At 55.7% G+C, this 56,789-nt stretch carries 55 protein-coding genes and 1 tRNA gene (1 of these 56 running past the window's edge); 23 read left to right on the top strand and 33 right to left on the bottom strand.

Translation table 11 applies throughout. From position 1 onward, the window contains the following. Together epsC and cysK are read left to right on the top strand one after the other, a co-directional pair. On the top strand, positions 1-863 hold the 3' portion of the coding sequence (gene epsC, locus ACN0VM_RS06895; RefSeq protein ID WP_417450129.1) for a serine O-acetyltransferase EpsC. It extends 1 nt beyond the left edge of the window; 863 of the gene's 864 nt are visible here — the last part of the coding sequence; the start codon is cut by the window's left edge — 2 of its three bases fall inside, at positions 1-2; the stop codon is at positions 861-863. Positions 864-906: 43 nt separating this feature from the next. Continuing rightward, positions 907-1,821, top strand: coding sequence for a cysteine synthase A (cysK, locus tag ACN0VM_RS06890; RefSeq protein ID WP_417450128.1), 915 nt, complete (start codon positions 907-909; stop codon positions 1,819-1,821). Between the two features lie 28 nt (positions 1,822-1,849). Here cysK and ACN0VM_RS06885 read toward each other — a convergent pair whose 3' ends face one another. The 5 genes from ACN0VM_RS06885 to ACN0VM_RS06865 form a co-directional block, all read right to left on the bottom strand. Then, entirely contained in the window at positions 1,850-2,203 is a 354-nt protein-coding gene (locus tag ACN0VM_RS06885; protein WP_417450127.1) for a hypothetical protein, read from the bottom strand. A gap of 85 nt (positions 2,204-2,288) precedes the next feature. Then, positions 2,289-3,356 (bottom strand): AI-2E family transporter, encoded by a 1,068-nt coding sequence (locus tag ACN0VM_RS06880; RefSeq protein ID WP_417450126.1) that lies wholly within the window; start codon positions 3,354-3,356, stop codon positions 2,289-2,291. 80 nt (positions 3,357-3,436) lie between these two features. Next, positions 3,437-4,201: an SDR family NAD(P)-dependent oxidoreductase gene (locus ACN0VM_RS06875; protein WP_417450125.1), complete on the bottom strand. Its 765-nt coding sequence runs from the start codon at positions 4,199-4,201 to the stop codon at positions 3,437-3,439. A gap of 87 nt (positions 4,202-4,288) precedes the next feature. After that, entirely contained in the window at positions 4,289-5,380 is a 1,092-nt protein-coding gene (locus tag ACN0VM_RS06870) for a hypothetical protein (protein WP_417450124.1), read from the bottom strand. Positions 5,381-5,523: 143 nt separating this feature from the next. Next, positions 5,524-6,618, bottom strand: a complete 1,095-nt coding sequence (locus tag ACN0VM_RS06865; RefSeq protein ID WP_417450123.1) for a serine hydrolase domain-containing protein — start codon at positions 6,616-6,618, stop codon at positions 5,524-5,526. A gap of 118 nt (positions 6,619-6,736) precedes the next feature. Between ACN0VM_RS06865 and ACN0VM_RS06860 the strand changes: the two genes are divergently transcribed. Continuing rightward, complete coding sequence (locus tag ACN0VM_RS06860) at positions 6,737-7,291, top strand: winged helix-turn-helix domain-containing protein (protein ID WP_417450122.1); 555 nt, start codon at positions 6,737-6,739, stop codon at positions 7,289-7,291. A 15-nt stretch (positions 7,292-7,306) separates the two neighbouring features. Here the strand turns inward: ACN0VM_RS06860 and ACN0VM_RS06855 are convergent, their stop codons facing one another. Further along, complete coding sequence (locus ACN0VM_RS06855; RefSeq protein ID WP_417450121.1) at positions 7,307-8,278, bottom strand: GNAT family N-acetyltransferase; 972 nt, start codon at positions 8,276-8,278, stop codon at positions 7,307-7,309. On the opposite strand from ACN0VM_RS06855, the gene ACN0VM_RS06850 reads away from it, so the two are divergent. Beyond that, a complete protein-coding gene (locus ACN0VM_RS06850; protein WP_417450120.1) occupies positions 8,277-8,510 on the top strand; it encodes a hypothetical protein in 234 nt (77 codons plus the stop codon). The two genes, ACN0VM_RS06855 and ACN0VM_RS06850, sit on opposite strands and share 2 nt — an antisense overlap. Here ACN0VM_RS06850 and ACN0VM_RS06845 read toward each other — a convergent pair. Further along, positions 8,507-9,475, bottom strand: a complete 969-nt coding sequence (locus ACN0VM_RS06845) for an FKBP-type peptidyl-prolyl cis-trans isomerase (RefSeq protein WP_417450119.1) — start codon at positions 9,473-9,475, stop codon at positions 8,507-8,509. The genes ACN0VM_RS06850 and ACN0VM_RS06845 overlap by 4 nt on opposite strands. A 97-nt stretch (positions 9,476-9,572) precedes the next feature. On the opposite strand from ACN0VM_RS06845, the gene ACN0VM_RS06840 reads away from it, so the two are divergent. Together ACN0VM_RS06840 and ACN0VM_RS06835 are read left to right on the top strand one after the other, a co-directional pair. Continuing rightward, entirely contained in the window at positions 9,573-9,824 is a 252-nt protein-coding gene (locus tag ACN0VM_RS06840; RefSeq protein WP_417450118.1) for a DUF3253 domain-containing protein, read from the top strand. 64 nt (positions 9,825-9,888) lie between these two features. After that, positions 9,889-10,215 carry an Hpt domain-containing protein gene (locus tag ACN0VM_RS06835; protein WP_417450117.1) on the top strand — a complete coding sequence of 109 codons (327 nt, stop codon included), beginning with the start codon at positions 9,889-9,891 and terminating at the stop codon, positions 10,213-10,215. Between the two features lies 1 nt (position 10,216). Here ACN0VM_RS06835 and ACN0VM_RS06830 read toward each other — a convergent pair whose 3' ends face one another. The 8 genes from ACN0VM_RS06830 to rpmH form a co-directional block, all read right to left on the bottom strand. Continuing rightward, positions 10,217-11,464 carry an RNA polymerase sigma factor gene (locus tag ACN0VM_RS06830; protein WP_417450116.1) on the bottom strand — a complete coding sequence of 416 codons (1,248 nt, stop codon included), beginning with the start codon at positions 11,462-11,464 and terminating at the stop codon, positions 10,217-10,219. Further along, positions 11,464-11,814 carry a YciI family protein gene (locus tag ACN0VM_RS06825; protein WP_417450115.1) on the bottom strand — a complete coding sequence of 117 codons (351 nt, stop codon included), beginning with the start codon at positions 11,812-11,814 and terminating at the stop codon, positions 11,464-11,466. The genes ACN0VM_RS06830 and ACN0VM_RS06825 overlap by 1 nt, the downstream gene beginning before the upstream one ends. Positions 11,815-11,913: 99 nt before the next feature. Then, complete coding sequence (locus ACN0VM_RS06820) at positions 11,914-12,372, bottom strand: hypothetical protein (protein ID WP_417450114.1); 459 nt, start codon at positions 12,370-12,372, stop codon at positions 11,914-11,916. A 48-nt stretch (positions 12,373-12,420) separates the two neighbouring features. Continuing rightward, complete coding sequence (gene yihA / locus ACN0VM_RS06815; RefSeq protein ID WP_417450113.1) at positions 12,421-13,074, bottom strand: ribosome biogenesis GTP-binding protein YihA/YsxC; 654 nt, start codon at positions 13,072-13,074, stop codon at positions 12,421-12,423. 7 nt (positions 13,075-13,081) lie between these two features. After that, positions 13,082-14,827: a membrane protein insertase YidC gene (yidC, locus tag ACN0VM_RS06810; RefSeq protein WP_417450112.1), complete on the bottom strand. Its 1,746-nt coding sequence runs from the start codon at positions 14,825-14,827 to the stop codon at positions 13,082-13,084. Beyond that, the gene (yidD, locus tag ACN0VM_RS06805) at positions 14,820-15,188 is read right to left on the bottom strand and encodes a membrane protein insertion efficiency factor YidD (protein ID WP_417450111.1); all 369 of its coding nucleotides are present in this window, start codon (positions 15,186-15,188) and stop codon (positions 14,820-14,822) included. Before yidD ends, yidC begins: the two co-directional genes overlap by 8 nt. A 1-nt stretch (position 15,189) precedes the next feature. Then, positions 15,190-15,591, bottom strand: coding sequence for a ribonuclease P protein component (rnpA, locus tag ACN0VM_RS06800; protein WP_417450110.1), 402 nt, complete (start codon positions 15,589-15,591; stop codon positions 15,190-15,192). 136 nt (positions 15,592-15,727) lie between these two features. After that, positions 15,728-15,862, bottom strand: a complete 135-nt coding sequence (rpmH, locus tag ACN0VM_RS06795; protein ID WP_417450109.1) for a 50S ribosomal protein L34 — start codon at positions 15,860-15,862, stop codon at positions 15,728-15,730. Positions 15,863-16,238: 376 nt separating this feature from the next. Between rpmH and ACN0VM_RS06790 the strand changes: the two genes are divergently transcribed. Further along, positions 16,239-17,555 (top strand): ATP-binding protein, encoded by a 1,317-nt coding sequence (locus ACN0VM_RS06790; RefSeq protein WP_417450108.1) that lies wholly within the window; start codon positions 16,239-16,241, stop codon positions 17,553-17,555. Between the two features lies 1 nt (position 17,556). After that, on the top strand, positions 17,557-18,459 hold the full coding sequence (locus tag ACN0VM_RS06785) for a P1 family peptidase (RefSeq protein WP_417450107.1): 903 nt from the start codon (positions 17,557-17,559) through the stop codon (positions 18,457-18,459). A 7-nt stretch (positions 18,460-18,466) separates the two neighbouring features. Here the strand turns inward: ACN0VM_RS06785 and ACN0VM_RS06780 are convergent, their stop codons facing one another. Continuing rightward, positions 18,467-18,994: a hypothetical protein gene (locus ACN0VM_RS06780; RefSeq protein WP_417450106.1), complete on the bottom strand. Its 528-nt coding sequence runs from the start codon at positions 18,992-18,994 to the stop codon at positions 18,467-18,469. A gap of 161 nt (positions 18,995-19,155) precedes the next feature. Here ACN0VM_RS06780 and ACN0VM_RS06775 point away from each other — a divergent pair. Beyond that, positions 19,156-19,232: transfer RNA gene (locus ACN0VM_RS06775), tRNA-Arg, on the top strand. A gap of 56 nt (positions 19,233-19,288) precedes the next feature. On the opposite strand, the gene guaD is transcribed toward ACN0VM_RS06775, so the two are convergent. The 4 genes from guaD to ACN0VM_RS06755 all read right to left on the bottom strand — a co-directional run bounded on the left by guaD (position 19,289) and on the right by ACN0VM_RS06755 (position 23,957). Next, positions 19,289-20,590 (bottom strand): guanine deaminase, encoded by a 1,302-nt coding sequence (gene guaD, locus ACN0VM_RS06770; protein WP_417450105.1) that lies wholly within the window; start codon positions 20,588-20,590, stop codon positions 19,289-19,291. A gap of 202 nt (positions 20,591-20,792) precedes the next feature. Next, positions 20,793-21,830 (bottom strand): hypothetical protein, encoded by a 1,038-nt coding sequence (locus tag ACN0VM_RS06765; protein WP_417450104.1) that lies wholly within the window; start codon positions 21,828-21,830, stop codon positions 20,793-20,795. 100 nt (positions 21,831-21,930) lie between these two features. Next, positions 21,931-23,148, bottom strand: a complete 1,218-nt coding sequence (locus tag ACN0VM_RS06760) for a glycosyltransferase family 4 protein (RefSeq protein WP_417450103.1) — start codon at positions 23,146-23,148, stop codon at positions 21,931-21,933. A 233-nt stretch (positions 23,149-23,381) separates the two neighbouring features. After that, positions 23,382-23,957, bottom strand: a complete 576-nt coding sequence (locus ACN0VM_RS06755; protein ID WP_417450102.1) for a PAS domain-containing protein — start codon at positions 23,955-23,957, stop codon at positions 23,382-23,384. A 218-nt stretch (positions 23,958-24,175) separates the two neighbouring features. On the opposite strand from ACN0VM_RS06755, the gene ACN0VM_RS06750 reads away from it, so the two are divergent. Then, positions 24,176-24,367 carry a (2Fe-2S)-binding protein gene (locus ACN0VM_RS06750; protein WP_417450101.1) on the top strand — a complete coding sequence of 64 codons (192 nt, stop codon included), beginning with the start codon at positions 24,176-24,178 and terminating at the stop codon, positions 24,365-24,367. 137 nt (positions 24,368-24,504) lie between these two features. On the opposite strand, the gene bfr is transcribed toward ACN0VM_RS06750, so the two are convergent. Next, entirely contained in the window at positions 24,505-24,984 is a 480-nt protein-coding gene (gene bfr, locus ACN0VM_RS06745) for a bacterioferritin (RefSeq protein WP_417450100.1), read from the bottom strand. Between the two features lie 317 nt (positions 24,985-25,301). Between bfr and ACN0VM_RS06740 the strand changes: the two genes are divergently transcribed. From ACN0VM_RS06740 to ACN0VM_RS06730, 3 genes are all read left to right on the top strand, one after another. Then, the gene (locus ACN0VM_RS06740; protein ID WP_417450099.1) at positions 25,302-26,267 is read left to right on the top strand and encodes a rhodanese-related sulfurtransferase; all 966 of its coding nucleotides are present in this window, start codon (positions 25,302-25,304) and stop codon (positions 26,265-26,267) included. A 5-nt stretch (positions 26,268-26,272) separates the two neighbouring features. Beyond that, positions 26,273-26,923, top strand: a complete 651-nt coding sequence (locus ACN0VM_RS06735) for a glutathione S-transferase (RefSeq protein ID WP_417450098.1) — start codon at positions 26,273-26,275, stop codon at positions 26,921-26,923. Between the two features lie 148 nt (positions 26,924-27,071). Further along, on the top strand, positions 27,072-27,500 hold the full coding sequence (locus ACN0VM_RS06730; RefSeq protein ID WP_417450097.1) for an OsmC family protein: 429 nt from the start codon (positions 27,072-27,074) through the stop codon (positions 27,498-27,500). Positions 27,501-27,506: 6 nt separating this feature from the next. Here ACN0VM_RS06730 and ACN0VM_RS06725 read toward each other — a convergent pair whose 3' ends face one another. Both ACN0VM_RS06725 and ACN0VM_RS06720 read right to left on the bottom strand, forming a co-directional pair. Further along, on the bottom strand, positions 27,507-28,223 hold the full coding sequence (locus ACN0VM_RS06725; protein ID WP_417450096.1) for a metallophosphoesterase: 717 nt from the start codon (positions 28,221-28,223) through the stop codon (positions 27,507-27,509). 24 nt (positions 28,224-28,247) lie between these two features. Beyond that, positions 28,248-30,038: an aminopeptidase P family protein gene (locus ACN0VM_RS06720; RefSeq protein ID WP_417450095.1), complete on the bottom strand. Its 1,791-nt coding sequence runs from the start codon at positions 30,036-30,038 to the stop codon at positions 28,248-28,250. Positions 30,039-30,217: 179 nt separating this feature from the next. On the opposite strand from ACN0VM_RS06720, the gene ACN0VM_RS06715 reads away from it, so the two are divergent. Together ACN0VM_RS06715 and ACN0VM_RS06710 are read left to right on the top strand one after the other, a co-directional pair. After that, positions 30,218-32,281 (top strand): S9 family peptidase, encoded by a 2,064-nt coding sequence (locus ACN0VM_RS06715; protein ID WP_417450094.1) that lies wholly within the window; start codon positions 30,218-30,220, stop codon positions 32,279-32,281. Between the two features lie 105 nt (positions 32,282-32,386). After that, entirely contained in the window at positions 32,387-32,893 is a 507-nt protein-coding gene (locus tag ACN0VM_RS06710; protein ID WP_417450093.1) for a cupin domain-containing protein, read from the top strand. An 11-nt stretch (positions 32,894-32,904) separates the two neighbouring features. Here the strand turns inward: ACN0VM_RS06710 and ACN0VM_RS06705 are convergent, their stop codons facing one another. From ACN0VM_RS06705 to ACN0VM_RS06680, 6 genes are all read right to left on the bottom strand, one after another. Further along, positions 32,905-33,360, bottom strand: a complete 456-nt coding sequence (locus ACN0VM_RS06705) for a TIGR01244 family sulfur transferase (protein ID WP_417450092.1) — start codon at positions 33,358-33,360, stop codon at positions 32,905-32,907. A 26-nt stretch (positions 33,361-33,386) separates the two neighbouring features. Then, on the bottom strand, positions 33,387-34,019 hold the full coding sequence (locus tag ACN0VM_RS06700) for a DNA-3-methyladenine glycosylase family protein (RefSeq protein WP_417450091.1): 633 nt from the start codon (positions 34,017-34,019) through the stop codon (positions 33,387-33,389). Between the two features lie 28 nt (positions 34,020-34,047). Next, positions 34,048-34,308, bottom strand: a complete 261-nt coding sequence (locus ACN0VM_RS06695) for a hypothetical protein (protein ID WP_417450090.1) — start codon at positions 34,306-34,308, stop codon at positions 34,048-34,050. A gap of 161 nt (positions 34,309-34,469) precedes the next feature. Then, on the bottom strand, positions 34,470-36,095 hold the full coding sequence (locus ACN0VM_RS06690; protein ID WP_417450089.1) for a serine hydrolase: 1,626 nt from the start codon (positions 36,093-36,095) through the stop codon (positions 34,470-34,472). 71 nt (positions 36,096-36,166) lie between these two features. Then, positions 36,167-37,045: a MipA/OmpV family protein gene (locus tag ACN0VM_RS06685; RefSeq protein ID WP_417450088.1), complete on the bottom strand. Its 879-nt coding sequence runs from the start codon at positions 37,043-37,045 to the stop codon at positions 36,167-36,169. 207 nt (positions 37,046-37,252) lie between these two features. Next, the gene (locus ACN0VM_RS06680) at positions 37,253-38,668 is read right to left on the bottom strand and encodes an MATE family efflux transporter (protein WP_417450087.1); all 1,416 of its coding nucleotides are present in this window, start codon (positions 38,666-38,668) and stop codon (positions 37,253-37,255) included. Between the two features lie 110 nt (positions 38,669-38,778). Here ACN0VM_RS06680 and ACN0VM_RS06675 point away from each other — a divergent pair, with 110 nt between their 5' ends. Both ACN0VM_RS06675 and ACN0VM_RS06670 read left to right on the top strand, forming a co-directional pair. After that, positions 38,779-40,518: an OPT family oligopeptide transporter gene (locus ACN0VM_RS06675; protein WP_417450086.1), complete on the top strand. Its 1,740-nt coding sequence runs from the start codon at positions 38,779-38,781 to the stop codon at positions 40,516-40,518. Between the two features lie 14 nt (positions 40,519-40,532). Next, a complete protein-coding gene (locus ACN0VM_RS06670; protein WP_417450085.1) occupies positions 40,533-41,078 on the top strand; it encodes a hypothetical protein in 546 nt (181 codons plus the stop codon). A 72-nt stretch (positions 41,079-41,150) separates the two neighbouring features. On the opposite strand, the gene ACN0VM_RS06665 is transcribed toward ACN0VM_RS06670, so the two are convergent. Further along, positions 41,151-43,352, bottom strand: a complete 2,202-nt coding sequence (locus ACN0VM_RS06665; protein WP_417450084.1) for a CocE/NonD family hydrolase — start codon at positions 43,350-43,352, stop codon at positions 41,151-41,153. Between the two features lie 153 nt (positions 43,353-43,505). Between ACN0VM_RS06665 and ACN0VM_RS06660 the strand changes: the two genes are divergently transcribed. From ACN0VM_RS06660 to ACN0VM_RS06650, 3 genes are all read left to right on the top strand, one after another. After that, positions 43,506-45,554 (top strand): winged helix-turn-helix domain-containing protein, encoded by a 2,049-nt coding sequence (locus tag ACN0VM_RS06660; protein WP_417450083.1) that lies wholly within the window; start codon positions 43,506-43,508, stop codon positions 45,552-45,554. 68 nt (positions 45,555-45,622) lie between these two features. Further along, positions 45,623-46,903 carry an amidohydrolase family protein gene (locus ACN0VM_RS06655; protein ID WP_417450082.1) on the top strand — a complete coding sequence of 427 codons (1,281 nt, stop codon included), beginning with the start codon at positions 45,623-45,625 and terminating at the stop codon, positions 46,901-46,903. 57 nt (positions 46,904-46,960) lie between these two features. After that, the gene (locus ACN0VM_RS06650) at positions 46,961-48,244 is read left to right on the top strand and encodes a M24 family metallopeptidase (RefSeq protein ID WP_417450081.1); all 1,284 of its coding nucleotides are present in this window, start codon (positions 46,961-46,963) and stop codon (positions 48,242-48,244) included. Positions 48,245-48,407: 163 nt separating this feature from the next. On the opposite strand, the gene ACN0VM_RS06645 is transcribed toward ACN0VM_RS06650, so the two are convergent. Further along, entirely contained in the window at positions 48,408-49,511 is a 1,104-nt protein-coding gene (locus ACN0VM_RS06645; protein WP_417450080.1) for a phospholipase D-like domain-containing protein, read from the bottom strand. 184 nt (positions 49,512-49,695) lie between these two features. Here ACN0VM_RS06645 and ACN0VM_RS06640 point away from each other — a divergent pair, with 184 nt between their 5' ends. From ACN0VM_RS06640 to ACN0VM_RS06630, 3 genes are all read left to right on the top strand, one after another. Then, entirely contained in the window at positions 49,696-50,403 is a 708-nt protein-coding gene (locus tag ACN0VM_RS06640) for a class I SAM-dependent methyltransferase (RefSeq protein ID WP_417450079.1), read from the top strand. Positions 50,404-50,554: 151 nt separating this feature from the next. Continuing rightward, positions 50,555-52,006 carry an oligosaccharide flippase family protein gene (locus tag ACN0VM_RS06635; protein WP_417450078.1) on the top strand — a complete coding sequence of 484 codons (1,452 nt, stop codon included), beginning with the start codon at positions 50,555-50,557 and terminating at the stop codon, positions 52,004-52,006. A gap of 121 nt (positions 52,007-52,127) precedes the next feature. Then, positions 52,128-52,589: a PAS domain-containing protein gene (locus tag ACN0VM_RS06630; protein WP_417450077.1), complete on the top strand. Its 462-nt coding sequence runs from the start codon at positions 52,128-52,130 to the stop codon at positions 52,587-52,589. Positions 52,590-52,657: 68 nt separating this feature from the next. Here the strand turns inward: ACN0VM_RS06630 and ACN0VM_RS06625 are convergent, their stop codons facing one another. Both ACN0VM_RS06625 and ACN0VM_RS06620 read right to left on the bottom strand, forming a co-directional pair. Continuing rightward, positions 52,658-54,379, bottom strand: coding sequence for a dipeptidyl-peptidase 3 family protein (locus ACN0VM_RS06625; RefSeq protein WP_417450076.1), 1,722 nt, complete (start codon positions 54,377-54,379; stop codon positions 52,658-52,660). Positions 54,380-54,405: 26 nt separating this feature from the next. Beyond that, the coding region (locus ACN0VM_RS06620) for a S41 family peptidase (protein ID WP_417450075.1) at positions 54,406-56,789 on the bottom strand (2,384 nt) is incomplete at its 5' end.

Raw genomic sequence — 56,789 nt, 5'->3', positions numbered from 1 at the left:
TGAGCACCGAGCCAATGACCGATACCAGCCTTGAGCATATAGCCGCAAAACTGCAGGCCCATCATCAACGCTATGGTGACCTGTCTGGTATGTCGCTTGCCAAAATTGGCAGCCTGCTGAAAAAGACAGCTGCGGTTATGTTCCCGCATTATGCCGTTGCGGAAGACGATGAACTGAACCTTGGCGCGCGCCTTGAGCTGCTTGAGCGTGAATTTTACAATTTGGTCGAACGGTTATGCAAAGGCCGTGATGTTGGCTGCGAGCGCTTGTTGGTGCAAGGGTTCTTATCTGATTTGCCGTCTATCGCGGATGATTGTTACCTTGATGCGCAGGCTATTTTCGACAGTGATCCGGCGTCTTCTTCTGTTGAAGAAGTTATCCTGTGTTATCCCGGATTTTATGCCATTACGGCCTACCGAATTGCGCATGCGCTGCACAAGCGCGATGTGCCGCTTTTGCCTCGTATGATTACTGAATATGCACACCAGAAAACAGGCGTGGACATTCACCCAGGCGCTACGATCGGCAAATCATTTTTTATTGACCATGCGACAGGCGTTGTCGTCGGGGAAACTGCGGTTATTGGTAATAACGTCAAAATATATCAGGGTGTAACCCTTGGTGCCCTGCGAGTGGACCGCGATCAGAAGTTCAAAAAACGACACCCCACAATTGAAGACAATGTGGTTATCTATGCCGGGGCCACCATTCTGGGCGGTGAGACTATCGTCGGCAACAATTCGGTTATTGGTGGCAATGTCTGGATCACACGGTCTGTGCCTGCGTGGTCCAGGGTTATGTTCCGCCCGTGCGATACTGATGAAATAGTCTCAATCAAAGAGCGAAGAAAAGCGCAGGGTTAGGTTCGGGCTTTTGTTTCACAAATCATCTCAATAGGGGACACTAATGAAAGCTGAATCCATTCTGGATACCATCGGCAATACGCCGCATGTACGCTTGAAGAAACTTTTCCCGGACCATGAAGTCTGGATCAAGCAGGAACGCGTCAATCCCGGTGGTTCGATCAAGGATCGTATCGCACTTGCCATGGTTGAAGAGGCGGAAAAGGACGGTTCGCTCAAGCGGGGTGGCGTGATTATCGAGCCGACCTCAGGCAATACGGGTGTTGGCCTGGCCATGGTGGCGGCGGTGAAAGGCTACCGGCTTATTCTTGTGATGCCCGAATCCATGTCTGTTGAGCGGCGACGCCTGATGCTGGCTTACGGGGCGGAGTTTGAGTTGACTCCAAAGGAGCTGGGAATGAAGGGCGCGATCGCCAAGGCTTCTCAGCTACTGGAGGCTACGGATGATGCCTGGATGCCGCAGCAGTTTACCAACCCGGCCAACGTTAAGGCACACGTTGACAAAACGGCACAGGAGATCCTGCAAGATTTCCCGGATGGTCTGGACTATATGATTACAGGTGTCGGTACTGGCGGGCATATTACCGGCTGTGCCATGGTGTTGAAAAAGGCGTGGCCTGCGTTCAAGGTGGTTGCGGTAGAGCCGACCTTGTCGCCTGTGATGTCGGGTGGCGCGCCGGGACCGCATCCCATTCAGGGTATTGGTGCAGGCTTTGTGCCGGATGTTCTCGATATGGGTCTGATCGACGAGATATTAAAAGTCGACCCAGCGGATGCCAAGGAAATGGCGCGCCGCGCCGCGCGAGAGGAAGGTATGCTCATAGGGGTGTCTTCCGGCGCTACGCTGGCTGCGATAGCCGCCCGTGTGAAGGACCTGCCAAAAGGTAGTCGCATTGTCGGGTTCTGCTATGATACGGGGGAACGATACCTCTCTGTCCCGGACTTTTTACCCGAATAGGATTTTCAGTGTATGGCAAGGGCGATGCTTACTCTTCGTCCTCGTCAATCCCGGACTGCATGGATCCCGATTCAAATCTTACGATCAGCGCAATATGCGAGCCGCGGATTGCCAGTTCTTTATAAGAACCGCGGGGCAGAGGGATGCCCTGCTCAATACAATGGTTGAGAACAGCAGCGCCGACTTCGCGGCTGTTGAATGTTATCGGGTCTGAGCCATCGGACAAGATGAAACAAACGGTCACCTCACCATCATTGTCCAGTTCTGACCGGATGGAGGTTACTGGCAAGTTCAAAGCGGACCCCCGGCTTTCAAGGACGGGGCGCATTGCCAATAAAAGTTCTTCATCCGAGAAGATGATGCTGCGAGATTCCAGTATCATGATTCTGTCCAGCCAATCCTTTTTTCAACCCCTTAACATTTAGGCAGAAATCTGCCGGGAAGAAAAGTTTTTTTAAAATCAGGTGTTAAGCGGCGGCAGTGCCACCTGCCGCCCGTTCTCTCCAGCCGCGCAGCACGGCGTTGGTGACGGTGGCGAGCGGAATGGCGAAGAAAACACCCCAGAAGCCCCAGATGCCTCCGAATACAAGAATGGCGATGATGATTGCGTTGGGATGCAGTTTCACAGCTTCTGAAAACAGGAGCGGTACGAGTACGTTACCGTCCAGCGCCTGCAATACCAGATAGGCGATCACGGCAGCCGCCATCTCGTGGCCAAAACCCCAATGAAAATACGCGACAAGGGTCACGGGGAAAGTTACCGCAGCGGCCCCGAAGTACGGGATAATGACACTTAAGCCGGTGGCCACGGCAAGCAAGGTTGCATAGGGCAGCCCCAGCACCTGATAGGTGATATAAGCGGCGAGGCCAACGATCAGGATCTCGTAGACCTTCCCTCGGGCATAGTCACCCGCTCGGTCAAGAATCTCGCGCCAGACCTGCTCCAGCAGAGGTTTGTCATTGGGGAAGAAACGGCCAAACCAGCCCAAAATTTGTGCTTTATCTTTCAAAAAGAAAAAAACCATAACCGGTACAAGCACCACATAGACAATGAATGCTGCAGCGCCGGTGAGGCCGGAGAGCGAGTATTGCACAAGGCGGGGACCAAGGTTTGTAATCTCATTCCCCAGACCCGCGAGCCAACTTTCCACCTGCATCTTTGAAATAAGGTCAGGAAAGCGAGCCTGAAGGTTTAGCAAGGCGTCCTGCACGGCGCTGACCATGGCGGGGGCGTCGTTGATAAATTGTCCCACTTGCCGGAACAGTGGTGGCACCACCGCGAACAAAGCTATCAGCGAAAGTGTCAGGAACAGCAGATACACCGTAATCACCGCAAGCAACGCATGCATGCCTCGGCGTTTCAGCCAGCTGACAGGGCCGTCGAGCAGAAAAGTAATCACCACCGCAGCGATGGCAGGCGCCAACATGTGCCCAAAGAAGGAAATGCCGATCAGTGCAATCACAAGCACGAGGACAAGCAAGACCATCTGAGGGTCAGAGAAGGTTCTACGGAACCAGTCCGTTACCAGTTTCATTCTACGAGCACTCCCATTGGCGCGAGCGCCATCCGTTTATCTGTCGGTCCCGGCCCCGTATTTCAAGGCCTTGTATAGTATTATCCGTGTTGTCCGGAGGAGGTGCCGCCGTCTACAACCACATTGGCTCCGTTCATATAGGCTGCTTCTTCGCTGGCAAGATACAATACCGTTCGGGCGACATCGGCAGGGTCGGCGGGGCCACCCTTGGGAAGGCCACCGGCAAATTTACTCATATCACCGCCAATGTCGCTAAGGGCGCGTTCGAACATCGGGGTCAGCATTGGGCCGGGGGATACAGCGTTGATACGTATGCCGTGGTCGACATAGTCAAGGGCGGCACTTTTGGTCAGGCCGATAACGGCGTGTTTGCTGGTGCCATAAGCCGCCATCCATTCCGCGCCGGACTTTGACAGGATCGAGGCGGTGTTGATGATGGCTCCTCCGCCAGATTTCAGCATGACTGGAATTTCGTTCCGCATGGCGTGCCAGATCCCCATAACATTGGTACGCCATACATCCTCGACGACGGCCATGTCCTGCTCGGCAAAACGTGCGGCGGTATGACTTATCCCAGCGTTGTTGACAGCTATGTCAAGGGTTCCGGTTTCAGCCGTTGCGCTATCGATAAAGGCCTTTACATCTGTTTCAAGCCGGACATCCGCATGGTGATAATACGCCTTGCCAGCTACGGCTGTGACATCGGCTATGACCCGTTCACCCTCTGCATCAATCAGGCCGCAGAAATGCACAATCGCCCCTTCGCGCGCAAAAGCCTTGACGATAGCTTCGCCAAAACCTGATGTGCCGCCGGTAACAACTACGGTGCGCCCGTCAAATCGCATGGGTGAAATCCTCTTGGTTTCTGCGCGCATGGCTAGCGCTCTTTGCTGCTTTGAGCAAGGAAAACCTTATGATCTCACAGGTGGTGTCTAGTGGCTGTGGCCGTGGCTGTGTTTATGTGCTGCATATCGTGGCATCAGGGTAGTGAAAAATGCCCGGGCACCCATGTGGATGATCAGCCCGCTGACGATTATAAGCCATAGCGCAAAAAGCAACCAGCCACCGCCCGCGCCGGGTACGGTCAGGGGGCTCAATTCCACCAATACTGTTGCAGCCAGCCAGAACAGCAACGTCCATGGTGCGACTTTCTTGAGACTGGTCATGGTGCTGGCAGGCCCTCTTCCGTATACACGGGGTAGCGCTGCAGCCACCAACAACACCAACAGCATGATCGGCGCCAAAAGCCGACCTACCGCATTCAATAGTTCGACGGTGTGGTGCATACCATGGACAGGCATGTGACTTAAGGTGCCTGGTGTGTGGTAAAAATAATGGGCGGCGATAAGGCTAAGCACAAACAAAAGGCCAAGCGCAGTACCCAGGCGATGTGCAGGCAGGGTGTCCTTGCTCGGGGTCTGGCTATGATCTTCCAGTGGGTGCAACACCACATGCAGAAGCGACCCTGCAGCAAAAGCCTGCCAATAGCCAACCAGAGGCAGATTATACCATTCACCCGCAAAAAGCGCGATAAAGTAGCCAACGACGGTCATCGCCCCCAGGCCAGCAAGCACAAGTAGACCACCAGTTGTTGACAGTACAGGGCGCAGTAACCACCAAACGGCAATGGCAACGCCGACACGGTGCAAGAGAATACCGGTTGCAACAAAATTGCCTGCGGTACTTTCATGCGCCAGTGCAAGGATCGCCCCGTCAGATGCCGCGTGCACCACTAATGCAAGTGAGGCTGCGAGCAGGACGATACGGTGGGTCATTTCTTCTGCCCTGTGGAACAGGAATTCGGCAATCCAGGGAAGAGCGAAACCAATCACCGCAATTGCAAGCCCCCAAAGGCCACCATGTGCGATCGCTTCAGGCAGCAGGGTAAGGGTGATCAGGCCAAGTACGGTGATCAATACAAAGCCGTCGAGCGCTCCCTTGATGTGGGGCGCACGAGCGACAAGCCGCGCCAAAAGCGGTGCGGCCAGCAGTACAATAACCGATAATGCCAGTGCCCAGTCCAAAACCGTCCTCGTCTCATTTCAAGGTGCATAGTTATAATATCACAATTTGGAAAGCCAGCCTAAATCTTACAAGGGGAGAGAGATTCTTTTGTGTGCGACATGGTGGCCCATGGGAGCACCGAGTAACCCCATGGGCATGATGGCTATGGATTTATCGCAGCGGGGGTCTGGCCGAGCAGGATTTGTGCAAGGCCGTCGGCAATTATATAGGGCTCGATGGCGCGGTTGTGGCTTGCAATGAAAAATGCGGTGCCATCGTCTGTAAAACGCCAGAATTCGGCGCGGCTGAAATAGCTGCCGCCATTATGCCAGACCAGTTTTTTGCCTTTATAATTTGGTACCACCGACCAGCCGTAACCGTAGTGGTAAACGCCTTCCTTGTCTTCCGGCACATGAGGGGTAAATAACAGCTTTCTGGATGCTGCCGATAGTATCTTGTTGCCCAGCAGTGCCCGGTGCCAGCGCAACATGTCGCCTGCCGTACTCAGCACACCGCCATTGCCATACAGGTGCCAGCTATCTCCGCGCGTCCGGTCCAGCACCTCTTTTGCTGTGAACATGCCGTGTACGGGCGCTTTGAGGCGCGGCAGGGTGTGGTCACACCAATCCGGGCGGTAATAGCCGGTGTTGAACATGCCGGCAGGCTTCCAGAGGTTTTCAAAAAGGTAGATCTCATAATCCTGGCCGGATGCTATTTCGATCACGGCGGCGAGGATTGAGTAACCCACGTTGGAATATTCGTATTTTGTACCAGGAGTAAAATCCAGCGGGCCAGCAAACGCGCGGGCAATATAAGCTGCCCGGTCGATGGCTTCGTCGTCCCGGCCGATCACATCGGGAAAGCCTGCGGTATGGGTCAACAGTTGGTGCAAGGTAATCGCCGCCTTGTCGTCCGGTGCCTTGGGGAAAAAGACGCCCAGCCTGTCGCGCAGTTTCAGCTTTCCCTGTTCCTGCAGCCGCAAGATGGCCGCACCGGTGAACTGTTTGGTGATGGAGGCAATGTCGGCGATGGTTCTTTCATTGTAAGGTGTAGCTTCTGCCGCAGTACCAAACCCGCGCACGTAAAGCGTGCCGTCAGCATCGGAGAGGCCTACAACGCCGGCAAAACCCTTTGCAGTGGCGTCCTCCAGAAAACTGTCCAGTGCTTGCCGGTTCAGCCAGTTGTTTGTTGTAGTATCGTCTGCTGATGATGAAAATGTCACCACCAGTATGGTTAGGAAATAAGTCAGAAATCGCATCGTGTCCTCGTTTCGTCTTTGGTTATTGCCTGTTTGACAGATCGGCAAAACAGGCCGTATCTGTTTTAACGAGGCCAGATAACGGCACAATTTGTCCTGACGAAAAGGTTGAGAAACATTGAGAGAGCTTGCGGGCACGGACAGAAAACTGATTGGCGAAGTGGTTTTTGACCCCGCGCGCAACGAACTGACGGTGGCGGGCGAGACAAAGCCGCTTGAGCCGCGACTTGTCCGTCTGCTTGAGGAATTGTGTGCTGCGGGCGGTGCACCGGTCCCGCGCGAGCAACTGCTTGCCAGTGTATCGACACTGCCCTACGCCGGGGACGAGGCGCTCACCCAGGCCATGTCCAAGCTCAGGCAGGCGTTGGGGGACGACCCTCGACGGCCGCGCTATATCAAGACCATCCCGCGCCGGGGGTACGCGCTCATTGCCACCATCGCGGATTACCACGAAGAGCAAGAAAGCCCTGATGGGCCCGTCATGCTTGCGGGCGGCAAGCAGCATGCGATCTTTTGGTATTCCGCCTCGGCCGCGATCTTCTTGCTTGCGGTTTTTGTCGGCTATTTGCTTTACATCTCGCGCACATCGGAAATTGAGATTGAATTCCACGAAAAATCACAGCAGGAATTTATCGAGAAGCAGGACATGAAGCCCGAGGCGCCAGTTTCATGAAGTGGTTAAAAGCTGTCAGATATAGGTACCAACCAGAGTGACTGGCTTGGCTCCGGTACCCAATTTAAAGCGTGCGATGCCTGCGCCGTTAGCGGTATTGACGCCGCCCAGGTCAAGGAAGCTGATACCGCGATCCTTCAGCGCCAGCATACCTTCATAAAGCACCCGGTTCTGCGCATTCACTGCACGGGCTTCTTCCCCGGCCCAGCCAATGTGGTAAGTGGCGCTGTTGCCATGCAGCAGGAACAAGGCGCCTGCGATCTTGCGGCGACCGCTGAGCGCGTTGACCGATAGCACAGCCTGTTCGCCTGCCTCCTCCAGCACACTGTTAAAAAGCGGTACGAGTCCCAGTGGCAACCCCTGATAACCCCGGCCTTTGCGTTGTTCTGCTTCCTTTTCCAAAAGCCAGCTATGCTGATGCGCTTTGCGGCCGCCAAGGCTGATGGTCAGGTGTGCGTCTTCCGCGCGGGCCAACTGGTTTCGCCACTTGCCAACAAGGCCATCACGCAAATGAGCAACATCCGGCCTGAGGTCCAGCCACGGTGTGGAATATCCGGTGATAATGCGTTTGAGCCCAGCCCTTTTCAGCTTTTGCAGTGCAGGCTCCGTCGCCTCAATTTCTGGCTGCTGGGCCAGAAAACGCCAGCGCCACGGCTGGGACTGTGCCTTGAGCGCCGCGAGGATGGAAACCCGCGTATCAAGGCTTATACCCGTGTCCAGCCAAAGGGGCCCGCGCATAATGCTCTCGATACCGATAAGTCCGGCCAGTTGCCGTCTGGCGACGACGCAAAAGGCAGCGGCATTCTCGCCTGCCGCTATCTGCCACATCTCCACCGGCACGCCGATGGCTTCAAGCGCGCGACCATAGGCCCAGTGTTGTTGCAGCGGCAACGGCACACCTGAAGGCACCTCTTGCCAACGGGCAGGCTCTATCCGGCCTTTCCTGATATCAAATGCAGCGGGCGGTGTTCGATCGGTGCTAGGCATGATGGCTGGCCCCGGCTATAATCGCGTCATGATCAAACGTCAGGACAAAGCGGAAGAAGTGATGGGGCAGCGCATTGCGCCGCCCCGGATAACTTTTGGCGCCGTGGGCGTCTTGCTCAAATATATCCTGTTGCCAGTTTTTCTGGGACTGGCCTTGCTGGATATCGGATTTTACTTCTTTTTCCAGCATGTGCTTGAGCGTTGCTATGGCATCCTTTGTTATTTTTCCTAGCTGTCGACCGACACCAGTTCAACAGTGAAAATAAGCGTCGCATAGGGTGGGATGGAGCGCGAGCCGCGTTCGCCGTAAGCAAGGTGGTACGGAATGAAAAATTCGTACTTTGCACCCGGCTTCATCAGCTGAACACCTTCAGTCCAGCCTTTGATCACGCCATTGAGCGGGAAGCTTGTCGGTGTACCGCGACGGTAGCTTGAGTCAAACTCTGTACCATCAATCAGCTTGCCCGCGTAATGCACTGTTACATTTGCTTCTGCCGTTGGGCTATCGCCTTCACCTTCTTCGATCACACGGTATTGAAGGCCGCTTTCGGTCTCGGTCACGCCGTCTTGTTTGGCATTCTCTTCGAGGAAAGCCAATTGCTGGATCTTGAAGGTTTCTGCTTGCTTACGGGCTTCGGCCTCAGCTTCCTCAAGCGACATGACACCTAGCAATTCTACATCAAAGACAAGGGTTGCGTCACCGGGGATTACGCCACCGGCGCCGTTCGGGCCATAGGCAATCTCAGCCGGGATGGCCAACTCCCACTTATCGCCCACCTGCATCATCTGCAGTGCTTCGGTCCAACCCGGGATCAGCCGACCAGCAGGGAAGGTTGCAGGCTCACCGCGCTTGTAACTCGAATCGAATTCGCTGCCGTCAATCAGGCGGCCAGCGTAATGCACGGTGACGAAGTCTTCGGCGGACGGGCTTTTGCCGTCACCACTTTCAACCACACGGTATTGAAGGCCGGAAGCTGTAACCTGAACGCCCTCTTTCTTTTTGTTTTCTTCGAGATAGGCGAGGTTTTCAGCCTTGAACGCGGCTTGTTCAGTCATTGTATCAGTTGCTTTCTGGTCTTGGGTTTGAGGGGCGCCATCTTTGGCGTCTTCTGTTTTTTCGTTTTCGCTGCTATCGTTACTGCAGGCAGCAAGGCCAAGCATTGCGGCGATCGCTGCGAATTTCAGTGCTTTTTGCATGGAAGACCCCTTATTCATTATGGCCGCGACACTAGCCCGGCAAGCCTATAGGGGAAAGCAAAAAAGCGCCGAAAAGAAGGTAATTTGAAGGGAAATAATGGTGACAGTAGCGGATAGCGTGGTTCGGGATGAGATTATGCGGCAAATAAGCGAAGCAAAAAGCGTCGCGCCGCGCGACGTGGCACAAGCGCTGGCCGGGGAAGACGAGGACTGGCGCAAATATTTGCCGCGGGTTCGCACTGAGGCTACGGCACTGTACCATGCCGGGGAGCTTTCTTTTCTGCGCAAGCGCAAACCGGTGTCGCCGGATGGCTTGAAGGGTATATACCGGCTGAGCCAGCCGCAGTAGCACCGGGGGCGGCTTTGGCTTGCCCTTGGTGGAGTTAAGCAAAGAATGTAGTGAGGGGGGTCCGATGTCGTTGCTCGACAAGAAAGTGCTGGACAAGTTAACCAATGATGTGGGGGAGGAATCCGTCGAATTTTTGGTTGGGTCACTCAAACAGGAAATTGAACGCACAGGCTTGGCCATTAGTGAGCACCTGTCAAAAGGCGAGATTGAGCAAGTGGAAATTCAGGCACATGCCTTGAAAAGTGCGGCTCGTAGTTTCGGCGCCATGCCACTTGGCGACATATGCCAAGCCATCGAGGAGGCAGCTCGCGCCTCCCGCACATCGGAGATCGCAGGGTTGATGAAGCGGTTTCGTTTTGTCTCGGCGGAGACGATAGCAGCGTTCGGATAGGTCAGCTAAAGCTGCTGAGGCGCATATCCAGATATTTCATGTCCGGGTCACTGCCGCCTGTAAAGCGGGCTTTCTTAAAAGCTGCATGCGCCTCATCCAGGCGACCGAGACGATGCAGTATTTCTGCCCGGGCGGTATGAAAGTGCCCATCGCCGCGCAACTCGGGTGATGCCGACAAGCTGTCCAGCTTCTCAAGCGCGCTTTCATTGTCTCCGGCCATCGCAATTGCGATAGCGTGATTAAGTGCCACGATGGGTGCGCGGGTCATGCACCATAACTGTTCGTAGTAAAGGCTAATTTGCCGCCAGTCGGTTTCCGCTGACGAACGGGCGGTTGCATGCAGGGCAGCAATGCCAGCCTCCAGATGATACCGGTTAAGCTCAGGTGTGGTTTGTGCTTTCTTCAGGTGGTGAAATCCCTTCATGATCAGGTTTTGATCCCATAGTTCGCGGTTTTGCACGGTGAGTGGGATGAAGGTGTCGCCCGCCCCTGTACGGCTGGTTAGCCGGGACGCCTGAAAACACAGAAGCGCGGCAAGGGCATGGGCATCTGCGCTGCTGATTGCACGAATGTTGCACAAGCTCTCTGCCAGCCGCAGGGCTTCAAGCGCGATATCGGTGCGGACGGCCAGAGCGCCGGGGCCGGGACTGTAGCCTAGCGAGAAAGCCAGATAGATCACTTTCTGCACGGCAGCCACCCGCGGCGCGAGGTCTGCCCCCATGGGCATATCGAACGACAACCTCTGACCGCGAATGCACTCCTTGCAGCGCATCAGGCGCGCGGACATCGCAGCCGGGCCTATATGAAACAGCCGGGCAATTTCGCGGGCGCTAAAGCCAAACGCAATATTGAGCGTGAGAGCGAGACGGTCGCGTGCCAGCATGGCTGGGTGGCAACATAGGAATAGTAGCCGTAGCTCTGAATCACTGATGCCGGGGGAGGGCTGCTGTGGATTGGTTTGTTCGGCTTCAAGGGCAGGTATGGCATTCCGAGCCACACTATGGCGGCGCAGCAGGTCGATGGCCTTGCGAAAAGCGACGCTGTGCAGCCAGGCTGCGGGGTTTTCGGGCATGCCGTCATAAGGCCATGTGCGGCTTGCCGCCAACAGGGCATCTTGCGCTGTGTCTTCGGCAAGTGCGAGGTTGTGAGCCCCCAATTTCCGCGTGAGCGAGGCGACAAGCCGCCCCGCCTCGCGGCGAAACAGCTGGTCAAGCGTTCGCCTGATCTCGGTGTCTGGCTCGCCTAACATTATTCAAGCGGGTCTATCTCGCGCAGTTCAATGCGGCCATATCTGACGTGTGGGCATGTCTTGGCGATCTCGGCTGCTTCGTCGTAGTCGGCCGCGGTAATCGACATGAAGCCGCCGATTATCTCGTTGGCTTCGGTGAAGGGACCGGCGTGGCTTTCAATGCCGCTTGGACCCATCATCAGGCTACGGCCGGGTTCGTCCTTGAGTTTTTCGCCGCCCAGAAAGCGACCGTCAGCGATCATTTGTTCTGTCCAGGCGGTATATTCTCGGATCATCGCCATCATTTCATCTTGGGAAAGCTGGGGAAAACCATCCAGCTTGTCGTGCAGCAACAACATGAATTGAGCCATGGTCGTCTCCGATATTTTGGGCGGTGGGCGGGGTGCCCTTTTGCCCGTTATATCGTGTTGACGTGCGGCTTGGGTATGATTTCGACATCGCGGCCGGTTTTATTTTCCGTTGGCATGATCCAGGCGGGCAAGGGCGTGTTCTATTACAGCCCTGTAGGCTTCCTGCTCAAACACCAGTTCCGGGAAGTCCCGGTACCGCCAATAGAGCCCATCTTTCGCCTTGGCCTTGTCGTCGCGGTAGGGGTTCGACCAGCCATGCCAGCGCACAAAGCCATAGTCTACGCTGATTTTGCAGGTTAGAAACCAGCAGAAGGGTTCGCCGCAATTACAGGCATACGGGGTCAGGCCGCCGGGAAAGGTTTGCAACAAGCCTTCCGCGTCTTGTCGGGTCAGGTAAGGCGCGTAAGCCCCGGCGATCGTATCGGTATGCTTTGCTTCGAATGCAGTGATGCTGTCCAGAAGGTTGGTGCCGTCGACATAAATATCGAACACGGGGCCATAGGGCTTTTTTTCGGCGGAAAGCCTGAGCTCAAGGGTATGGACAAAGGCGTTGGTCATGCAGTGTCCTTAAGCTCAAGGCCGGGTCTTAGTCCGCGTATGGGATGATTAGAAAGCGAGGGTCTGGGTCAGTTCAGCGCGAAGCTCCGGAATGCCCCAGCCTTTTTCGCTTGATGTAGCAAGAACAACCGGGAAACAGGCGATGAATTTTTTTGCATCTTCCTGCGTTTTTTTGAGGATTTTTTCCCGGTCGGCAACCTTGAGCTTGTCCAGCTTCGTCAGCACAATCTGGTAGTTGACGGCGGCCTCATCAAGCATGGTCATGATCTCGCGGTCGTTTTCCTTCAGGCCATGACGGCTATCGATCAGCAGCATGATACGCCTAAGGTTCGGGCGGCCACGAAGGTAATCTTTCACCAGTCGGGTCCAGGCATGCACCTTCTTCCGCTCGATTTTGGCGTAGCCATATCCGGGCAAGTCCACAAGGTATGCGAGCTGGTCTGCCTCGCGCCCGATCTCGAAGTAATTGAGCTCTTGCGTGCGGCCAGGTGTGTTGGAGGTGCGGGCCAGGGTTTTTCGGCCTGTCAGTGCATTCACAAGGCTGGATTTCCCCACATTGGAGCGTCCGGCGAATGCTACTTCCGGACGGTCTGCACCCGGCAGCGTCTGCAGGGATACCGCGCCCATGATAAAATCAACGGGACCGGCAAAAAGAAGCCGGCCACGTTCCATATCTGTCTGGGTAAATCGCTCTTCTTCCATTCTCGCCTTATGCCTTAGTTTTTTCTTTGGCCGCCGTGCGGGCGTCCTCGCGGCGCATGATCAGCCACTGTTGTCCAATCGACAAGGTGTTGTTCCATGTCCAGTAAAGCACGAGACCAGCGCTGAAAGGCGCCATGATGAAGGTGAAAATCAGCGGCAGGAAGCCCATGATTTTCTGCTGTGTCGGGTCCATGGCGGCGGACTGCGGGTTAAGCTTCTGCTGTAGCCACATGGAAAGCCCCATGAGGATAGGCAATACGCCGATAGCAATGAATGCGGGCGGGTTCCAGTCAAGCGCGCCAAAGAGTGTGATTGGTGTCAACGGGTCCGGTGCGCTCAGGTCCTGAATCCAGCCGATAAATGGCTGGTGGCGCATTTCGATCGTTACATACAGCACTTTATATAGCGCAAAGAAAATGGGGATCTGAACCAGAATGGGCAGACAGCCTGCCATCGGGTTGATTTTTTCTTTTTTATACAGCGCCATCATCTCCTGCTGCAGTTTCTGGCGATCTTCCTTATAGCGTTCCTGCAGTTTCTTGATCTTGGGTTGTGCCTTTTTCATATGGCTCATGGAGACATAGGATTTGTTCGCAAGCGGGAACAGCGCCAGCTTCAGGATAACGGTCATCAACAGAATGGCGACACCATAATTGCCGGTGTATTCAAAAAGCAGGTGCAGACCCTTGAAGATCGGCCGTGTCAGCCAATAGAACCAGCCCCAGTCGATGGTGCGGTCGAACAGCGCGATTTCATACTTTTCCTGATAGCGGTCGATGGTGCCGACAATCTTGGCGCCAGCGTAAAAATGGCTGGTGCTCTCCAGCGCGCCACCTGCAGGCAGAGTATGCCAGTTTTCTACATAATCAACGCGGTAGCTGACATCACCCCCTGTAGCACGGCGTACAAAGCGCGCGCGGGATAAGGCTGCATCCTGTGACGGGATAAGGGTTGTCATCCAGTATTTGTCGGTAATACCCATCCAGCCACCGGTGGAGCTGACTTCATAGTTTCCGTCGTCTTCGAGGTCGGAATATGACTGCTCTTCGAGTGTGCCGTTGAAAACGCCGATCGGACCTTCATGCAGAATGTACAGACCCGCTGTATCGGGTTCGCCGCGGCGACTGATCAGGCCATAGGGCGCAATCTGCATGGTAGCGTCGGTTGAGTTGATGACGCTCTGCGTGACCGAGAACATGAACTCTTTGTCAACTTCAACCTTCATCAGGAAGCGCAGGCCGTCCCCATTATCCCACGTGAGCGTTACGGGCTTGCCGGGCGCAAGCATGTCGCTGTCTGCGCTCCAGACACTGCTTGCGTTTGGCACAGCGTCGGGGTTCTGTCCTGATACAGACCAGCCGTAGCGGACAAAATACGCGTCCGGCGCGCCCACGGGTGAAAGCAAGCGCACATTCTGGGCGTCTTTTGCCATGCTTACTTTGTGTTTGTTAAGCAAGAGGTCATCAAACCTTGCGCCGCGCAGAGCGAGTGATCCGGATAGCTCCGGTGTCTCAATACGCACGCTGCCAGCGTCGGCGAGAACAGGTTCGTTCCCGACAACTTCAGCGGTGGTTTCATCCTCGGGGGCTACCTCTCGCGGTGCCAAAGCCTCTTCAACTGCCTGGCTCGTGCGTGCCTCCTCCACTTCTTGACGCGCAGCTTCCATTTTCGGGCCAGCATAAAAATACTGGTAGCCCAGAAGTATCGCCAGCGATAGCACGGCAAAAAGCACAAAATTCTTATTGTCACCCATGAGATGTCATACCCTGATCATGTGGCCGCTTCACGTCGGCCTCTTCACTCTTATTTGTTGTGCTGCATGCACATGACGGCGACCCGTGAGCCGCTTTACCGCGTGGGCTTTGTGGCACAGGATCGTAACCAAATCCACCCCAAGGATGGCATTTGAGGATGCGGCGAATTGCCAGCCCGCCGCCGCGGATCGCACCGTGCAGCCTGATCGCCTCAAGCGCATAAGCGCTGCAAGTAGGCTGAAAACGGCAGTTCGGCCCCAAAAGCGGCGAGATAAATAGCTGATAAACCTTGATAAAGCCAAGCAGAACCCAGCCAAGGGGTGAGGTGCGGGAGGGGCGAGTATTGTCGGTCTCCGGCATTTTATCCTCGGTTTCGCTGTGGTGCTTTGCCGCGAAGGGCGGGTCGTCTGTCTGATTTTAAATCGGCGCCCGATGCCAGTTTTGCAAGGGCCCAGCGCATGTCAGCCCCTAATTTCTCAAAATCGTAGCTGATAGCGGCCTGTCGGCCTATGAATACATAGGCCCAGCCGGGCTCGCCGTGCGCGGCCACTATTTGGCGCGCTACTTCCTTGAGACGCCTGCGGGCCCGGTTGCGAGCGACGGCATTCCCAACCTTCTTTGAAACAGTAAAGCCGACGCGTGGCGAGGTGTCTGATTCGCCCGGCATGGCCTGCACGATAAAGGCAGGTGTCACCCATTTGCGCTGGGTGCCAGCTACTGCCAGATATTCGGGCCTTTTTTTGATGCGATCGAATGTGGCCATGTCTGTCTTGCTTTATTCAGGCATTTGCCTCGGGTGTGCCCCGAGCTTAAGCCCAAAAACAACGAAAGCCGACCGGATATCTCGCGGTCGGCGTTTCATCTGTGTTACGCGGTGCGCAAGCGCGCCCCGAAGACCTCTACGCCGAAAGGCGCTTACGGCCTTTTGCGCGGCGTGCATTTAGAATGCGACGGCCACCAACGGTTGCCATGCGGGCACGGAAACCGTGACGACGTTTGCGAACGAGCACACTTGGTTGATAGGTCCGTTTCACTTGTCTTACTCCAGCTTTATCGCCTAGCCTTGTATCTCGGTCGCGGCCCGGCGTTCAAATTTCGAGCGCGCTGTATACTCGCAGGGTAACCCCAAGTCAACAGCGCATGACGGGAGTTCTTAACATAATTTTGGCGTCTTTTCGCGAAATTCTGGTTGCCGACCGCAAAAATGTAACCAAATTTACGGTCAGGAGGGACTTTGAGCCCTAATGGTTCAGGATTGGATGCGTCGATTCGGCGTGTGCATTAGTTTACTTGCAATTCCAAGCAGGATGCGATTCAAGTCATTTTATGCCCGAGCATTACAGACCGTTTACATCCAGTCTCAGGTCTCGCCTGCTGATTCTCACCTGCATCTTCGTGATGGGGGTGTCTGTGTTTGTTTATCTGCCATCCATCGCCACTTTCCGTCAGGACTATATCGGTACCCGTCTTGAGAACGCGCAAATCGCCGTGTTGGCGCTTGAGGAGGCACCGAATAACATGGTCAGTCCTCAGCTTGAGCAACGGCTGCTGCGACAGTCGGGCGTCATTGCCATTATTGTCCGGCGGGAAGACAAAAGTCTCGTGCTCGGCTTTGATGTCATGCCCGACGAGGTAAATGCGACCTATGACCTGCGGAACCCGTCTCTCGGGGCATTGATCATGGATGCGTTTGACACTCTGGAAGAAGGTGGGGATCGGGTGATCAGGGTAATCGGCGACCCCATGCTGCCAGGCACGCGTATGCTTGAGGTCACGATGGATGAGGCAGGATTATACCGCGCGCTGGCCAATTATTCCAACAATGTCCTTGTGCTGGCGATCCTGACATCCATTTTCACCGGCATTCTGGTTTACCTGGCTCTGCATTGGCTGCTTGTGCGTCCCATGCGCAGGATCAAGGACCGTATTGTAGCCTTCCGTCGCCAGCCTGAGGCGGTGCAAGGCCGGTCACGCTTCTCTCGGAGGCCGGATGAGATTGGCCTTGTCGAGCGTGAACTCATGCGCATGCAGGACGAGTTGCGGCAAAACCTTAAGCAAAAGTCTCACTTGGCGGCACTCGGCGAAGCGGTCGCCAAAATCAACCATGACCTGCGAAATATTCTCGCGACTGCGCAGTTGGCATCAGATGCGCTGCAACGTGTGGATCACCCGGGCGTGCAGAAAGTGTCTCGCCGTTTGGTTTCCGCTGTTAGTCGGGCCGTTGCGCTATGCGAAAGCACCATCCGTCACGGGAAGGCGGATGACCCCTTGCCCGAAAAGCGCTGGAGCCCGCTTGAGGATATTGTGCGGGATGTGGCTTTGTCGCTTGGGCTGCCTGAACGGGAAGACTTCTCCTTCGAGTATTTTGAAGAGGAAATTATCCAGATCTATGCCGATCCGGAACAATTACATCGGGTGTTGCTGAACCTGTGCAGGAATGCTTACGAGGTGCAAGGAACGGGAGGCACAATCAAAGTGCGCGCCAGCCGAGACAGTGATGGCACGGTTCATATCCGCATTCACGATAGCGGGCCCGGCATCCCCGAGCATGTACGGCCTAGTCTTTTCAAGGCTTTTTCAAGTGCGCGCGCTGGCGGTACCGGGCTCGGCCTTGCCACTGCCCGTGATATTGTTTTGGCTCATGGTGGCCAGATCGTCCTCGAGGATACCGGGCCGGAAGGCACAACTTTCCTGATCCGCTTACCCGGTGACGAGGTGGAACGCTGACATGCATATCAAGGCAGTGCCTGGACCGACCGATTCGCTGACGGATGTTGCTGGGCTTAAAGTAGGGCAGGCGCATGATGCGGACGCCCGTACTGGCGTTACCGTCGTTGTCCCCGATAGACCGGCGGCGATGGGTGTCGATGTTAGAGGCGGCGCCCCAGGTACGCGGGAAACCGAAGCGCTGGATCCTACTTGCCTTATCACCCACGCCCACGCCGTGGTGTTGTCAGGCGGTTCGGTGTTGGGTCTGGCTGCGGCAGACGGCGTGACAGCAGCGCTCTCGCACAAGGGTATTGGCTTGGCGATCGCACCGCAGGCGGTGCCGGTGGTGCCAGCGGCAATTCTTTTTGATCTCACCAACGGTGGCGACAAGGACTGGGGCATGGACCCGCCATATCGCCAGCTAGGCATTGATGCCGTGGAGGCGCTGAGCTATGAGGTGACGCAAGGGCGGGTTGGTGCCGGTTTTGGGGCGCGGGCAGGTGGTGTGCAAGGCGGTGTCGGCAGCGCAAGTTATGTGACGGAAGACGGTATGGTCGTCGCCGCGCTTGTCGCGGTGAACAGTTTTGGCAGCGCTGGGACAGAAGAAGCGGCCAATGTTGGTGCTGTGAACCTGCCGAAGGTTGGCTTGGTGGGCACCAATACCACCATCGCGGTGGTTGCTACCAACCTTGATCTCGACAAGGCCGCGTGCCGGCGGCTGGCGATCATGGCGCAGGACGGCTTGGCGCGCAGCATCAAGCCGGTGCACACGCCTTATGACGGCGATACGGTTTTTGCTTTGGCAACCGGTGCACAGGCCATATCCGGTGATCTGCCCGGCACCTTGGCGGTCGCCGGTACGCTTGCGGCCGATTGCCTGGTGCGCGCGGTTGAAAAAGCCGTGAACACTGCGGCCGGGTAGCTGCCGGTTATTGGGGCTCACTTTCTGCCAGTCGCTGTCGTTCTCCCACCACAAAACGCTCTATGATATCGGCTTCTGCTTCTGCCGCGCTTTTCACAGTTGGCATGTCCATTTCCAGCAAAGGGTCCAGTCTTGAGGCGGTCCGGCTGAGCCGGGTGAGCGCGAGCTGTGCACTAAACCACATATCCTGCAGTTTGTCGGTGTCTGCCGTGCCCAGTCTGGCAACAGCCTGCCGGTAGGCTAGCGTCTCTTCCCTAAGGTTTTTTTTAATCTCGTCAAGCAGGGACATGGCGGCGGATTCGGATTGCGGCAGTGGGTCTTTGTCCGGTAAAGCGATTGCTTCCCCGCTGAGTGCGGGGCGGACTGGAGCGGGTGGTTTGACGTTCGGTGTAACCGCAGATGTATCGGGGCGATTTCTATCTGCGGTGTCAGGAAGGGGGTCGGAAAGATTCGGCCATTCTCCGTCCTGATGCGAACAGGCGCCCAAGGCGGTCAGGGCGATAAAAATTGAAACATATTTTAGGTCAATTATCACGGTAAAAGCCTTGTTTTCCGGGTGTTTGCGATGTGTACGCTACGCTGGATTTGTGGCAGAAACAAGAAAAACGGATTTCTGGCTTGCAATATAAATTTAATCTGATTAGGTTGCGCCGCACACCGCAATCACACTGGGTTGCGCGACTGTTTTGATGGCTTGCACCGGTAGCTCAGCTGGATAGAGCACCAGACTACGAATCTGGGGGCCGGGGGTTCGAATCCTCCCCGGTGCACCAATCAAAAACACCAAAAAATCACGAAATCATTGAGTTGACTGACTGCTGAAACGGGCTCAGCCCCGGCGGTGCAATAACTCACCCGCTATATAGGTGTGGCTGACGGCGCGGTCATCCCCTAACATCGCCAGGACAAAAAGTGCCTCTTCGATGCCTTTACAGTGTGCAAGGCGGCGCGCAAGCAGTGGCGTAGCCGCTTTATCAAGCACAATAAAATCGGCTTCCTTGCCGGGAAGGAAGTTCCCGACCTTGTCTGCGATGTGCAGAGCCTTTGCGCCGCCAAGGGTCGCAAGATAGAAGGCTTTGAATGGTTCAAGCCCCTGTCCTCGTAGTTGGCAAGCCTTATACGCCTCATTGATGGTTTGCAGCACAGAGAAACTTGTGCCGGCGCCCACATCAGTGCCAAGGCCAACCTTTACACCGTGTTTTTCAGCTTCTGCCAGATTAAAAAGCCCGCTTCCCAGAAACAGGTTTGATGTGGGGCAAAAGCTGATGGCGGCGTCAGCTTCTGCGATGCGCTGGAACTCTTCGCCCTCAAGGTGGATACAGTGCGCAAAGACGCTGCGGTTGGTCAGCAACCCGAAACGGGCATATACGTCCAGATAGTGTTTCGCCTTTGGATATAGATTTTTCACCCAGTCAATTTCGCGGGTATTTTCCGAGAGGTGTGTATGCATCAGCACGCTCGGATGCTCCGCCAGTAGCTCACCCGCGAGGGTGAGTTGCTCGTCAGAACAGGCCGGCGCGAAACGGGGCGTGATCGCGTAGCCGATGCGCCCCTTGCCGTGCCAGATGTCGATCAGGTCGCGGTTGTCTCTGTCGCTGCCTCTGGCGGTATCGCGCACATTTGCAGGCACGTTGCGATCCATCAAAGCCTTACCTGCAATAAGCCGCATATTGCGGCGGTAAGCTGCGACAAAAAGTGCCTCGACCGATTGTTTGTGCGCGGAACCGTAGACAAGCGCACTTGTGGTGCCACACCTTAGCAACTCTTTGACGAAAAATTCTGCACATTCCGTGGCATGCGCCGGGTCTGCAAATTTGGCTTCTTCCGGAAAGGTGTAACGCTCCAGCCAGTCGAGCAGTTGTTCACCATGCGAGGCAATCATATCAAGCTGTGGGAAATGTATATGGGTGTCGATAAAGCCGGGTGTGATCAGGTTGCTGCCGAAGGAAACGATAGGAGTATCCGCTGGTAAATTGTCCTGTAGGACCCGGCGGTCGCCTACCGCTTTTACATGGCCATCTTCCACCAACAGCAAGCCGTCAGCCAGATGCTCGTGGCATTCGTCTGCCCCGACCACAGCGGGATCATCGATCATATGGAAGATGGCGCCTGTATATGCGACTAAAGACACAGCATTCACCCTGTTTTACATTTTGGCTTGTTGCGCGCCTATCATCACGCAGGCGCTCACCGTTCGGCTTTACGCCCGTCAGGCGCGGCCAGCCATGGTATGACAAATCCTGACCATATGGTCAGCTTACGGTGCAATATAGGAAAAACCAAGCGTTATTGTCGGGCTTCTTCCCTGCATTTTTTCGTGCAGCACCAGTTGTTTATGGGGACTTCGCCGAGACTTTCCCTCCATCAAGGCCAAGTTCTTCTTCTGGGGGTTCCTCGTTGGCTGTTGGGCGTTGGCGCGGCGCATAGAGCCTGACAGAGGTGGCAAGGAAAGCCGCGAAATTCATAACCTGCGACATGGCGCCAGCGGCCAGAAACATACTGGCAAGGGTCGCTTGCGGGGCATTGACATAGCCCATAAGTGTCAGCCCGAGGCCTGCCACCAGAAGGTCCGTGTTCGGGAGCAAGGGCACGCGGGTTAACACGAGTTGGGCGGTGAGGAACAGGAACCACATGTTGAGGGGTACATCGGGCAGGACCACGCTCCACTGCAATGTCTGCAAAACCAGAAGGAGCACCAGCCTCGTCAGGTGAATAAGAAAGACTCTTTTGGCGACCTTGGGTTTCAGTGAAATGATGTGTTTCCTGAAGCGCAGAACCACAGGTACGAGGATGACACCAACAAGCACAGCCAGAACAAGATAACTCTCGTAGCTGGGGTCTGCGCTGGTAATGATGCTGAGTTGACCTGTCATAAAGAAGATCGCAAGCATAATGACGGTGAAGCTATTGGAGGCGAGCCCCGAGAGGATATTGCTATCTTTGATGGTGGAGAATATGAAACGATCTTTCAGGTCCAGCCTGCGCCGGGCCCAGAAGGCCATATAGGCTTCACCGGAGTAACTGAGCACAGCGTAATTATACACTCGCTTGCGGACAAAAACACCAAACTGTCCCCTGAAATCCACGCCCCACATCAAGCGATAAATCAATAGTTCCGCAACGGGGAAGGCGAAAAACATCAGGGCAAAGATAATGTAAAACCACGGCGTGGACGGCAGCGAAGACCAGACCTCCTGCCAGCCGACTGCGGCCAGCTTACTTGCCAGATAAAAGATCACTGCAACCATAAAAAGCATTTGCAGGCCTTTGAGAAGGACCATGAGTGCACGGTTCGCCCGTACGCGTTCAAATGCTTCGGTAGTAAAGAGGTTTCTGATAGCCTGCACGCGGTTGCCTTCGTAGTTTGCCAATTATGGCCACCCATGTCTGGACAAAAGGGTGGCTGAAACGCCTGTTGTATTGCGCACTCGAGCGGAGGCGTCAAACATTAGTGTTTGGGCTGGCTTTCATTTATTCTGCGGCCGATAGATCCCTGCGCCCGTCTCGTCTCCAGTTGCGTTCGGGATACTGTGCGATCGCCTCGGTATAGTTATTGAGTAGCCGACTGAGGACTGCGTTCCAGGTTCGGTCCCGCCCGGCGGCATAGCTGGCTTTGGCCAGACCTTCTCGCAGTTGCGTGTCTGTGATGAGAAGTGCCAGCTTGTCGGCGAAGGCGTTAATGTTTCCGGGCTCTACCAGAAAGCCGGTCTCACCCGAGGTTACCAGTGAACGGCTCCCGGTAGCATCTGCGCATACGGCAGGCACAGCTGAAGCCATGGCCTCAAGGGTGACATTGCCAAAGGTTTCAGTAATGCTGGCATTGAAGAAAATGTCGCTGCTTGCGTAGGCGCGGGCAAGTTCATCGCCCTGTAGGTAACCGGTGAAGACAGCGGATGGCAGGCGCTCTGTAAAGCTGTCTCTTTCCGGGCCATCGCCGACGATCAGTGCTTTATACGGCACCCCTCGACGCTTTAGCTCATCAAGCGTATCGGCAAAAACACCCAAGCCTTTCTCCAGCACCAGGCGTCCGACAAAGGCAATGACGATCTCATCGTTTGCAATGCCCAGAGACCGGCGCCATGCCATGTCACGGCGTTCGGGGTTAAACTGTGCGGTGTCTATGCCCCGGCTCCAGATACGCAGATCCTTTGCCATGTCTTGGTCGGCAAGGATGGTTTTCATGCAGTCACTGGGAACATATACCTGCTCACAACGGTGATAAAACCGACGCATGATGGCCGTTACATATTTTTCCAGCCAGGCCATATGATAGTATCGCGGGTATGTATCGAACCGGGTGTGAAAGGATGCAACCGCCGGTACTTTGTGAGCCTTGGCCCAGTTTAGCGCCCGCCAGCCTATAATATCAGGGGCGGCAAGATGCACCAGATCGGGTTCGAAAGCCTCAAGTTGCCTTTTGATCCGTCGCGGCAGACGTAAGCCCAAACGATATTCGCTACGGCTGCCGGGCAGTGCAACTGATGGCACAGAGACCAAAGTACCATTGTGACGGAAGGCGGCTTCCTTTGCTGTTGGCGCAAACACCAAGACCTCAATACCCAGCTTTTCAAGAAAGCCGACAAGGTGATTGAGGGCTCGCACGGGGCCATCCATGACGTAATTGTAATTACCGGAAAATAAAGCGATTCGCTTTGGGCGTAGGTTGTGGGTCTCGAACGGCATATCCATTTCCCGAAACTGAAGGAATAGAAACGAGGGACCTTCAGAAGTCTAACATAAACTGGCGCGCAATATCGGGGAAATGTGTGGTGTTGTTTTCTCCCCGCAGTTCCTCGTGGCAGCGCTTTTTGAAAATTTGATGAACCAAATAAAATATGTGTCATCACATCAGAGAATAGCAACATGAGGAAATGGCAAAAATACGGCAGCATTTTTTGTGACGGTGTAGGTGCTGGCTAAACCTATGAGGGTGTACCGTGGCCGATATCAATATATCCGAACTGATCAATCTGCCGGTGTTCTATCACCGCGCCGCCTTGATAAGAAGCCTCTTCAAAGCCGTTTCTGGATACTGCATATTGACCCACGGTAAAGCACGGCACGCCTTTTTTATCGGCGAGTGGCAACACAAGTGCAGACAGAATGAATTTTTTGCCGTCGTCTATGCGTATGGTCTCTGAAATGTAGAAACCGCAAGGCATAGAGAACAGGTTTTTATAGACCTTTCCGATACGCGTGCGTTGTTCAGGTGGCGTGAGATCAAGCAGATTGACCCCGGAAAGCGTGCGGTTGGTCATCGCTTCCACCGCGGAACCGGCCAGTCGAATGAGAACAGTGTCCGCGTTTACATGTTCGCTTAACACAATATTGGGCAAGACTGTACGCAGGCCGGCTATTTGAAGAGCTACCTTTTGGGGCAGACTGTTGCTGTTCGCTGTCCGCAACTGCTGCCAATAGCGCCAGAGTTCGTGAAGCGCTGGTTCAAGGAGTGCCGGAGCATCCTGTGTCATGATCAGGTTTTTTCTTACTGTTGTCATAGGCGTATTAAGCTTCCCGGCGCCGAAGCGCTTCAAATTAGAAGAATAATAGCAAGATATTAGCCGTATGGCACCTATCATTCGGACTGTGGAGGCGGGAAGTTTGCCAGGCGCGGTAACGCCGGTAACCTATGCTGAGTGCGAGTTTCACTTGACCGGCTGGCTTTTGTGCGGTATTGATACTGCGAATTGTTCGCAATCGCAGAGAGCAAACGCCCATGTATGTATGCTTGTGTAATGGTTATACAGACCGTGAAATCCGTACCGCAGTGCGCGAAGGCGGGGTGAACACGGCTGAAGAAGTCTACCTGTCGCTCGGCAATGGTTTTTGCTGCGGAGCCTGCCACGATTGTGCCACCAGCGTGGTGGAAGAAGAGATGCCGTCCCGGCGGGTACTTGCTGCCGAGTAGACCGCCGAAGGATCACAGATCGGAACACCTGAGGGTGTATGATTGGGGAACGAAAAAGCCACCGCTGTTGCGGTGGCTTTTTTAATGGCAACTACAGGCCGTTTGCCGCCGGGATATAGGCAGGAAACCCGTGCAGTTCAGTCGTCGGCGGATGGAGACTGTAGCTGAACATAATTCTGGTAACCCATCTTCTCAAGAAGGCCGAGTTGGGTTTCCAGCCAGTCGATGTGCTCTTCTTCGGATTCGAGGATATCTTCCAGAAGCTCACGAGAGACATAATCCCGCACGTCATCGCAGTGTGCGATTGCTTCCTTGAGATCCTTATGGGCAGTATGTTCCATCTTGAGGTCGCACTCGAGGATTTCCTTAACGTCCTCGCCGATCATCAGCTTACCAAGATCCTGCAGGTTTGGCAGACCTTCCAGGAAAAGGATGCGCTCGATGAGGCTATCGGCGTGTTTCATCTCGTCGATGGATTCTTCATATTCCTTGTCAGCCAGTTTTTTCATGCCCCAGTCCTTGAGCATACGTGAATGCAGGAAATACTGGTTGATGGCCGTGAGTTCGTTTTTCAGAATCACGTTGAGAAACTGGATGACTTTTTTGTCGCCTTTCATGACGAACCTCCTTCAGTATGTCGCTGCGACCACTATCGCTGATTGCGTGCCACTATAGGCGCAGCAGGGCATATTTCCAAGCCTTTTCCCTAGTTGCTAACTCTTATTAATATCATGAAATAAAAGGGTTTTTACGCTATTTAATGCAGAATTAGTCTGATTATCATTCGCAGCGAAATGCCTGTGCGCAGGATGCCCTGTTTAGTGGAAAAATTGCGCATTGGTCCCGGCATTTTACAACGGAGGCCAAGCCCTGTATAAGGCACGCGATTTTTTGGACCCGGCTTTGCGAGTCGGCTAACTGAAATGGAAAAGACATGTCGAACTATCTGGTTGCGGCCCTCTATAAGTTTGTGAGGTTGCCGGAGTATGAAGCGCTGCAGGCGCCTATCACTGAAATCTGCATTGAAAACAACGTCAAGGGCACCCTGCTACTTGCCGCCGAAGGCATCAACGGCACCATTGCTGGTCCGGAAGATGGGCTGAGGCGTGTGCTGGCCTACCTGCGCACTATTCCGGCCTTTGAAGGCCTCGTGCACAAGGAAAGCTGGGCCGACAAGGCGCCATTCCTGCGCATGAAAGTGCGGCTTAAGAAGGAAATTGTCACCATGGGCGTGGAGGGGGTGGATCCCAACCGTACCGTTGGCACCTATGTGAAACCCGGCGACTGGAACGCCCTGATCTCGGACCCGGACACCATTGTGGTTGATACCCGCAATGACTATGAGGTCGCTATCGGCACCTTCAAAGGGGCGGTTGACCCCAAGACCAAATCCTTCCGCGAGTTCCCTTCGTGGGCGGCTGAGAACAAGGATCTGTTGAAAAAGCCTAAAGTCGCGATGTTCTGCACTGGCGGTATTCGCTGTGAAAAATCAACAGCTTATATGAAAGAGCAAGGTTATGACGAGGTCTACCACCTCGAAGGTGGTATTCTGAAATACCTTGAGGAAGTGCCAGAGGAAGCAAGCCTTTGGGAAGGCGACTGTTTTGTGTTTGACGAGCGCGTTTCCGTACGCCACGGGCTGGAGCCGGGCGACTATCACATGTGCCGCGCCTGCCGCCGCCCGGTGTCAGAGGAAGAGATGGCGTTGCCCGAGTTTGTTGAAGGCGTGAGCTGCCCATACTGTCATGAAGAGACAACGGAAGAGCAGAAAGAGCGTTTCGCAGAACGTCAAAGACAGATCATGCTGGCAAAGCAGCGCGGCGAGAAGCACATAGGAATTACCAAGCCTCGGGCACAAAATGCCGATGTGGAACAATCACTTGAGATGAAGGAAAGCTGAAACCTGTGACCGATGCTCGCCCCATCCTTTATAGCTTCCGCCGTTGCCCCTATGCCATGCGGGCCCGGCTGGCGATCAAGGCTGCGGGCGTGACGGTTGGCCTCAGGGAAGTGGTGCTGAGGGACAAGCCGGCGGCGCTTTTGGCGGCTTCCCCCAAAGGTACCGTGCCGGTGTTAGTGTTTGGCGCCAGCGAAGTCATTGACGAAAGTCTTGATGTCATGCGCTGGGCGCTGACGCAGGCTGACCCTGAGGGGTGGCTGAACCCGGATAGCGGCAGTCTTGAGGACATGCTGGCGCTGGTCAAGCTGAACGACGGTGACTTCAAACACCATCTGGACCGTTTCAAATATGCCACGCGTTATGAGGATGTAGATCCGCTTGAGCACCGGGCGGGGGCCGAGGTGTTTTTGGCTACGCTGGAAGAGCGTCTGGCGCACAATAGCTGGCTTTTTGGCCATAAGGCAAGCTTGGCAGACTACGCTGTTTTGCCCTTCATTCGTCAGTTTTCCGGCGCAGCCAGAGGCTGGTGGGAGGCGGCGCCTTACCCCCGTGTCAGGGCGTGGTTGGAGGCCTTTGTCGCCAGCGAATTTTTCAAGTCAGTGATGAAAAAATACCCGCAATGGCAACCCGGTGATGCGGACTATAAATTCCCGTAAAACGCGAAATATAGATTGCACACCTGTGCAGGATCTGTGCAACAAAACGGCGATTCTGTGCCATATCTGAGCAGGATATGTGCAAGATATTGCACAGGCATGTGCAAGGGGCTACAAGCAGTTAAAGTTTATCACAGGGAGCAGCGAAATGGCAGATAGAATCGCACGGGTAAAATGGGCAGGCGACATGACCTTCGTGGGCGAAAGTGTATCCGGCCATGCAGTGGTGATGGATGCCGGGGCCGACAATGGCGGCCGCGACCATGGCATCCGTCCGATGGAAATGCTGTTATTGGGTGCGGGCGGCTGTTCATCCATCGATGTGATGATGATCTTGCAAAAAGCACGGCAAAAAGTGACCGACTGCTGGGTTGAGCTGACAAGTGAACGCGCAGAAGAGCACCCGCGCCACTTCACAAAAATCCATATGCATTTTGTTATCACAGGCGCGGACGTGGATGCCAAACATGTGGAACGTGCTATTCGCCTGTCGAAAGAAAAATACTGTTCGGCATCCGTTCAGCTTGGCGCGCTGGCGGCCATTACCACAGGCTTTGAAATCCGCGAGGCCGAGTAAACGGCCTCAGTATAGTGGCACGCGCTTGCGGCCAAGCTCGGGGTATGTGAGTGCGTCGTTCACAGCGATCAAGGTCAATTTCCCGCCGTGTACACAACCGGTGTCAATGAACAGGGCGCTGCCAAGCCGGGTTGGTGTCTTGAGCGGCGTATGGCCATGCACGGTGAGTGCTGCGCCAGGATCAACGCGGACTTCATGCTGCGTGAGCACGGTCCGACCCCAAAGCATCTGTTGCCGCATCCAGGGTACTTCCAGTATTTCTTCAATGTCGCGCCAGTTATCAGCTGGCCATTCGGCGTGACAGATGCCAATGCAGGTGCCGTCCTCCTGCTCCAGCGTTATGGCATGGGGCAGTGTTTCCACGATGGCAAGGCTGACCTCCTGACTATGGGGCGTCAGCTCGTAGAACCATTCGCCACCGTTCTGCTGCCACATCAGACGTGTGCGCTGGTCGTCAGCCTCCAGCATCATGATTTCATGGTTGCCAAGGGTCGAGAAAAACCACGGCTGGCGTGCCAGTTTCAGGGCGTCCAGCGACCGGGGTCCACGGTCGATCAGGTCACCCACGGCAATGATGCGGTCAACCTCAGGGTCGAAGCTTACAAGTTTCATTGCCTCTTCGAGGGCATCCACACAGCCGTGCAGATCACCCAGCAGATAGTCCCGTCCCCGTGTGTTAGGGGGCAGGACCATATGGCCTGACGTATGGTCTGACTTTGCCAAAAAATCCTCTGTTTAGCGGAAGCCCTACATCACCATGATGGGGGCTGTTTGCACCTGAAGCCAGTTGCGAGTGGCCTCGTCCACATGGGGGCTGACCAGCTCAAAAACCTTGGCATGATAGTCGTTCAGCCATTTCAACTCTACATCGTCGAGGAGCGAGGCTTCGACAAGGTTGCGGTCGATCGGCACCCAAGTGAGGTTTTCAAACTCGTAAATCTCACGCTCGGTATTTTCCTCAACCTTTTTGACCAGAATAAGGTTCTCGATGCGGATACCGTAGGAACCTTCCTTATAATAGCCTGGCTCGTTGGAAAGGATCATGCCGGGTTGAAGCCAGATATCGCTGGAGTATTTGGCGATGCGCTGCGGGCCTTCGTGCACCGCAAGGAACGAGCCCACACCGTGCCCGGTGCCGTGGTCATAGTCGCAGCCAATGGCCCACAAGGGGCGGCGTGCTATTGCGTCAAGCGCCATGCCCGGCGTGCCCTCGGGGAATCGCATTGTAGAGAGCGCGATATGGCCCTTCAGCACACGGGTGAAGCGGTCTTTCATCTCAGCCGTTGGTGTGCCCACAATCACCGTGCGGGTGATGTCGGTCGTGCCGTCAAGATATTGTCCGCCACTGTCGACCAGATAAATCTCATCCACCTTCAAGGGGCGGTTGGTTTTTTCGGATACCCGGTAATGCACGATGGCGCCGTTTGGCCCTGCGCCCGAGATGGTGTCGAAGCTTTTGTCCTTCAGGCCACCATGGCTTTCACGGCATTGCCACAGTTTTTGCACGGCTTTCATCTCGTCGACCGTACCTTTGGGCGCCTCAACCGAGATCCAGTGCAGGAATTCGCTGACCGCTGCCCCGTCCCGGATATGACAGTCGCGCGCGCCCTGCTGTTCTGTCTCGTTCTTGACCGCCTTGGGCAGAATGCAGGGGTCCGCACCTTCGATGAGCTTCGCGCCCGCATCGCGCAGCGTTTTGAACACCTTGGCGTTGTTGGTTGCCGGGTCCACCAGCACGGATTTGCCGTTCGTGCCCAGTTTGGCCAGCGTGTCATAGAATGCGTCACGCGGCTCAACCTGCACGCTGTTGCCCAGATGCTGTTTCAGTTCGGACGTTACCTTTTTCTCATTAATGAAAAGCGTGGCGGTTTCATCGGCGTTCATGACGGCGAAGGCGTGGGTGACGGGCGTGTTCATGACGTCCTTGCCGCGAATGTTGAAAGCCCAAGCCACACTATCGAGCATGGTGATGACGGCAGCGTCAGCGCCCGCTTCTTTCAGCTCAGCCGCAACTTTAGCCCGTTTCTCGCGCGTGTCCTGGCCCGCGTATTTGCTGTCGTGCGGCACGGCGGGTGCCATGGGCTCGGACGGCTGGTCGGCCCACACGGTGTCTACCGGGTTACTGTCCACGGCGACAAGCTCAACGCCTTTGCGCGCGCAGGCTTTGCGTGCGGCGTCTTCCCAGCCCACGGTGGTAAGCTCGGGGTCATAGCCAAGCCGCGCACCTTTTGGTAGGTTGTCGGTCGTCCACTTCAGAAGCGGTAGTTTGGTGAACAGATGATGCTCAAACAAGGCCGGGTCCAGCTCGGCCGCAGCCTGAATGGTGTAACGTCCGTCAATGAACACCGCCGCCTTATCCAGCAGCACCACACCATTGCCCGCAGACCCGGTGAAACCGGTGATATAGTCGAGACGGCCCGCGTAAGCGCCGACATATTCGCTCATATGTTCATCCGTCAGCGGCAACACAAAGCCATCCAGCTTGCGGGATTTCAGCTCGGCGCGCAGGGCGTTCAGGCGGTCCTTGTGCTCACTCACGGTATCGTCTCCTTGGATTTCAGCTTACTCATACACATATATTCTGGCGTCTACATGGCAGGCCACCCCCCTTTTGACAAGGGGCAGCGTTGACGCGGTGCAGCAAGAATGTAAGCCCTTTACAGGCTTCTCCCTGCCCCCTAGAGCTAGGGCATCAATAAAAGGACGGACCTCACTGTATGCTGAAAACACCCGCAAGCCCCAAAGCCCCTATGGCCAACACCAAAGACTATAGCGCAAGTCATCATGGCTTTACGATCACAGACCCCTATTTCTGGCTGAAGGACCCGGGCTACCCTGAAGTGAAGGACGAGGAAATCCTCGGCTATCTGACCGAGGAAAACAGCTATTTCAAAGCGGTGATGAAACCGCAGGAAAAATTGCTGGATGCGGTGTTTGAAGAGATAAAGGGTCGTCAGAAAGAAGATGATGAAAGTGTACCGTGGAAAAATGGCGCCTTCGAATACCGCTGGGCATTCGCCAAGGGCGCGGAGTACCGCACATGGTACAGAAGGCCCGTGGGCGCGGATGATTGGGACGTGCTGCTTGATGAGGTGACAGAAGCCGAAGGCGCGGAGTTTTACCGCCTCGGTGGCCTCAGCGTCAGCCCTTGCGGGCGCTACCTCGCCTATAGCGCGGATAAAAACGGCTCTGAGCGTTTTACCCTACAGGTGCGTGAGCTGGACAGCGGTAAACTGCTCAAGGACGAGATCACGGAGACCTCGGGTGAGATCATCTGGGCAGCAGACAGCAGCGGCTTCTTTTATGTTGAGGTCTCTAAGGAATGGCGGCCCTACAAGGTGTGGTTCCACACACTGGGGCAGGCCGAAGACCGCGTGGTGTTTGAGGAAAAAGACAGCAGTTTTTTTGTTCATATCAGCCGCACCAGCGACCGTCAGTATTTGACCATCCGCAGTGCCGACCATGTGACGGCGGAAAACCACATCCTGAAGCTGAATACGCCCGAGGGCACGCCAGCCGTCGTGGTGCCGCGCCGGGCAGGGCACGACTATACGGTCGAGCATGGCAATGAGGGTTTTTATTTCCGTTCCAACCGCGCCCATAAAAATTTCTGCGTTTACCGCGCCGATGACGGCGACATGCAGGAAGACAAATGGCAACTGGTGCTGGCAGGCGATGACCGCCATTATCTCACAGGAATGCAGGCGTTTCAGGGCCTCTTGGCTATTGAGGAACGCAAGGACGGGCTGGACCAGATCCGCCTGCTGACGGCAGATGGTGGCGACAGCTATATTGAGTTTCCCGAACCTGTTTATGAGGTTGGCCTTGGCACCAATGCGGAATATGTGCCGGACCATATCCGGCTTGGTTACTCAAGCCTTGTCACCCCACCCACGGTGTTTGACTATGACCTTGCCACAGGTGAATTAATCCGCCGCAAGGAACAGGAAATTCCATCAGGCTACGACCGCACGGCTTATGCGTCAGAACGCCTGATGGTGGCAGCGCGCGACGGCGTGATGGTGCCGGTCAGCATTGTCTACCGGAAGGACTGGAAGAAGGGCACGGGTGCGCCGCTGCATCTCTATGGTTACGGGGCGTACGGCCTTGGCATGAGCCCGTCTTTCTCCGCTGCGCGCCTGTCGCTTCTCGACCGGGGTTTTGCTTATGCTATCGCGCATATTCGGGGCGGTGACGAATTGGGCTACGGCTGGTACGAAGACGGCAAGCTTGAAAAGCGCACCAACACCTTCAACGACTTTGTCGACGTGGCCCGCTTCCTTACCGATGACGGATACGCGGCGAAGGGCGGTATCTCCGTATCGGGTGGCAGCGCGGGCGGTGAGCTGATGGGCGCGGTGGTCAACCAGGCGCCGGAGCTGTTTACAGCCGCCGTGCTGCATGTACCATTTGTCGATGTGCTCAACACCATGCTGGATGCCGACCTGCCGCTGACGCCCATTGAGTGGCCGGAATGGGGCAACCCGCTTGCGGACAAGGCGGCATATGAGACCATCGCGGCCTATTGCCCCTATTCGAACATTGAGGCGAAGGATTACCCGCCCATGCTGGTCACCGGTGGGCTGAATGACCCGCGCGTGACCTATTGGGAACCGGCCAAGTGGACCGCCAAATTGCGGGCGACCAAAACGGACGACAATCTCTTGTTGATGAAAATCAACATGGGCGCGGGCCATGGTGGCAAGTCAGGCCGGTTTGAACGGTTTCATGAAGTGGCGGAAGAATATGTTTTCATCCTGATGGCTTTTGGATTGGCGTGATACGTTTCCCAACCGGCTGATTGGGAAAGGGGTTCGGTGAGTTTCGAGTATCCAGCTTTTATTATTGTTCCGCATGCGGAATAACATATGAAAAGGGCCAAAACGATGAAACCGATCATTAACAAAGCCGATGCTGAGACCACAAGGGTTGCGGACGGCGAATATTTTGAAGCCAGCATGAGCCATCTCGCCGCTGCCGTGGGGGCGCAACAGATTGGTGCCAATGTCACCACGGTGCCGCCGGGCAAGGCGGCGTTCCCGTTGCACCATCATTATGCCAATGAGGAACATTTTTATGTGCTGTCGGGCGTGGGAAAGGTGCGTATCGGGGCGCAAGTCCATGCCATTAAACCGGGGGATTATATCTACAGCGCGCCTGGCGGCCCGGAACATGCCCACCAGATGATCAACACGGGCGACGCGGATCTTGTGTATCTTGCGATCTCTACCAAACAGTTGCCGGAGGTAGTAGGCTACCCAGACAGCGGCAAGACCGGTGTGCGCATCACACCGGAGCTTGACGGTCGTTTCCTGCTTGAGGATACCAACAAAGACACCGTCACCTATTGGGACGGGGAAGACGGCGCCACGGTCGCCAGCATTGCCGGATAACTGCCGTTTTTCTAGTCGTTATCGGCGCTGGGTTTCTGTTTTCTCAGGTCCTCAAGCGTGTCAGCCATGTGCGAAAGATCGTAGCCGACATCCGACGCCGCGCCGATAATCTCTTCAACGCTATAGTCGTCCGACAGGTTCTGCGCCAGCGCCCACAAGGTGCAGGACCGGGTGCCCGACCGGCAGAAGGCGAGAATCGGCCCCTCGGCACTGAAGATGCACTCCGCCATCTGGCCTACGGGCTCAAACGACAATGCGCCACCGGCCACCGGGATATGCTGCCACTTGATGCCCTTGGTTTTGGCATAAGCCTTGAGCTCATCGTTTGTCGGCTGGTCGGCTTCTTCGCCGTCCGGGCGGTTGTTGATGATCAGCGTCACGCCGGCCTCCGCTGCCTCGTCAATATCGGCTGTGGTAATCTGCGGTGAGACGGCGACGGTGCCGGTCAAAATTCTGAAGTCGCTCATGAGCTGTTCCCCTTGTTGCCCGCGCGTCAGATTGCCGGGGCGTTTGAATAATAATGCCAGGCCAGAAGCGCCATGACGCTGCGGTGGGGGCGCCAGCGCTCCCCGATCTCCTGACATTGTTTCTCGGTTGGTCGCTCGTCAAGCCCGATGATGCGTCCTGCGCCGACGCGCACCGCAAGATCACCCACCGGCCAGATGTCTGCCCGACCGAGCGAGAACATCAGATACATATGTGCCGACCAGACGCCAAGGCCTTTGACCGCCGTGATGGCGAGGATGGCGTCTTCGTCTGACATATGGGGCAGGGCGTTGATATCCAGCGTGCCGTCCTCGACCACCGCGCACAAGGAGCGCGCGTAGGAAATTTTTTGTCGGCTGAGGCCTGCTGCGCGCAGGTCTTCGTCTGATACGCGGGCATAATCCGCTGGCCCCGCGCCGGGGCCTACCAGCGCCTCTACCCTGTCGCGGATGGTGGCGGCGGCCTTGACGGAAAGCTGCTGGCCAACAATCACGCGCATGAAGGTGTGGAAGCCCTGTTCGCCGTGGCGGGCAGCCGGGATGCCGACAAGCCCAACGGCCTGTGCCACATGGGGGTCGCGGTCCGCGAGTTCCAGAAGCCGGGACTTGATACCTTCAGCGTGAAGGTGAAAATTTTCCATGTGCTACCCTTGGTGTGGTTTTCGCCCGTCAGGGCCAGAAATGCTCCAGCCGGGCATGCTTCACCCGGTCATTTTTCTTGAGCGCTTCGTGGATAGCACGGGCTTTATCTTCGGCCAAGCGCTCAACGATCACTTTCACTGCAAGGGTACCATCGGCGTGCCTTGTGGTGCGCACGGTCGAGCGATCGAACGGGGTATCACGAAAATGGGTAAGGATCGCCTCAAGCGTATCGAGGCTGTAGGGTATCAGAATGTCAAAACGGTTGGCAATTTGCAAAGGCGCGGTCATGGCGCGCGTCTCCTGTAAACGATGGTGTGATGATGCGAACGGATACGTCCCGGCTTCCTTTGGAAACCGGGGACATCATTCGCCACCACATTCGTTTATAGGCACTGCAATCTGTCATGGACGCGACCCTAGTGCGGCAGCTTTATGAAGGCAAGGCGTATTTAAAGCGCCGTGAAATTACCTGCCAGCCCCAGGGCAACGGTGATCAGGAACAGCGCCATGGCCGCAATGCTGAGAAGGGCCAGATGCGGCCCGGCAAGAATGAACGCCACGCCCCTTTCCGGCAACAGACCCCGGCGCACAAATGAGACAGCCAGAAGCGGTACCGCAAGGATCAGCATCAGCCCGATATTCAACCCCACGCGCCACAAGGTGACAAGGATGGGCAGGTCAAACCCATACATGACACTGGGCCAGACATACCATTCCGCAGCCAACGCAGCACCGATCAGTCCGGTGCCCGTAAGGGCAAACGCTGCCATGTACCGCCATGGCCGACCAACGGGACTTTTCAGGTGGAGAGCGGCGGTCAGGAGGGCTGCAAACACCCACGGTACAAGGCGGGCGATCAGGTCCATATGCCCCAAGGGCCCGGTACGGTGAAACAGCCTGTCATCCAGATAGGCGTATCCGCCCATTCGGTATGGGCTGAGCGTCAGCACGTTGCCGGTCCTGTTTTCATAGCGGTAGGGGGCAACCTCCAGAAAGCGGGGATCAAACGGGCGCGGGGTGTCCGTTGCATCCTGACTGGGTACTTTGGCAAGGCTGACATTCAGGCTGCCATCTTTTTCCTCGCGCAGGGCCATCCAGTCGTGCGCCATGGCCTTCGCCCGGGTTTGCAGCCATGCCGACGGCTTGCCCGACAAGGTGTACCGTCCGCCCACTTCGCTCGGCCGCGCCAAGTGTCTGGCTTCGTCTAGGGGGCCGGGTATCGAACGCGGTGGGAAATGGTTGCGTGCGACGGCTATGACCGCGCTGCGGAACAGATTTTCCTCACCGGCGGTGAGGTTTGGGGCAATGAAGACGACCCCTTCGCGCGGAAATGCGATGACGCCGGGGGTGATCTCCAGCCAGCTTAGTCCGTGTGCCATGCGAATGTCGCCAACGGCGCTGCGCATGGGACCCATGGGGTGAAGGCGCCACAAGGTTTCACTGGCAATAAGGCGGTACAGCGCATCGGACAGGAAAGCCTGCCTGTCCGGTGTTTCATTATACAGCAGGACGCGGGCGAGGCCAGGGACAAGCGGATAGCCCAGCGGGGAGGTGAGGTGCTGCTTGAAAACTTCATGCAGTGACAGGCCGGTCACCTGTTCTATAAGCTTTGTCAGAACAGCGTCTCCGACAAGATCGTCTGTCGAGACATGCCCCGGCGTACGTACTTCGATAGCATAGGAGCGGAGCGAGATGTCCGGGTTGATAAGCCCGCCAGGGGGAGCGGCGAACCCGCCGGTACCGGTCAGAAGGTGACGCAGGGTCAGTGCAACCTTGAACGGATACTCGCCCACAATTTCCGGCAGGTGCTGGCTGATGGGCTGGTCTATTGATAAATGGCCATCGTCAAGGAGCCGTAGTGCTGTGAGCCGCAGTTTCAGTCGCTGCAGGCCGCGGCCCTCGTTACCGCCCGCGTCGGTATAGCCATATATATTGTAGCCATTGACAAAAAAGGCGTCTGCTGTAACGGCTTTCAGGTGCGGCAATACCTCGTCGGCGCGCAACACAACACCCTGCGCACTGGCGGCACAGCTCAGGAAAAAAACAGAGAGAATGGCAAGGGCGGTGCGTTTCACAACCTCAAGGCCTTGATGTTATTGAATAACCCGCCTCAATTAAAGCACGGAAAGCGCGCCCTTGCTATAGGTCAGAACTGAAACTGGATACCGGTGCCGCTAATAAGCTGTGTTGCGGAGCCATAACCACCCGCCGCTAACGGACTGTTTTTAGCACTGCCAAAAAGTCTGCCAACGGAAACAAGCGCCAGCACCCGAACGGATTCAGTGACTTTGTAGGCACCGATAACATTCAGGGACAGCTCCGACAGCCCGGCATTAGCGTCGAAGGCCTCAAGCCCGCGCGCTGACGTGGCGGCTTGTGCCGGTGTGACGCCGTAATTGGTTTGCATCGCCTTTTCCGACAGCCATTTTGCCCGGATACCAGCACCCATCGCAAAGTCACCGGATTTGAAAATGCCGTGCCCGGCGGTCAGGCGGATTTGCATGCCTTGTTTGGCGCCGAGCGCTTGTCGGACGTCACCGCTTATGAGCATGTTTTTCGTGCCGTACCGGGCGAAAACACCAACGTCAACGGTCGTTGAGATATCACCCAGACCTTCAAGCGCGCGGTTGTCTTCCTCGCTGCGTCCGGTATGCAGGTTAAGGAGTGGCCCCGCTTCGAAAGCCCCCTTCTTTAATGCAGAATAGGTAAACTGGCCGCCATTCAGCCGCCAGACTTCCTTGTACCGGATATCAACCAGAGGAAGCGCGCGAAAGCGATAGTTGTTGGACCCGTCGTAGTCCGGTGTCCAGCCAAGGCCAACGCCTATGCGGGCTTTTACGTCCTTGCTGTCAAGGTCACCGGGCAGCAAGAGGTCAATGCCTTCCTGCACGGCTTCAAGCGCATTGTTGAACCGGTCCGCCATATTAAAGCGGTCAGCATGCGCGCCGCTTGATGTTAAGGCTGCCAGGGCTGCAACTGTGAGCGCACCCGCTGTTCCTTTAAAAACGTTTCTTTTGTGCAACACAGGTCCCCAAGCTCCTGTAAAAAATGCGCCCATATGGCCGCAAAAACCCTGTCGTGTCATTGGCTTATTGTCCGGGACAAAAAGGTAAAATTAAGGCGCCTTTGTGCCCGAAAAAATCTTGCTTGTTTCAGGCAGGATAGCCGCTGAAACGGGGAATGAAAGCGCAAATTTTAACTTTTATGATGGCTGACAATGCCGAGCACTCCATCAGGGTTTGGTGCGGCTCAGGTGATAAAAGCGGATCATTTGAAGGACAAAAGAAATGACCACGCCGACCAGCATACCCTCCATCAAGCCCTGTAGGCCACGACCCATGGGGAAGGCCAGTACATAACAGGCCGGCAACATGACAAAGGCGAAGGAAAAGCCCTGCAGCACCGTGGGCCACCATGTTTCGCGGTAACCGCGCAAAACCGCAGACGCGACCATCTGTGCCGCGTCAAATATCATTCCGAAGGTGTATATCACCGCGAATGGCAACAGCAGCAAGATGATGCGCTCGTCTTTGGTGAAGATGCCCAGAAGCGGGCCGGTATAGACATAGATACCAAGGGAAAAAAGCCCGGTGACGATGAAATTCAATACCACACCCGAAAGGCCCGCAAGGGCTGTATCAGCCCTGTCACGGCGTGAGTATGCGATGCCGGTACGCACGCTGGTGGCCACGCCGATACCGATGGAGATCATCAGCGGCACGCCAAGCACCTGGTAGACCACACCGTGCGCTGCCAGCGGTACGGTACCCAGCCAGCCTGCGAAGACAGCAAGGGCGGAGAAAGCCAGTACTTCAGCGGCCAATGATACGGCGCTGGCATAGCCCATATGGCGCTGGTCGCGCCAGTCGTGCCATTTCTGGCCATGGGGTTTGCGGGTGCCATAGCCGCGCACGCTGGGCGCATACCAGACATAGGCAAAGGCGGCACCTGCAAGGCACCAGCGGATAACGGTGGAAGACCACGCGCTGCCAGCCGCGCCCATTTCCGGGAAGCCAAAAGCGCCGAAAATGAGGGCATAGTCCAGGCCAAGGTTGATGACATTTGCGCCCAGCATCAGGTAAAAGCCCACCTCGGCACGTTTTATCCCCTCCAGGAACATAGTTGAGCAGACGAACAGCAAATGCCCCGGTACGCCAATGGCCAGAATGCGAATGAGATAGCCAGCCTCGCGGGCTTTTTCGTCGGTCTGGCCCAGAAGCCCAAGCCAGAACTCGGCAGGCCATATCACAGCAAGTATGAGCATCCCGACCACGATGGTGAACGGCAGGTTGCGTCGCCAGACACGACCGGCTTCGCGTGGGTTGTCCTCACCAATCGCATTGGCGACATAGACCGTGATGCCGCCCAGAAGTCCAAGCCCGACGACAAGCGCAAACATGATAACGGACTGGTTGGCTAGGTTCAGCCATGCCAGATGTTCGGTGGCATAGTGTCCGACAAGGGCGGTGTCCACCATCGACAGCCCCATCACACCAATGCGCATCATCACAGCAGGCAAGGCAAGCCTCGAGAGTTCACTGAAGTGACGCTTCAGGCGGTCTTTGAGCCACTCGGGGCTGATAGATAAACCACTATTGGGCATATAGTCGGCAACCTGAATTGATAGCAGCAAAATTGACAGGATCATCTGGACGGCGCCCAGACGATACTGCTAGGCTGGTTTGGGTTCGCTGGCAAGCGCTAGCGCGCAGGTCACAGGAAAAAGAAAAACAATCCCAATCCTCGGGGGAGGTACAGGTGTCACAGGAAAAATTTGCTAGCCAGGGGCCGATTACACACGGCGCGTATCCTGAGCTGTCGTCCTACGCGATTGTCGTAGGCTACTTTTTGGGCGTCATTATCGCGGTGTCTATCGGCTTTGCGTCTTTGAAGCTTGGCTTTTCTATTGAGGGGTCCGAACTTGCGGCCATTCTTGGTTTCGGCATTTTGCGCGGTATTTTGCGTCGCCGCTCGATCGTGGAAAACAACGTTACCCAAACGGTCGCCAGTGCGGTAAACGGGGCATCGTCGGGCATGATGTTTTCGGTGCCAGCCATTTTCATTCTTGGTTTCGGGGGTGACTTCAACCCCTATGTGCTGACATTTGGTGCCATTGCTGGCGCTTTCCTCGGTATTGCCTTTATTATTCCGCTCAGGAAGCAGATGATCGATTTTGAACGCCTGACCTATCCGGGTGGGGTAGCGGTCGCGACAATTTTGAAATCACCGGGCGCGGGCATAGAGAAAGCAAAGCTGCTGGTGATCGCCATGCTGATCTCGGGGGCCCTGCACGCTATCAGCTTGGCGTCGGGCGTCGAGAACTGGCCGCTTTTTGATCAGCTTGGCCTGCCTGCCTATATGAACGGTACATTATACCTGTCCCTGATGACGGTTGGTGTGGGCTACATCGCCGGGCGTGGCGGTGTGGCCTTTATCATAGGTGGTTATGTCTGTTACTTCGTGCTGGCGCCGCTCTTGGCCGCGACGGACCTGTTCCCGGTGGTGAACGGGCAACTCGTCAATGAGCCGGGGCCTTTGCGTACCCTTTTGTTCCGTCCCGTCGGTATCGGCATGCTGATCGGTGGTGCGGTGATAGGTGTGATGTTTGCGTTGCCGCTTATTCGCTCTGCTGTGTCTTCCATGCAATCGTCCGCCAAAGTGGATAGCGCGATGAGCCGCGACGAAATGCCGATCAAATTTCTATATATTGCAGTGGTGGGTGCAGCGGTGCTTCTGGGCGTCATGGCCGTCACCTCGGCAGAGCAGGTTGGCATCGTGCGCGGGCTCATGATGGCGGTTTTGGGTACGCTGTGGATATGGATGGCCGGGATTATCCTGTCTGAAGCCATTGGCCGTACCAACTGGTCACCGCTGTCGGGCATGACATTGGTGGCGGTCACACTTCTGATCGTGATCACGCAAAGTTTCGGCGGCATGGATGACATGCAGGCCATCGTGGCGGCTGTCACGGTGGGGGCCGCAACCTGTGTGGCCATGAGCCAGGCAACCGACCTGATGCTGGACCTCAAGACAGGGTATCTCGTGGGGGCGACGCCGCGCATGCAACAGCTTGGGCAGTTCGCCGGGGCATGGCTTGGGCCGCTCGTGATCATCGTATTGATATATGTTTTGCATGATGCTTATGGCCTTGGCTCCGACAAGTTGCCGGCACCGCAAGGGCAGGCGCTGGCAAGCATGGTCAATGGTATTTTGGGCGGTGATGTGCCGACGGAGAAATATATCGCCGGGGCATTGATGGGGGCTTTGCTCTCCGCCGTGCAGGCGGGCCTGGGTATCACCGTGGGCCTTGGTTTCTACCTGCCGTTCAACATCGTGGTGACCTATTCGGTAGGTACGCTGTTGCGCGAGATCAGCGACCGCAAGGCCGGGCACTCGTGGTCCGATAACAAGGGCATCCCAATTGCGGCGGGCCTGATTGTGGGCGAGGCGCTTGTGGGCGTCGGGTACGCTGTTAACATCATCATCAGTGCAAATTAAGGGAGGGTTTCAGGATGAAAAAGATTGCTTATTTGACCGTGGCCCTGGCTTTTCTTGCCGCTGCCTTTTTGACATCGCTGCACCCGACAGAATTGGATTGGCCGACATTTTTGCCGGTGATTTTGGCGGGCGTGATCGGTGTGGTGTTGGTCAAACGCTCGGAAAGTGCTGAGGCGCGCTCCAGCGACAAGCTGGCCCGCAACCGCATACTGCTGGAGGAAAGCCTGGATAATATCGTCACCAATTTGAAGGCGCTCAATGGTCGCAAGGACAAGGTGCCGACATATGACATGCGGTTCGAGATCGATAAATTGTTCCGCGAGGACCTGAATAATTTTGCCGACGCGCGCGACAGCATGAAACATCTGTTTGGCTTGCAGTTCTATGCCGATGTCATGTCCAGCTTTGCCGCCGGTGAACGTTACATAAACCGGGTCTGGTCAGCTTCGACCGACGGTTATATCGACGAGGTGCTGGCCTATGTGGAAAAATCCCTGAGCCAGTTTGAGCACGCGCAGGAAGAGTTCGCCAAGGCGGTTGCCAGTGTGCAACCGGGCTAAGCGGGTTTGCGGTTAAACCTTGCGAACCGGCGGCCATGCTGCCGCCGGTTTTTGTTTGCGGATGTATCTTGGCTATTGTGGTGAGTAAGGCCTGAGCGGCAGCTCGATATAACTGTCGTTCAGCCATTCGATCAGCAAAGGCTCGCCCGCGTCTACAATGCTTTCATCGCTGACATCCTTGCCGGTGCCATAGTTGACTTGGGCAAAGGCATTCATGTTGACGTTGACGACTGCGGCGATCCGGCTGCCTTTCGCCAGCTTTTTGGCGACCATGCGGCTGCGCTCAAAGGGGATAGTCTCCACTGTACCGGGTTTCAGCAGACGGCGCGTTGTCATGTCATGTGCGTAGCTCGCGCGGCCCAGATAATAGCTCAGGTGAAAGGCGCGCCCATCGGGCATGATTTCATAGAGGGTGATGCCGACATCGACGTCTTTTTTGTTGATGCGAACCTTCAGTGCGCCACTGAAACGTCCGGCGAAAATCATGTCTTCTTCAAGTGGGGCGCTTACATAGGCATAGCCGTTTTCCAGCGCCAGTTCGTCGCGGATGATAGGCCATGGGTAGTAATCGTTATACTCTGTCTCCCGCTGTGTGAGGTCGATGCTCTGGCCCAGGCTCGCTTCTTCATTTGGTTGTATCGTGCTCAGGCTATGAAACGCGCCTGCAGGGGTGGGGCTTAGGTAAAAGCGCTGCATATTTTTGTGCAAGGCACCAAGGCTGGGCGCATGCCGCCAGCTATCATCGTCCATCAGTTGATAATTGACCTTGCCCTTGAGGATCCCAGGTTTGGGCGTGCCCTTGAGGATATGGTCCATCCATTCAAATGTCAGCTCCGGCGTGTTGATATGGGCGCCAGCGTCCAGCGTATAACCGCGCAAGTTTTCGCCTTGTGTGCCCTGCGCGCTGAAATGATCATAGGGGCCGATCACCAGATAATGCTCAGGATTGGGGTGGTGGCGTTCATGTTCAGCCATGTAATGCAGCGCCGAACCCTGCCCATCATCATAATAACCGGTGATGGTTAAAACCGGAATGTCGATGTCAGCGAAGTCCGGGCCGAACGGCGCCATGGCCTGCCAGTAAGCGTCATAGGACGGGTGATCAAGCCAGCGTTGCAGCCACGGGTTGGGTGTGCCGTCAACGGCGTCAATGTCCCGGTAGGGACGGCCGCTTTTAAACCATGTATCGTTCAGTGTGCGCCAGCGGACGGGGTCAAAATATACCGCGTTGTCCAGCGTGCGGTTGCCGGTGACATAAAAAGCCCAGCCATAGTTGGCGTTGAGGAAAATATTGTTCTCCATCGGCAGGCCCATGCCGGGAATAGCCGCCACATAGGGCACAATGGTTTTGAGCGCTGGATGCGGTGCCTTGAGCGATGCCCACTGTACAAACCCGTTATAGCTGCCGCCATACATGGCGACACGGCCGTCTGACCACGGCTGATTTGCCACCCAGTCGATCACCGCATTCACATCAGCGCCCTCGGTTTCATAGGGACGGATGGTATCGCTGCTGAGGCGTTTGCCGCGTGCGTCGGCCACCACGCCCGCGTAGCCGTGGGCTGCGGCGTGTATGGCCTCACGCAGGTTACGGTTTTCGCGGGTATATATGGTGAAGGCCATAGCGGTGGGTTGCGGCAGGGTGGCCGACCGGTTGCGCACAACGGTAGCGGATAAGGTTGCACCGTCTGGCGTGTGGATCAGGGCATCATCCCTGATATTATACCGGCGCCGAAGGTCTGCTTGCATCAATGCTGCTGAACCAGGCAGCACAAGGGCATAGACGGCATGGTCCTGATAGCGCCGGATGAGGTTAGCGGCTGCTTGCGCGCCCATGTCTTCGTTTTGTGCGGCGTGCAGTGCTTGTGCAATTTGCTGTGCGCCCAGGTCAAGGTCATAGCCGGTATAATAAGTGGCGTCATAAGCTGCGTGGTTATCAAGCGGGCTGAATACGTCATCAAACACCGTGGCCAGCGCCGATTCAAACGCGCCGTCAGTCAGTCGCGCTTTCAGATAAAGCTCATAGTGCATCAGCTGGAATCGGTCGCCCGAGCTCTTGCGAAGGTCTTCCAGCGTAGCAAGCGCCGCCGCGTATTCCCCGTTCAGGCTTGTGAGGCGAAGACGAAGTGTCGGATCATCGGGGTGATCCGCTTCCAGAATATGCAGGGCTTTTGTGACGCTGCCGGGCAAAGGGGAGGGTGCATTGTCGGCGCGCGCGCTCAGAGCGGCGCAAAAGGCAAACAGCACCAGAAGCATAGAGTGTAGCTGTTTCATCAGGGTTCCTCATTGTGAGACGTATAATCCACCCCGCCTGTGCACCCTGCCGGGGTGGAAGTCATGATGACGGGGTGATTTTTTGATGATTTTTTGTGACCAGCCAGCGAGCCCGTGCTAGTTCTGTATGGAATTTCAGCGAGATAGCAGCCAATGCAGTGGAAAATTGTGCACGTCATTTTCAATGAGGAAAACCAGTCGCTGCTGGTGGAAGGCCGCACCCTACAGCTTGAACCACTGCAAGCCGAAGTGTTGGCTTACTTCTGCCGTCACCCCGGTGTAACGATCAGCCGGGACAGTCTTATTGACGCCGTGTGGGCGTCGCGTGCGGTGACAGACAATGCCGTTAACCGTATCATCGCCAAACTGCGCGCCGCCCTGGGCGACAACAGCCGTAGCCCGGCGTTTATCGCCACCTATCCGAAGAAGGGGTACCGCCTTGTGGCCCCCGTCTGCGCTTTGCAGGCAGGCGGCGAGAACAGACCGAGCGAGCTGCGCGCACGGACGCGCCACGGATGGTGGGTGTTTACCGCCTCAGCTCTATTGATCATGGCGGCAGGCGCGGTGCTGTGGTGGCCGGCCGTGCCGGGCGGTGGCGCACATCTGCAGCCTATCGCCGGAGTGGTCGCGCTCACCCGCGGGGCGGAGCAGGAGCTGGAACCCGCAGTCTCCCGCGATGGGCGCTATCTGGCCTATAGCGGGTTTGTCGAAGGACGCTTGCGTTTGTTTATCAAGGACCTCGCCAGTGAAGACGTGCGCGAGGTAGGCGCGAAAGACGGCTTCAGCGCCGGGCCAGCATGGTCAGGCAGCGGTCGTTTTTTGCTGTATCTTTACACAAAGGGAGATAGCTGCGCGCTTTACCGGCTGACGCTAGAGGGGCTTGATGTGACCGCGCGGGACATGGTGCACCGCTGCCCACCCAACAGCTACGGTAACGCGCTTTTTACGCATGACGAAAAACGAGTAATTTACGCCGAGGCCAGCGCCGCCGGGCCGCCCTATTCGATGTACGAGCTTGACCTGGAAACGCGCACCACCCGGCGCTTGCCGCAGCCAGAGCTTGTGCTTGCGGGCAACACCGAGTTTGACTTGCATCCCACCGACAATAAGCTGCTGATCAGCTCGCCCGACCCGGAGCAATGGCTGGCTTTTTATAGCCTTGACCTTGATGCTGACAGGCTTACGCCCTTGTTTCGGCTGGATGAATATATCTGCTGTCCCATATGGTCTGCGGAGGGTGACCGTGTGGTGATGATCGGCGAACACCCGGCCTATGACCTGATCAGCCTTGACCTCAAAGGTGGGGACCGCAGGGTACTGTATAGTGCCCCACACAGGATCAATGCGCCCGCGCGTTTTGGTAACAGGGGGGACTATGTCTATGTCGGCGGGCTAATGAACCGGGATGTGGTTGTGCGTGATATAGCGTCGGGGGCGGAAAGCGCGCTGGTTACCTCTTCGGTTGATGATCGCTTGCCAAGCTTGAGCCCTGATGGGGACACTCTGGCTTTTGTATCAGACCGGTCTGGTCGCGATGAGATATGGCTTCATGATGTGGCAGGCGTCAAGGCGCGTAAGCTGACCAGCGGCGACAAACGCCCCTATTATTATGACCTCGTATGGGCGCCTGACGGGCGGCATCTTGCGGCACTTGGCATCAATGCGCTGTTTCTGGTGGATGCAGGCTCGGGCGAGATGCGCGCGCTTGACCTGCCGCAGGGCGAGATGCGCGGCCTGTCGTGGAAAGATGCGACAACCCTGTCATTCAGCGTGCCAGTACCGGGCGGTTGGGGCGTGCGCTATTATAATATTGTCACCAACACGCTCACGCCTGAGCCGCGCTCATGGCAATATGTGCGTTTTGCCGCGAAGCCCGACGACACCTTGTGGGTGGACGGCGTGGGCAGCCTTTACGCGGGCGCAGAACCTGTGAAGTTGCCTTTCATCATGGAAAAGCCGGTATTACGGCGGGCGTTTGCCGTGCAGAAAGTGGGCAATCAGATTTTTTATACCAAACGTCAGGAAGGCATGTGGCAACTACGTGTGGCGGGACTTGCGGGCGGTGAAACGCAGGACCGTGTTGTTGTGAAAGACGCACAGATCATTCTGCCCGCAGTGAGGGACGGCAGGCTTTATATGGCCAAACTGGTTGAAAACTCGGCGGATATATTCCGTACCCACCCCAAGGGTGGTACGCCATAATGGCGTTGGACAAGGCGCCCAATTCATCTTAGGCTGACCGCCTGTTTTTTGCGTAAAAGGGGATGTTTATGCGTGGGTTTTGGGCGGCGGCTGTAATGGCCGCCAGTGTTTTTGGCGCAGGTTTTTCAGCGCAGGCGACTGAGACGGTCATCACCGCAGATGCCATGGTTGATGTGGTCAAGGGCAAACTGGTTGAAAAGCCGATGATCGTGGTACGCGATGGCCGTATTGTCGCCATTGGTAAGCAAGGTACTTTCACCGCAGCAGACGACGCCAAACAGATCGCGCTTGACGGCATGACGCTTTTGCCCGGGTTCATGGATATGCATGTTCATATCTCTGGCGATGCTGAAACCCCTTTTTACATGACCATGGGCTACTCGGTACCGCGCCAGACAGTGGTGGCGGTGAAAAATGCCCAAAAGACCCTGATGGCCGGTTTTACCACCATCCGTGACCTGGGGGACGGGGGATATTCAGTTATCGGTGTGCGCGACGGCATCAACGCGGGCGATATTATCGGGCCGCGTATCTTTTCGGCAGGTAATGCGCTGGGTATCACCGGCGGTCACTGCGACAACAACTTCCTCGCGCCTGAGATGAAATCAAAATCCGGCGGGGTGGCTGATGGCCCGTGGGCCGCGCGCGAAAAGGTACGCGAGAATATTAAATACGGTGCCAACGCCATAAAGTTTTGTGCAACGGGCGGCGTATTTTCGAAGGGCACCAAGGTCGGTATTCAGCAATATTCTCTTGAGGAAATGAAGGCGATTGTCGACGAAAGCCATCAACGCGGCCTTGTGGTTGCGGCGCATGCCCACGGCACCAGCGGTATCAAAGCTGCCATTGTGGCCGGTGTGGACTCGGTGGAGCATGTCAGCTTCCTTGATGACGAAGGCGTGGCGCTGGCGAAGAAGTTTGGCACCTATTTCTCCATGGATATCTATAACACCGAATATACGCTGACCTATGGTGCGGAAAACGGTGTGCCGGAAGAGAATATCAACAAGGAACGTCAGGTGTCGCAGCGCCAGCGGGACAGCTTCACCCGTGCGGTGAAAGGTGGGGTAAAAATGGTTATGGGCACGGATGCCGGGATCTACCCGCACGGCGACAACGCCAAACAATTCTCGCGCATGGTCGAATTTGGCATGACACCGATGCAGGCCCTGCAGGCGGCAACGATCAATGCTGCAACATTGATGAAGCAGGAAAATGACCTTGGCGCGCTTCAGGAGGGGTTTCTGGCCGATATCGTGGCGGTGAAAGGCAACCCGCTTGAGAATATCGCCGTGACCGAAGACGTAACCTTCGTGATGAAAGAAGGTGTGGTTTATAAGGGCGAATAACAAAAGCCCACAATAAAAAAGTAATAAAAACAAGTAATAAAACAAAGAGGCGAGGGCATGACTTTCTCGAAACGTGATTTTCTGAAACTTGGGGCTGGTGCCGCTGTTGGCGCGGTGGCAGCTGGTGCTGCGGCGCGGGCTGAAGGCGCGGCTAAAGCACCGGAAACCCTGACAGGGCTCAAGCCCATTACCGGGGATATACAGCCGATTACAGTTGAGGAAAGGCAGGCCCGCGTCGCCAAAGCGCAGAAACTGATGCGGGATGAGGGTTTGGCCGCTATCCTGATTGAGCCCGGCCCGGCCATGCTCTATTTTACCGGCATCAGCTGGTGGCGCAGCGAACGGCTGACCACGGTCGTGATCCCGGCAGAGGGCGACATTGCTGTTGTTACCCCATTTTTTGAAGAACCCAGCGTGCGCGAAAGCATGAGCTTTGGTGAAGATGTGCGAACATGGCATGAGCATGAAAGCCCGTTTGCACGTGTTGCTGGCATCCTGAAGGATCGTGGGCTTTCGGGTGGCAAGATCGGTTTTGAAGACACCGTGCGTTATTTTGTAGTGGAAGGCATGAAAGCCGCTGCTCCCGGGTTTGAGATCACCAGTGCGCTGCCCGTCACCCTTGGGTGCCGCATGTATAAAAGCGCGGCTGAACTTGCCCTGATGAAAAAGGCCAATGAGATTACGCTAAGGGCTTACGAGCATGTCTGGGGTACGCTGGAAGCTGGCATGACACCCGGTGACATCACATCGCTGATGGGCGCGGCTCAGGCGGCGCTCGGCGGCAGCGGCATCTGGAATATGGCGCTGTTGAATGAAGCCAGCGCTTATCCGCACGGTACAAGTCAGCCGCAAAGCCTGCGTGACGGCAGTGTAGTGCTGATGGATTGTGGCTGCGCGGTGGAGGGCTATCAGTCCGACATTTCGCGCACCTTTGTGTTTGGCACACCGACAAAACGCCAGCGCGACGTATGGAACACTGTGCGCCGCGGGCAGCAAATCGCGTTTGAGGCAGCACAGGTTGGTGCGCCGGCAGGCAAGGTAGATGACGCGGTGCGTGCCTATTATGAAAGCCTTGGTTATGGCCCCGGTTACCAGACGCCGGGCCTCAGCCACCGTACCGGCCACGGCATTGGCATGAAGGGGCATGAGAGTGTCAATTTTGTGCATGGTGAAAAAACACCGCTCGCGAGCGGCATGTGTTTCTCCAACGAACCCGGCCTTTATATTTATGGCGAGTTTGGGGTGCGCCTTGAGGATTGCCTTTATATGACGGACAAAGGACCGGCGTGGTTTACCGAACCACCAGCCAGCCTGGATGATCCCATCGGCAAGCTTGGCTAGGGTGATAAATTTCTGCCTGATTATAATTGGCACCTAAAATTTTTCTAGGTAGGCACTGCACCGTGATACGGGCAGATTGCTTTAGTCGACTGGTGATCGACACACTGCATTGGGGCGTGCCATCGATGGGGGTGGCATGTCCCTTTTTTTATTCAGGGGTGTTTTAAAGATAATGGCGGAACGGCTTTAGCAGCGTGCCGGTTATCTTCTCGCTCAAGGGGCGGTTGCGCCAATGCTCAAGCGAGAACGGAACACTCTGTGCTCGGTCCTTTTCAAACTGGGTCTGGAGTTCTGCGACAAAGTCATGGTCACCAGTGGTGATCATGACTTCCTCATTTTGCCGAATGCTCAGGCCGTCAAGGTTGAAGCTGCCGATGGCGCCCCAGCTGTCATCGATGATGACTTGCTTGAGGTGCAGCATGGACGGCTCGTAATAGTATATCTGGGCGCCGCGTTCGATGAGTTGGCCGCACAGCTTTTTGCCGACCACATAGGGCGCATATTTGGAATAATCAGACAGGATCAATTCCAGCTCCACGCCGCGGTCGAGCAGATCAAATAACGGGTCAAGCACTTCGCCTATGGGGGAAAAATAGGGCGTGCAAAGCCGTACCCGCTGTTGCGCATTTTTTAACTGACGGCGAAACGCCTTTGTGAAATCCGTGTTGCGGGTATGGGGTGCGTTGGCGATAATCGCATAGGGTCGTTCCCCTGAGAAGTCGATGCCTTTTTCCTCGATCGGCGTGCCGTCGTTAACAAAATTCCATGTGGTGTTGAACAGGGTTAAAAGCTGGTCTGTGACGTCGCCGTTAAACTCAACCATACTGTCACGCCAGTCACGGATATTGTCGAAAATGCAAACGCCGCCGGCGAACGCCGTTTGCTTATCCACAATCAGCACCTTGCGGTGATTGCGCGGGAAAAACTTGACTGGGGCGAGCGTTTTCAGGGATGGGGGCCGATAAAAGCTCACCGCTACGCCGCTTTCTTTCAACCTGCGCAATTGAGAGGAGGATTTCATCTCCCGAGACCCCCACCAGTCCAACAAAAGTCGCACTCGTACACCCCGTTCTGCGCTCGCGCACAGGGTGTCGGTAAACCGGCGGCCAATTTCATCCGGCAGCATGATAAATTCTTCTAGATCGATAGAAGTTTTCGCCTCTTTGCAAGCTCCAAGCATAGCGCGCCATGCGCCAGTCACAGTGTGGTGGAAGCGGTAAGGCGCGCTATCGTTATCGCAGGCTGCAGGCGTCTGCTTGGCGGTCATGTGGGGTACCCCTGATGAAATCATTCTCAACAGTTGCACGCTGATCATAAAAATTCGATTGGGATATGGCGTTGATCCGTCAAGGCCTTCTAGTCAACGTCTTCTTATATGACCTGATATATGTCTTGCATTCGTAGTCCTATGATTTAGTTTTGTAATAACATTACTTTTTGGAGGCCTTTCGATGGATCGTATGAGTGATGAAGTGATGGCAGCGTTTGAGGGAGAAAACGCAAAAAAATATGATCAACGGCGCGAGAATATGGCCGCGATCAAGAATGCTTTGCATTTCTGCATGGTGCCGATACTGGCAACATTGCCTGAGAACCCTAATATTTTGTGTGTTGGCGCCGGCTCAGGCGACGAGCTCTTTGCCCTTGCGGACATTTTTCCAAAAGCGCAGTTCACCGTTCTGGAACCCTCTGCAGACATGATGGCAGTGTGCCGCGACAAGGCCGAAGCCAAGGGCGTGGTGCACCGGTGCCGCTTCCATACGGGTTATCTGGAAAGCCTTGATGATATGGGCCCGTTCGACGTTGCGACCAGTATCCTTGTTTCCCAGTTTTGTATTCGGCGTGGTGAGCGTGCTGCCTTTTTCAAGCAGATATTTACCCGCCTGAAAGTGGGGGGACTGCTCATTAACGCTGACCTCAGCGCTGCCCTCGATAGTGCTGAATTCAAAAGCCTCTGGCCCGTGTGGACATGCATGTTGTCTGGCACGAACATGCTGCCGGACAATGCTGAGAAATCTCTGGAGGTTATGAAGCGCAATGTCCTGATATCCCCGGCATCAGAGGTTGAGGCACTCTTGCGGGACAGCGGTTTTGAGACGCCTGTACAATTTTTTCAGACACTTCTCATTCATGGTTGGTATGCAGCGCGCGTTCAGTAACCTTTAACGACCAGTTATTATACGGACACAAGGGAGAGGGAGACTTTGCCTGCACGTCAAAGGCGTTTGTAGTCCCAACTTTCCAAATTGAGCCTTGTTGTTTGCGGGCGTGCTGGCTAGCTTCGTGCGGCGGGGGCAGCAACGAGGCATCATGAGCAATAAAAGTACAAAACATTCCGTTGGAAGTTCTGTTTCCTGGATGTTATCGGCGCGGATAACTCAGGCGCTTGTGCAGATCGTCAGTTCCGCTTGGGTCGCGCGTCTGTTGACCCCAGCGGAAATCGGTGTTTTCGCAGTGTCATACGCGACATTACTGGTGGCCAACGGATTACGCGGTCTTGGCGTAAACCAGTATCTTTTGCAGCTCGATACCTTCAGTACCCCCCATATACGCTCGGGGTTTACGCTGGTGTTTTGCTTCGGGCTCACCTTGTGCTTCCTGTTTAACGTTGCCGCTGGATTTATCGGCGACTATTACGCCCAGCCAGCAATGGCGGGAATGCTGCATGTGCTGAGCCTTAATTTTCTGTTGTTTCCTGTTCAAATGATTTTGCAGACACGGGCCTCGCGAGAGTTGGCGTTCGCCCATCTTGCTCGGACGGAGGTTATCGCAACGGCGCTGTCTGCCACTCTTACTGTTTCGCTTGCGTTACTCGGTTTCAGCTTTTACGCGTTGGCGTCTGGTACGGTCAGTTTCCTGATTTTCACCATTGTCGCCCTTATGCCCCGTTATTTCCGCCGTGCTGATTATGGGCTGCAGATGACGCATATCCGGGAAGCGCTGGACTATGGCAGCTGGATCGCCGGATCCACTTTTGTCACCATGGCCGGCCAAAGCCTGCCGGATCTGATCGTCGGTAAATCCCTGGGCTTCACGGCAGCTGGATTATATGACCGCGCGGCTGCGGTTAACCGCATGGTATGGGACCAGTTATACAGCGCTATTGGCACCGTGCTCTTTTCTACATTTGCCACCGAAAAACGCTCTGGGCAGGATCTTGCTCATGCGTATTTACACCGATTGAGGGGCGTGGCGGACTTTTTGTGGCCCATGCTGGCGTGGCTGGTGATGTTTGGCGATCATGCCGTTGTTGTGCTTTATGGAAGCCAGTGGGTGGCTGCAGGGGAGCCCGTGCGAGCACTGGCGTTTGCCGCGATGGCATCTGCACCGTTTTTCATTGCGCGCGAGATGTTTTTTGCATTGGGAAAAACCCGAATATCCTTTGGCGTTGATCTGCTGGTATTTGTGGCGCGGGCGGTCACGCTAATCATTGCGGCCCGCTACGGAATCTTTATTGTCGCCCTTAGTTTAGTTGTGCCGAACCTGTTATTCACCTTTGTCTCACAAGGGTTGCTGATAGGCCTTATCCATGTGCGCTTTTCACGTCTTCTCGCGGCTGTTATTCCGCCTTTGTTGATGACCGTCCTATATGTTGGTCTTATGCTGATACTGCGCACCTATCTGGATGACATATGGGCGATATCAGCCCTTGCACAACTGCTGATCAGCGGCTTGGCGTCACTGACTTTGGCGCCGATTTTGCTATACGTTACACGGTCTCCGCTGCTGATATCGATGAAAAGCTTTTTGAAGATCAATTGACGCGCTAAACTGAAGAGGAATTTCTCGGGAGGGTGCTATTAGTTTACTCGATCAAAATGGCGTATCGGGTAGTCGTCTGGATCAGGATTTTGAGCATTTCAGCCTGACCGATGCAGAGGGCGTGCGCTATGAGAATAAACGCGTTGACGAGTTGCTGGCCTACTTTGACCAACGCACAGCGAAATCACGCCTGCCGCGCCGCAGCGATATCCATCCGCAAGACCTGAAGCGCTATCTGCCGGAAATTTTCATTTTTGGCACCCAATATGATCACGCCGGGCATTTATCCGATCTCATCGTTCAGTTGATGGGGACAACAGTTGCGGGTTTCTACGGAGAAATAACGGGTCAGACGGTCACTGCAGGAGCGCCAAGCCCACAAGTGGCGGAGCGCATTCTCATCAGTTGTCGCCGCGCACTGGAAACCAGACAACCGATTGTCGCCGAAGCTGCTGCGTTCTCGGAACAAAAAAACCACCTAAGGGTACGAGTACTCTATGTGCCTCTCTCGGAGGATGGCACAAATATTGACCGAATTTTTGGTCACGTACATGTAGGCTTGCGTTCGGAGACAAACTCTTAGCCCGTTAACGGCAGAGGAAAGACGCCACGAGGGACGCCTTTCTTTTTCCTGATATTGGTTCAGCCGTCCTAGAGCTTTTCAGGGTATACCGGCTGGATGTCCACGGGGATATCCGATGTACGCGCGATAGAGGCTTTTGCGGCCGCATCCAGCGTGCTGTATCGCGCCAGGAAGTCCTTGGCTGTCACATAGTCGCCGTCGCCCTGCAGCATGACCACCCGGCGCACAATATCGGTTACCGCTGCTTCCAGCTTGTCGAAATCAAGCGTATAGAGGCCGCTGTCTGGGGCGGTGGTGAAAGCGCCCGCTTCTTTCAGCATCGCATATTGGAAAGCAGCGCCCTGACCGTGGGCTTCGTCGGTGCCAAAGCGCATGGCGCGGAAGATGCCAACAAAATAGCTGGCCAGGAGATTGTCGCGCTCAGACTTTGGTAGCTCACCTTTTTCCATCATGAAGAGGATGTTATAGACCCCCATGACATCCGCCTTGCCTTCTTCAATGGCGGAATAAAGCTCTTTCAGCTCAGCGTTCACAGTGGTGGCACGGCCGTCTTTCATGATGCTGCCGGGGCCTAAGCTGTGGCTCAGCTCATGAAAGAGGGTTTCAAGCGCCATATATTTTGCCATCAGCTTTTCGGCCTGATCCGGCACAAGGATATGCTCAGCCATCGGCGCGAGGATCAGCTTGAATTTGGCCTCAAGCACATTGTTCAGCAGTACCTTTTTTGCACCCTTGGCTTCGCGCACGCGCTCGTCATTCGGCAGGTTGAAGGCGATGGTCTGCACACCCGGCACATTGTCGCCGCCGCCGTGGATCTGTTCTGTCGCTGCGATCGGGCTTTCGAACCCACGTTTGAAGTTTTTGTATTTCTCTTCCACCGGCAGGTTGGCTTCCATGTCGCGCAGGTAATTTTTATAGCGCGCGACGGCCGCGCTTTCTTCCGGGTTTTTGATAGTGATAAAAGCTTCGTAGGCAGCTTTATAACCAAACAGCCCATCCGTGTAGACCTCATAGGGGCCGATAGCGACCTCGATTGGTGTACCGTCAAGGTCCATCCAGGCGATTTCACTTTCGAAATATTCATCCGACAGGAAGCTGTCGGCCCGCTTGAACAGAAAGTCCTTCAGGCTTGGGTTCGATGTGATTTCAGCCGCTTCACGCAGGGCTTGGGCGGCGGGTTCAAGCCATTTCCTGTAGTGCTCGCGGTAAGGGATCGCCACCAGTTTGTCGCCGTCCCGGCGGATTACAGTATAAAGGCTGGTAAAGGCTTCCCTATCTTCCGGGTGTACCTCAAGCCAACTGTTGAACTCTTCCTTTGTCATGTCTGCCGGGTAGAAGGCAGCGCCTTTGGGCATCTCCTGTGCCCCGTAGAAGGGATGCGCCTCATCCAGTGTATCCCATGGGCCAAAATGCAAGTCGAACATGTCCAGCAACAGATCCCTGTTCGGCAGGTCCGAGGCTGCAATCTCCGCCCTGATGGCAGGGTTGTCTTCACTGCGTTGGCGCAGGTAGATCTCCGACATGTAATTGGCCGCTACGATCAGTTTGTTGACCACCGCTTTTTCTTCCACTGACAGGAAGCTGGTGTCTGTCTCCATGTCGATACGGGCGACCTTGGCGCGCTGGGCGGCGAGGTCATAGCCATGCGTTGTTTCGGCTACGGGCATGTTCACGCTTTTGACAACTGGCGTTGGCTCGGGCGCGCAGCACGTCTTCTGGTTTTCGACATGATAATAAGCACCTGCCGCTACAGCGACAACGGCGACAAGCCCGATAATGACTTTCGACATGACAGTTTCCTTCAGTGTTTAGTCTTTTATTGTTGTTTATTGTCCAGATCGCCGAGCATCACTTCCACGGCTTTTTCAAGCTGCAGGTCACGGCCTTCGGCAAGGCTGTCAGGATCGTTCTTGATCTTTATCGTGGGCTCGAGCTGTTTGTTTTCCATCCACTCACCGGCGCGGTCCTTGATGCCAAGCTGTGGTATACCAAAGACCACGTCACCACTCATGAGCCGTTCCCACCATACGTAGGTGCAGGTGCCAGGCACCGGCATGCCGACGGTTTTGCCCATTTCAAGCGCGCTGTAACCGGCAGGGAAACAGTGGCCGTCTGAATAGTTGCCCTCGTTCATCAGCACGATGGATGGCTTGGTCCAACGGGTGAGTGGCTCGCCCTGGGCTTCCCGGCCGTTGGGCATGTTGGTCATATATTGTTCACCGCCCAGCAGTTGCACAAGGTCGTCGGTCAGGTCACCGCCGCCATTGAAACGGGTATCGACGATAATGGCTTCCTTCGCCATACCGCGGCCAAACATTTCGCGGTACACTGACCTATAGGTGCGGTCGCTCATGTTGGGGACATGCACATAAGCCAGACGTCCGTCCGAGAGTTTGTCCACCAGCGCGCGGCGGCTTTCCACCCAGCGGTCATACATCCAGCCGTATTCATCGCGCAGGCTGGCTGGCTTGACGACGATGTCAAAGTCTTTACCGTTTGCGTCGGTGAAGGTTAGCCGGGTACGTTCCTCCGCTTTACCGTTCAGCATGTCGGCATAATTGCTCTTGGCATCCAGTGTGGTACCGTCAATGGCTTTCAAGACCATACCAGCCGAGACCATTTTGTCCGCGTCGGCAACGGGGCTGCCGTCCAGCACCTCCGCAATCTTGAGCCCTTCGACCGTGTTCGAGAGATCAAACAGCAGGCCAAGGGCGGCTGTGATGTCACCCCCACCAGATGGCCGGTAGCGCCCACCGGTGTGCGAGGCGTTCAGTTCACCCAGCATTTCATCCATCAGGTCGGCGAAGTCGCGGTTATTGTTGGTACTGGCTACCTTGCGGGCATAATCAAGCCGCATGGCATCCCAGTCAACGCCGTGGAAATCAGGTTTGTAAAATTTATCATCCACCTGCCGCCAGATGTGCCGGAACATATAGTCCCGCTCCTCGGTCTGGTTGACCGTCAGCATGGCCGATACCTTCACACCTTCCGGCGCGCCTTTTTCAAGGTCAATCTTGCGCAAGCTCCCGTCCGCCAGCAGGAAAAGGGATTTCCCGTCATCAGACAATTGCATGGAGGCACGATCAGCACCGAGAGGTGCCAGCTTTTTGGTCTCATCTTCGCGGAAGTCGTGGACCCAAAGATCATAGCCAGCCTCAAAGGCGGACAGATAATATAATTTGTCAGCGTCTTTAGACAGCACGGCCCCGCCAAGGTCGGACGAATGAAGGGTCAGGCGTTTCTGGCGGTCTTCGATGCGTTTCCAGTCGAACTTGATCGGCTCGACGGTTTTCTTCGCATCCTCGTCCTTTTTCTCTCCGTCTTTTTTGTCTTTTTCTTCAGCTTTCTTGGCTTCTTCGTCCGCCTCTTTCTTCAGCGCGAACTCTTCTTTGGAGAGGTTGAATTGCTCCCATGCCTCCTTGTTAAGGAAGGCGGCATAAATGTCGAACTGGGTACCATGGCTGCCGTGGTCGCGTTGGCCGAAGCGCGCTGTCGCCCATGTTATAATGCCACCTGATGGGTGCCAGCTTGGCGCTGTATCGGTATAGCCCGAAAGGCTTATATCATGCGGGGTACCGCTGCCGTCTGCCGCGACAACTGCGACGTTGGTGAAAAACAGGCGACCATTCGGTGTGAAATCGATGGTCAGCCATTTGCTGTCCGGTGACCAGTCATAGGTGATATCACCGTCGGCGTATGAATAGTTATACTCATCTGCCAGCGCCGTGGTGACAGTGCCGCTGTCGCGGTCAAAAATCTTCAGCGCGTCACGCCCGGCGATAAAGGCGACTTTTTTGCCGTCTGGAGATGCCTTGGGCTGGAAGACATCCTCGTCGGATTTGAACAGCAGCTTTTCATCAAGCTTGGTGGCGGTGAAAAAATATTTTTCCGTCGCGTCCGCGCGTTTGGTTTCATAAATGCGCCATTCGCCGTCACGTTCCCCGGCATAGAGCAGCGCGTCACCACCCGGAGTGAAGCTCACATTGCGTTCGGCTTCCGGCGTGTTTGTGATGCGGCGTGTGGTGCCATAATCAGTGGCGGTGACAAAAACATCGCCGCGTGCCACAAAAGCGATCTCTTTCCCATTCGGCGACACGGCAAATTCAGCGATATTGTCGCTGACGGGCATGGGTTCCTGTTCGCGGCCATGGCGATCAGTGGCAAAGTTGATGTCGACCAGCGGGGGTCGCCCGTCGCCCG

Origin of the sequence: Kordiimonas sp., from assembly GCF_048260245.1 — a bacterium.
GTDB lineage: Bacteria > Pseudomonadota > Alphaproteobacteria > Sphingomonadales > Kordiimonadaceae > Kordiimonas.
This window is presented reverse-complemented; position numbering and strand designations above follow the sequence as displayed.

Excerpts from the sequence above, each read along its gene's own strand:
- cysK (WP_417450128.1), top strand. The coding sequence starts at position 907 with ATGAAAGCTGAATCCATTCTGGATACCATCGGCAATACGCCGCATGTA.
- ACN0VM_RS06885 (WP_417450127.1), bottom strand. The coding sequence starts at position 2,203 with ATGATACTGGAATCTCGCAGCATCATCTTCTCGGATGAAGAACTTTTA.
- ACN0VM_RS06880 (WP_417450126.1), bottom strand. The coding sequence starts at position 3,356 with ATGAAACTGGTAACGGACTGGTTCCGTAGAACCTTCTCTGACCCTCAG.
- ACN0VM_RS06875 (WP_417450125.1), bottom strand. The coding sequence starts at position 4,201 with ATGCGATTTGACGGGCGCACCGTAGTTGTTACCGGCGGCACATCAGGT.
- ACN0VM_RS06865 (WP_417450123.1), bottom strand. The coding sequence starts at position 6,618 with ATGCGATTTCTGACTTATTTCCTAACCATACTGGTGGTGACATTTTCA.
- ACN0VM_RS06850 (WP_417450120.1), top strand. The coding sequence starts at position 8,277 with ATGATGGCTGGCCCCGGCTATAATCGCGTCATGATCAAACGTCAGGAC.
- ACN0VM_RS06855 (WP_417450121.1), bottom strand. The coding sequence starts at position 8,278 with ATGCCTAGCACCGATCGAACACCGCCCGCTGCATTTGATATCAGGAAA.
- ACN0VM_RS06845 (WP_417450119.1), bottom strand. The coding sequence starts at position 9,475 with ATGCAAAAAGCACTGAAATTCGCAGCGATCGCCGCAATGCTTGGCCTT.
- ACN0VM_RS06840 (WP_417450118.1), top strand. The coding sequence starts at position 9,573 with ATGGTGACAGTAGCGGATAGCGTGGTTCGGGATGAGATTATGCGGCAA.
- ACN0VM_RS06835 (WP_417450117.1), top strand. The coding sequence starts at position 9,889 with ATGTCGTTGCTCGACAAGAAAGTGCTGGACAAGTTAACCAATGATGTG.
- ACN0VM_RS06830 (WP_417450116.1), bottom strand. The coding sequence starts at position 11,464 with ATGTTAGGCGAGCCAGACACCGAGATCAGGCGAACGCTTGACCAGCTG.
- ACN0VM_RS06825 (WP_417450115.1), bottom strand. The coding sequence starts at position 11,814 with ATGGCTCAATTCATGTTGTTGCTGCACGACAAGCTGGATGGTTTTCCC.
- ACN0VM_RS06820 (WP_417450114.1), bottom strand. The coding sequence starts at position 12,372 with ATGACCAACGCCTTTGTCCATACCCTTGAGCTCAGGCTTTCCGCCGAA.
- yihA (WP_417450113.1), bottom strand. The coding sequence starts at position 13,074 with ATGGAAGAAGAGCGATTTACCCAGACAGATATGGAACGTGGCCGGCTT.
- yidC (WP_417450112.1), bottom strand. The coding sequence starts at position 14,827 with ATGGGTGACAATAAGAATTTTGTGCTTTTTGCCGTGCTATCGCTGGCG.
- yidD (WP_417450111.1), bottom strand. The coding sequence starts at position 15,188 with ATGCCGGAGACCGACAATACTCGCCCCTCCCGCACCTCACCCCTTGGC.
- rnpA (WP_417450110.1), bottom strand. The coding sequence starts at position 15,591 with ATGGCCACATTCGATCGCATCAAAAAAAGGCCCGAATATCTGGCAGTA.
- ACN0VM_RS06785 (WP_417450107.1), top strand. The coding sequence starts at position 17,557 with ATGCATATCAAGGCAGTGCCTGGACCGACCGATTCGCTGACGGATGTT.
- ACN0VM_RS06760 (WP_417450103.1), bottom strand. The coding sequence starts at position 23,148 with ATGGATATGCCGTTCGAGACCCACAACCTACGCCCAAAGCGAATCGCT.
- ACN0VM_RS06755 (WP_417450102.1), bottom strand. The coding sequence starts at position 23,957 with ATGACAACAGTAAGAAAAAACCTGATCATGACACAGGATGCTCCGGCA.
- ACN0VM_RS06750 (WP_417450101.1), top strand. The coding sequence starts at position 24,176 with ATGTATGTATGCTTGTGTAATGGTTATACAGACCGTGAAATCCGTACC.
- bfr (WP_417450100.1), bottom strand. The coding sequence starts at position 24,984 with ATGAAAGGCGACAAAAAAGTCATCCAGTTTCTCAACGTGATTCTGAAA.
- ACN0VM_RS06740 (WP_417450099.1), top strand. The coding sequence starts at position 25,302 with ATGTCGAACTATCTGGTTGCGGCCCTCTATAAGTTTGTGAGGTTGCCG.
- ACN0VM_RS06730 (WP_417450097.1), top strand. The coding sequence starts at position 27,072 with ATGGCAGATAGAATCGCACGGGTAAAATGGGCAGGCGACATGACCTTC.
- ACN0VM_RS06715 (WP_417450094.1), top strand. The coding sequence starts at position 30,218 with ATGCTGAAAACACCCGCAAGCCCCAAAGCCCCTATGGCCAACACCAAA.
- ACN0VM_RS06710 (WP_417450093.1), top strand. The coding sequence starts at position 32,387 with ATGAAACCGATCATTAACAAAGCCGATGCTGAGACCACAAGGGTTGCG.
- ACN0VM_RS06705 (WP_417450092.1), bottom strand. The coding sequence starts at position 33,360 with ATGAGCGACTTCAGAATTTTGACCGGCACCGTCGCCGTCTCACCGCAG.
- ACN0VM_RS06700 (WP_417450091.1), bottom strand. The coding sequence starts at position 34,019 with ATGGAAAATTTTCACCTTCACGCTGAAGGTATCAAGTCCCGGCTTCTG.
- ACN0VM_RS06695 (WP_417450090.1), bottom strand. The coding sequence starts at position 34,308 with ATGACCGCGCCTTTGCAAATTGCCAACCGTTTTGACATTCTGATACCC.
- ACN0VM_RS06680 (WP_417450087.1), bottom strand. The coding sequence starts at position 38,668 with ATGATCCTGTCAATTTTGCTGCTATCAATTCAGGTTGCCGACTATATG.
- ACN0VM_RS06670 (WP_417450085.1), top strand. The coding sequence starts at position 40,533 with ATGAAAAAGATTGCTTATTTGACCGTGGCCCTGGCTTTTCTTGCCGCT.
- ACN0VM_RS06665 (WP_417450084.1), bottom strand. The coding sequence starts at position 43,352 with ATGAAACAGCTACACTCTATGCTTCTGGTGCTGTTTGCCTTTTGCGCC.
- ACN0VM_RS06660 (WP_417450083.1), top strand. The coding sequence starts at position 43,506 with ATGCAGTGGAAAATTGTGCACGTCATTTTCAATGAGGAAAACCAGTCG.
- ACN0VM_RS06655 (WP_417450082.1), top strand. The coding sequence starts at position 45,623 with ATGCGTGGGTTTTGGGCGGCGGCTGTAATGGCCGCCAGTGTTTTTGGC.
- ACN0VM_RS06650 (WP_417450081.1), top strand. The coding sequence starts at position 46,961 with ATGACTTTCTCGAAACGTGATTTTCTGAAACTTGGGGCTGGTGCCGCT.
- ACN0VM_RS06645 (WP_417450080.1), bottom strand. The coding sequence starts at position 49,511 with ATGACCGCCAAGCAGACGCCTGCAGCCTGCGATAACGATAGCGCGCCT.
- ACN0VM_RS06640 (WP_417450079.1), top strand. The coding sequence starts at position 49,696 with ATGGATCGTATGAGTGATGAAGTGATGGCAGCGTTTGAGGGAGAAAAC.
- ACN0VM_RS06635 (WP_417450078.1), top strand. The coding sequence starts at position 50,555 with ATGAGCAATAAAAGTACAAAACATTCCGTTGGAAGTTCTGTTTCCTGG.
- ACN0VM_RS06625 (WP_417450076.1), bottom strand. The coding sequence starts at position 54,379 with ATGTCGAAAGTCATTATCGGGCTTGTCGCCGTTGTCGCTGTAGCGGCA.